Source organism: Aquitalea sp. FG25 (assembly GCF_057809375.1).
This window is the reverse complement of the sequence record NZ_JBMDJV010000012.1, coordinates 55,980-109,230: the sequence shown is the minus strand read 5'-3', so window position 1 is coordinate 109,230 and position 53,251 is coordinate 55,980. Positions and strand designations below refer to the sequence as shown.

Sequence of the window (53,251 nt, the reverse complement as noted above, 5' to 3'; positions counted from 1 at the left end):
AGGAATTGTTATGAATGCTTTTTTAAAGATATTTTCGCTGCTGCTGTATCCTATCGTGATCGTAATGGATGTTCTTGCAGCATTCTGTCTTGGACTTTGTGGCTATGAGTACAAAGTCTCTTACCTAACCGGGGCCCGGGAAGTTATCCTCAGAAAAATACCTGATCCCGATCATCGTGATGATGATTTGAATGAATAAAGCCCGCATATGCGGGCTTTTTCAATTTTAGGGCCAATCAATGGCCGTATTCTTTCTCTGGAGGGTTGCAGTCAACGTAGGGAATGACGCCCAACTTCACGTAACTTTGATTGGCCATCACGGTTTGTGTCAGATAGGCCAATTGCATGTTTTCATCGCTTTCGTATTCAGACGACCAAACGCCTTTTGCTTCTAGCTTGGCTTGATTTGCAGTTAGCCATGTGCGCCTTTTCTTGATCTGTGCAATCTGATCGTCTGTAAGTGATGCTTTGGCAACGTATACCTCCCACCCAACGACCCCGTCATCGGTAGTGCCGGATATTGGTAAAGGCTGTTTGATTTCGTATTGGTATGGCATTCCGGAATCAAAACGCTGTGTAGGAGGGTAGGTTCCTCCTGCAGTGAACTGTGTCCATGCATTACTCATAGAGAAGTAATAAGCAACGTTTTGGCTTTGTGACCCAATGGCCATCCATACTACGCCTAGCCGCCCCTGATCCTCTCCGCTGAGAATGTTAATGTCGATCATTGGTGTTGTGGTAGAGCAGTAAACGTTGTATCCGGTTGTACCGACCGGATCTACCTCAGGGTAGAGTGTGTAGTCTGCCTTTGCTGTAGCGGAACAAATGCCGAATACAATTCCTGCTATAAGAAGTAACTTTTTCATCGGAGCCTCAAATTTTCAATGTCCGTTTTTGTACGGATTGTGGGCGCAACTAGGGCGTTTGGCCGAAATCAGAATTTCACTGATCTGGTGGGTAAGCTGAGGTAAGGCGTCAATAATGACTATGCCGAAGCACACTCGCAACGCTAACAATTCATGCCTGGGTTGTCAAACAACTGTTGCGGTCACAAAGACCTAAGCTTAAAATAATCAAGTTTCCCCCTCTGTAACCATTCGGTTGCATTTACCTGCCCCTGCGGTCTAACACCGTATGGGTGCTAGACCGCTTTATTCTTAGGAGTAAAGTATGTCTATCTCTTCTCAACTAGTCTCCGCAATCCTTAAAAAAATGAGAGCCATTGTGACCGAGAAGGCTCCAAGTGCGCTCTCGTATCCCAAGGCTTTTGATTTCATTCAAGGACAGATGGAGCAGGTGGCTTGCCCCGGGATGATTTTTGCATGGGCAGCAGGTTCCACGATCAATGATGTTATCCCCTTAGGGATTGATCGTGACTCGAACAACCTGATTGATGCATTTCTCAACTGCAGTAGCCATGATGTTTTTCATGTGATCACCATAACTGGCACGGGTGAGAGTAACTTCAGTATCAATCAAGTTACACGAGACCAATACGCAGCATTGAAAATCACGAAGGTGGAATACACAAGCGAACGCACTGGTCTTCACCAACCTTCTGCTCGATCAACCAACTTCTGGTTGCTGAAAGACGGTAACCGTGTGGGTCATATCAATGTTGAAAATCTGGGCCGAAATGGCAAAGGCCACATTGAGCACAACTACACCATAACTCCGGTTTCCGGGATTGGCGAGGTGGACACTTATGCACTCAAGCGCTGGGCATTCCGTACTGCCGAGGTTGACTGCGGCACCTTGTTCTGCGTAGGTGATATTAGCTGGAATCCTGCGGTGAACATTTTAGCCAAAGCTGCTTGAAGCAGGGGGGTATATGCGCATCCTTGCTAATGGTAAGCAACTTCTTACAGGTGATGGTTCTGTTTGTTCTTTGTTCCATCACCTTTCTGGAAGGGGTGATAGTCTTCTTTCAGAAAATCTGGAAGATCTGATTGAGGGATTCAATCAAATATCCTCTTCGCCTGTAAGGGTTGGCGATTTTATTGACCTTGTGAGTGATGAGTCCGGTGTGATTTGCAAGTCATGGGTAGGTTGTTACCAAAACAGCCCGCACCTGGTCTTGTGGAGGAACTATTACGTCCTCACCGATCCATCCAGCAATCCGCCGAAGTGGTCGCATTGCCGTTTGGTGGCCAGCGACCCTCCGACTTCGACATGTGAAGAGTTTTTTTACTTTGCTACTGAGCTTTATGAGATTCACAAGGTTCCGGCTAGTAAGGTCGATCATCTCGTTCGCAATACACCTGCATTTCATTAACCCTTTAGGCCATTCCATTCGGAGTAGCTTTAATTTGGAGATTACCCATGAACAACCAACACCAATTTGCGATTTTTGATCCGGTGCAGAATATCTACTGGAGTAATCGTTACGGTTGGGTTTCCGAGGCCTGCGCAGACAAGTACACCTGGGAACAGACGAAGCATTTCTCGCTGTCAACCGTTGGTGTCCCGATGGCTATGTGGGTTCCAGTCCAGTTGGCTCGTAAGGCAGCCCAGATGGACTACCTTGTTCAAGTCCTGCTTAAGGCAAATGCTGAAGGTCGAATTGACAGCGCAGTGTTTGCAGAAGGTATATCCGATGCATTCGACGGTGCTCTCCAAGACTATCTGAAAGGGCTTTCTGACGAAGCTGTCGATGACCTCGCACACTCTGTAGGTGCCTGCATTATCAGGGGTGACGATGGCGAATTCACCACCAAATACCCGGATGCTCAAACCCGTGCCAAGGTTGAAATACTACCTGGTGCTACTGATGGTCAAATCCTCCGCTGTAATTTGTCATCACGCATCGGTTCTCCCAATGTAGAAGCACCAAATAAGTGCTGGGAATGGCTGGCGTTAAATGCATTTTCTGCGCGCATGATGATATTTTCCTCGAAAGTTCGCACTGAATATGTGCTGAAGCCTGGAGATTTATCGAGCAAGGAATATGAATGTATGCCTGAAGAATTGCGCGCAGACATGAATACCGCTTGTAATGGTACGTATGTCTACGTGATCTTCAGTTAAGTATTACCAATCCGCCTCTAGGCTAACCCAAACCCTCACTGCGAAAGCGGTGGAGGGTTTTCTTTTGGAAATCATCATGGCTCAACAGACCACCAAAAAAGCAGTTATTACCCTGCACGGGATCCGTACCCGGGGAGAGTGGCAGAAGCGCCTTGTGCCTTTGCTGGCGATGAATGACTTCATACCCGTGCCGCTGGACTATGGCTACTTCTCGGTTTTTCACCTTCTTACGCCTTCTGCGCGAGATGCGAAGTTGCGTTGGTTGCGGGCAGAGATTGATCGGGTTCGTCTCGAAACAGGTGATAGTAAGCCGTCGATCATTGCTCACAGTTTTGGTTCTTACCTTGTCGGAAAGTTGATTCGGGACTTCCCGGGGCAGTATTTCGACAAGGTTATCCTGGCAGGCAGCATTCTTCCTGAAAGCTTCCCTTGGACAAAGATCCTCAACTCGGGGCGCGTTCAATGGGTGCTGAATGAGTATGGTGCTCTGGATATCTGGCCGCGTATCTGTGCCAAAGTAGTAAGCGATGCTGGTATGGCGGGGACTGTTGGCTTTACTGACAAGTCGCCCTACTTGCAGCAGCATTCCTACGCTGGTTTCAAGCACAGTGACTACATGGATGATGGGCATTCGCAACGTATGTGGTTACCAATCCTTCAGCAGTCGCGCCGGCCGTTCATTGAGTGGTTGAATGAACGCATGACAAGCATTGCGCAAGTTCTTCGTATCGGATCGAAACAGATCAATTCGATGGTCATGTTGCGTGATTGTTTCGGGCAGCTGACCTATGACCGTGGCTTGTCCAGCAGGGTCATTGATGAGCGCTTTACCATCGACCTTAACCGCCACTACGACGATGACTCCCCTCAGGGGGCAGCCGTGTTGTGTGCCACCAAGGGCGAGTTTTTCCAGCTGACGACAGATGCAACGCCTTTTGATAGCTCGGTTATTCCGCTGAGTTCATCTACAAAGCATCTGTTGCTGATCCCCTTGTATACCAATTCAACGGATATTGGTGGTGTCTTGGCATTGTCGCTGATCGATGGCGCATTACCTTTGCTCGATGCTGAAGTAGAGCAGGTTGCAAATCAGTTGGCCAAGAGTACACTTTCACTGTGAATTGTTAGGGAGAGTGTCATGATCAGGAAACGCGTTATTTCCAAACCATCTGATAGTAATTGCTACTGCTCAGAATGCGATCACCTTTCGATTAAAGTCGAGAAGGGATTTGGCCGTGCAATCATAAGGCGAGTTCGTCCTTTCCAACCCTTGGAGGGTAATGACGAACAACTGGTTGAAAGCAAAGCTCAAGAGAAGTGATTCAATAAAAGCCCCCGAAAGGGGGCTTTTTCTTGCTGATATTATTCTGATCTGCTAATTTGAAATCCTTCTCTACCGCATCTTCATGATGCACTTATCTGTTTTAATTCTGCACGTTCGTGCAAATCTTCATGACCCTTCTCAACAGTGGTATCAGCCCTGTGTGAATTTAATCCGAACTATCCGGAGGAATACCCATGCCTGTCTTTTTCAATAAGCGCTTGCGCAATCTTTGCTTGCATATCCAGAATGCAAGCACACTTTCTGACAGCCAACTGGTGTCGGAACTCTACACGCTTACACCTGTTCAATACCTTCGTCGCTTGGCCATCATGTGTGTCCTAGTGGCACGTTTGTATCGCATCCCCAATGCTTTGGGGTATGTATACCGAGTAAAGCGGAAGATGGTTCAAGACGCTTTGCAATTTGCTGACTGGCGTAATGTCTCTGTAGTTGTTTTGCCTGATGGTTACAACGGCCACTCTGCAAAATTTTACGCACGTCCCATCAGTTCGACTGGATCTGGTGAGGTTAAGTTGGCATGTGCCGAAGTTGGCCGTCATTACCTAACAGCCTGGAAGCATGCTTCAGAACTGGCGACCCTGTGAAACCAACTGCGAGCGAATTGCAATCGTAGCTACTGTGATACGCGAGATCGCAGACCATTGAAACCCGTTTGCATTCAATGCGGCGATTGTGACCGCTCGTGCCGTCGTGGCGCGGTGTGGATTTGCTGTTGTTGTTGATGAAGTCTGCAAGTTGGCCGAATGGTCAACGCAATTCACCTCTCTGATCACCGAGACTGTCATCCTGATCGAGTCTGGATCACTCCTTGCTTTAGACCAGATGGAGACAGGTGTGGATCTGTTTAGAGTGGGTGGCGAAAGTGCTCAGAAGGCTGTAGATGCCCTTATAGGGATTAAGGCCGATGCTGGTGATGTAGGTGAGGCAGTAACCGGCATTTCGACTGCGCAGATATCGCGGGGCGGGGCACCAAGAGAAATGGACCGTAACGTTGATAGCATCGCTTAACAGGCCGATAGCAACTTCAACATGATGCAGCAAGCCAATAATGCCGCTCAGAATCTTGTCGGATTAGCTTCAAAACTTCGACAGTCAACTCCACGATTTACCCTATACAAAAGGCCCGAAAGGGCCTTTTTTTATTTCAGGGTGGAGACGATTCGTACTATGAGTTGCTTCTGTTGTGTAACCTCCCCCGTGGGCTTGTCAATGCGGAACAGCTTACTCAGATCGACGTATGTGGAGTGAGCGCCGGCTTGTGCTACTGCGTGTTGGCGTTGAGGTTTATTCATCAACAATCCCCTGGTGTTGTTTGAGAGAGTATCGCCTTAAGGTTTGTAGAATTTGCTTGAACTACATGTGGAATTGTTTATTTTTGTTGTGCGCGTCAACCATCATGAAGAAGCGACGATGTGCAAAGTTATGTAATGATTGCTCAATAAGCTCAACAAATGGCATGCCTTGAATCTGCGGTTGCTAATATCGCTCCATGGAAAAAGACATCAACAGTATTCGACAAGCCAACCTCATCCTTGTAACCACTGGCCGTGGGGCAAGTGCCACTCTTGCCAAGAATGTTGGAGTAGAAGCCACCTACATCAGCAACTGGAAGAAGGGCAAGAGTGTGATGTCTGAGGGGATTGCCAGAAAGATTGAAACTGCCTGTGGCCTGCCTTTTGGCTGGATGGACTCAGAACACTCCGAACCCGCCCTGGTGTCAGCGATGAGTCTGAGTACTGACGACATTGCTGATTTGAAATCAACGTTCCCCGCAATAATTCAATCCCTGGCACGCCTCAAGCCTAGTGACATCGAAATCTTTATCGATGACCTCCGCACGGCTAACGCGGCGATTTACTCGACAACCTAGTCCTTGGCCTGGCCTTGACTTCATCAATCATGACATACGTAGACTTGCAGATAGGCCGCGATAGTTATCCGCTTTCAGTGCCCGGCATACAGCCTCTATGCGTGGGTGCTTGTATGGCTCGGTCACTGTGCTGCACGTCATTGAGCTGACTAACTTCAGGTGACTTCTCAGCCAGTTCGCATCAGCGTTGATTACCGCATCAGGGTTCTTGAGCCTGAGGGCGGTGATTCGCCTTTTCTGATCTTCATCCCGCTGAACTCTCCCCAGAATGTGGGAGGTATGGTGCGTGATAGCAGCGCAATCGTTGGCACTCATCGCTGACCGATTGCTGGGTATGCCGGCCACAAACTGATTAGTACCCAGAATCGAAATAACAGCTTCCAGCATATCCTGCGGTCGTAGACATCCCAACTGGAGCGGCACAATCACATTCACCCCGGCGGTAATCAATCCGAGCAGTGCTTCACGATGCTCTCGCAGCAATATCAATGTGCCCATCTGATTGCCGATCACGTCAGGGGAGACCACGTACAGGTTATTGGTGGCGTCCGTCAGGGCTGCAATATCGTTGTACTTCTGTATGATCTTTTTCCACACAGGAGGAACACCTGTGCGCATTGCATTGAAAGCCCCAGAATCGATGAAGACGACACCTCCTGCGTTGAGATACTTGGGTACAGATAGGATGGAGTGCAAGGTTGTCAGGTGGCTTGCTACCACCCCTACAGGCACTTTGGCTCGCATCGCCCCGAGCAAGTCAGAGTTGGCAGACATTCCCGAGGCGAATGCGTAGTTCAGATGTGTACTGCTCGTCATGATGTCTGTCCCCCTGTTGATAGGGAGACCATACGAAATGTCTTCAGAGATGCAAGTTAGTGGCCCTGGCCATGGTGCAGATCGAGCACCTTGCTCCTGGTGCCATTGCCCTGCGAATGGTGCATGAGCCTGATGGGACAGGGGCGTGCTGATTCGTCGGCCGGGAGCCGGATACGTCGTCCTTCAAGATCAGCGTACTGGGAAGATTTGAGTTCATCAGCGATGCGAACCCGGTATGAGTTGTGGTCTATGAACAGCAGGCCAGAGTCGAATAACTTGTGGATGTCAGCTCTCAAGCACAGCCCATTGTCTGCTCTGTCCGACCTCTTGCCTGTATGTGGAATGATGTGTGCTGCCTCAACAGCTTGTGGCACATTGCACCCGGTGACTGCACATGTCGAATCGTAATTTCTCAAGATCTGTTCGCGGAACTCGGCGTCCCTTTTACGAACCGCAGCCCAGTATCTTGCCTCATCCTCATCAGACCTGAAGCAGGGCTCTTGTTGCGTTGAATACCATGACTGATAGCTTGGTTTGGATGCTAAGTGATCAATCAATGCCTGGATGTCGCTGTCGCTTGGATAGCACCTGCAATACCCTGGTAGGCTTTTTATTCCATGAATATTCTGGATGCCATTAGAAATAGCATCCTCGTGACGAAGTACGTAATGCAACCAGTGGACGCCAATCTCGACTCGATGATCAATGTCAGTGACGTAGACATTGTCGATCTCATCGTAATTCCATGCTCCAGTGAGCAGGCCTATACCTAGAAGCCCGAACCCTGAACTCTGGGCAAACATCAGCGTTCCCTTCGGTAACTTTCTAAAGAACCCTTCACTCACGCCTTCTTGGTGCCCTTGCCCACGATCAGGTTTTCCTGCAGCAAGATGCTCCTCTGTCACCCGGTCACCACGGGTAATCATTCCACGAGAAATATTCTCCTGCCACCACGCATCTCTACGTCCGATATCCTTCCGGAATGTGCCGTACCCAATCCCCATCGCTACAACAATTTGTTGATCCACGTTTTATCTCCACATACCGAGCGCATATTCTAGCCAACAAAAAACCCGCGATGCCAGAAGCAACGCGGGTTTGTGGGTCGGATTTCAGTCCTCGGTAAACCAGCACCAGCCAAAAGAGCCGATGTCGTAAACCTTTACGGATACGCCATCAATTTCGGTGGTGCGAGACGGGTAATACTGCGGGCCATCTTCATGCGGCGATGAATAGACGAACTGATCATTCACTTCGTCGAAGGTTAATTCCTGCATGTGCTTGGTCAGCTCGATGCCGACTTCATGGGTAAATGCCGGGGTGGCAGCGCCATTCCATGTAGCACCGGTGGTGAAAGCTTCCAGCCATACATCGGCCGGCAGGTTGTCGAGAGAAACGCGAATCTTCTTTACTTGAGTCATGGTGAAAGCCTCATGCATTCATGCTTTGCGGCATGATCGTTACCCGGTAACGGAAAGTAGGACCCTGTCGGACCCACTGAATTGATGTGACTGATCAAGCCCACGGCTGAACCGGAGGTTGATCACCGTACTGTTCCTGGAACGCCTTCAGCGCCAGGACGCAGTCCTGGGGCGAGGGAGTCAGCCCGCTGGAGAAGTAGCCTTGGCCACGATCAGCGTAACCGGCGTTGGCACGATGAATGATCTGCAGGTCCCCGACGTACGAAATCAGAGCCACAGCCACATCATGGTCGCTAGGGTTCTTGATCTCAGCCTCGGTGCGCAGATGAGCACCACCCGGGACGGGCGTGTTCAGTGCCTTCCACTTTGCCTGCACAATCTCAGTTGCGATCAGCGATTTCAAAGCACCGGCCTGGTATTCCATGGAGAACGGAGTGCCAAAGCCATGATGAGCAACCTTCAGAATTTCAGTATCGCCATGGGAATTGGTGTGTGTAACGGTGAAGCGAACATGCTCGCCACCAATAACCTCACCTTGGTGAATGCCATGAAAACGGTAGCCGGCGTCGAGAAAGCGCTTGTAGTCGTTGATCGATCCAGCGACAACTTGGTTGAGATTGAAAGTCATAGAATTTCCTTGTGAATAGCCGAATTTTCCCGAGAGCGTGAGCTGAGGGATTATTGGCAATGGGTTATTGTGCGGAATGCACTTGGTACAGACTAGGTCTGTGAAGTAAATGCACCGAGAGGTGCTGAGGTGCCGATTGGCGGTAGAAGCAACAGATTAACCTGATTGAGTATTTTCAACAAGGCCAGTGCCAAACACCCATTCATTTCAAATGCTATTGCGAAGAGACACGACCAGAAATACAATGACAGTTCTTCTGTAGTTCGTGACCTCCCGGTCGCATTTACCCATCCCTTGCGGACTCTTCCGCATTCGGGAGATTCGCATTTCTGGAGTCTCCCATGACTGAACCCCAAATTATCCATCTGACTTCTACTGGCCTTTTTGCTGGTCGTCGCTTGTGTGACTCTGAGCGCGATGATGGCCAACGGAATGTGCATTACGCGCATGCTCCCGTTGAAAATGCGGACTTTCGTGCGAAGTGCTGCCCGGAATGTCTGAAGTTCGTAGCCAATGAGGCATATGAGGATGGTGAGGAAATGCCTGACTGGGTCGTTGCTCTCCGTGCTAAAGCAGTCGCATCAGCCGCTTAACTTTTATTTCTTTTAAATTACCCATTGGGGCCATTCACCCCATTGGGGGAGTGGCCTCCATATTGCGTATGGAGATCATCATGAGTTCTATTCTTTCTTTCCCTGATCGTGGTCCGTGGGGCAACAACAAATGGCGGGGCAACTGCTCTGGTCATATCTACAAAGAGCTGTTTACCTACCTGGAGCCGAGTTTTTTTGTCGATCCGATGGTGGGTGGCGGTACTTCGGTTGAAGTTGCCAAAGAGATGGGAATTGAGGCAGTAGGCCTTGATCTCCATTCCGGCTTTGACTGCCTGAATGACTCCATCTTGGAGCGTGTAGGCCGTCCTGCTGACCTGGTTTTCTCTCATCCGCCCTATGGCGAAATGATTATTTATAGTGGAAATCAATGGGGCGAAGCTCACCCGAGTGACCTGTCCCGTGCTACCGATGACGAAGACTTTCACCAGAAGATGCAGCTGGTGTTGTTGAACCAACGTGAGGCGACCATGGGTAATGGTTACTACGGTTGCTTGATCGGGGACTATCGCCGTAAAGGACGGTATACCTCTTATCAGGCCGAGATCATTGCGCGTATGCCAGCTTCCGAGCTGGCTGGTGTGATTATCAAAGGGCAGCACAACTGCATGTCTGACTTTAAGCGTTACGGCAAGATGACCCTGCCGCTTATTACCCATGAGTACATCATCCTGTTCAAGAAGGCAGCGGCAACTTCCATTCTGACCACCCTGGCGGTGATCGCAAATGAAGCCCAAAACCGTCTGACCGGAACCTGGAAAAACGTGGTTCGCCATGCGCTGATCGAGTTGGGTGGCAAGGCTGCACTCACCGAGATTTATGCGCGGGTGTCTGCGAAGGCACCTGATAAGCTTGCCGCTAACGAAAATTGGCAGGCGAAGGTACGCCAGACCCTGAATCAGGATCAACGTAACTTCCGTTCTAATCAACGTGGTGAGTGGGCACTAGCCGCCTAACCATTAGTATTTTCAACCCCTGACGGGCTCCCCCGTTGGGGGAGTCCTTTCTCGCAGAAATGGACAATTAAATGAAGTTGCTTCTCGAAAAACACCGCTTCGCTCCAGAGATGAACAAGGTTTTCGTTCTTCGCCCCAACGGCGATACCGTGTTGCTTGCGACCTCATCTGGGACTGTGGGGCTGGGTGCTTTCACCTCTCTTCGCGAGTTTCGTAAACGCCGTGGCAAAACGGTCCCGAGAATCATGGCCTGGATTGAAAGCCACTACCCGAATGAAAGTCAAAAGTGGCTTGAATGTACTGAGTCTGGATGGGTGAGTGCCCGTTCAGAAGCACTCCGCTTTACAAGGGAGATGAAAGCCCGTCTCGCTCCTGGCGGTACGGTTACTGTTCGGACGAAGTTGGTCTACATCTCACAACCTTCTGCATAACAAAACCATGACACGCCGGCACAAGCCGGCGTTGTCATTTCGAGGTACACGCCATGACTCACCATGTTTCCTTTACCTCTGCCGATGCTGAAACCCTGAAGGCTCTCATGTCGGACGGCAATGCTGTTCTTCATCCTGATGCAAAGAAGGATCTCAGCCTGCAACGCCACAACCTGATGATTGGTGCCATGGGCGCACGATTTGTTCACCACTGGACGTATGCCGAATACGAAGGCTTCCTGGTCGCACAGCGCCGACCATCTCACACCTGGGATGATCAGCAGTCCTATCGCCGCGCAGAAGTGGCTAAGCGGTTATCCAAGGGGGAATTTGTACCTGCTGATGTACTGGCTGAAGACCTTGATTACTTCGTAAGCGAAGCTCAACGCCTGGTTATGGCCGAGCGCAGTGCTACCCGCTGGGTTCATGATTGCCACGCACTGCAACCGCAGTTCGAGCGTGATATGGGCTACCTGAAATCCTACGATCAGTTCTATGCTGCGCTTGATACGATCTTGAGCGCAGCGCTGAACCGGTCAATAGATTTGATTCGTACCCCTGTCACCTTCGGGGATTGGGAAGTAAGTCTGGGGGTTGATCCCGGTCGCCGTCCTCAAAATGGATATTTCGGATCGCATGGCGGTCGTGATCCTGCCCTGGTAGTGACGGGGCAGCATCATTCGGCACTGGGCATCGCAAGTCTCCGTATTACTCTGGAGGAGCGTGATGACCGTCTGGTCAAACTCGTGAAAAAGGCCCAAGTCGATGTAGAGCATGTATGGGCACTATTCGGAGTGGATTGGGCACCACCTCGCAAAGCCATCGCCTGCGTAACCAACCGTCTAGCAGCCTAAGACTACACATACCCAAACCCGCTTCGGCGGGTTTTTTCTTTTTCAGCTTTCGTTTTTCATTAATGCAGATGGCTCTATCTTAAACTGAACAATGAGTAATGATGTTCTTAATTTAATTTTACATAAATAATAGCTAATTCATTGGGTCAAATATGATGTAACTACCTATTTACGTGCTTGCCATTTTTTTGGCTTGGAATACTATGGCAGCAAATAAATGAGGTGTTGTAATGGATACATCAAAAGTAATGCTGGATGGATTGGATCAGGTATTAAAAAACCGAGCAACCTCGTTGATATTTTCGCATGGCCCTATGACGCACGGCGAAGTTGTAGAGGACCTAGCCCGATTTATCCCTGATGGTGTCGAGAATAAGTTGCAATTGATCAAAGATGCGCTGAATGTGCTTATTGATTCTAAGCTGCTAACTATTACGCTAACTGCCGGCAGTGTTGAGAGGAAAGTATATTTTCAACCACCCCCGCAAAAGGATAATCGCCTAACCACTGCAGGTGGTTGGATAGTCGGCCATCCACCTCAAGGAAGCAGAGTGGCATGGTTGCGCTTAGTACCTTGTCTTCTCAATACCCTCGGGGAGGAGGGAGAGGAGGCAATAGCGGAAAGTGTATTGGGCGTAATGAATTCTGATGGCGAGTGGTGTGTTGCTTCCGATTGGAATGGCGGTCAACCCGGTGACGCCATCACCAACACAATCAGCCATTACCGGTCCTACGCAATACCGGATCCGAAAATTTAAACAATCCGAGCAGAGCCAACATGAAAATCAATCATCCCATCGTGGATCTGGAAATTCCCTTCCGGGATGGCATCATCGTCACCCGAACAGATGCCAAGGGAGCCATCGTCTACGCTAATGACCGCTTCTGTGAAATGAGCGGTTTCACTCGCGAAGAACTGGTAGGAAAAAATCATAATGTTGTTCGTCATCCTGACATGCCGCCAGAGGCGTTTAAGGACCTATGGGACACTGTCAAAAGAGACCGCCCATGGCAAGGGATCGTCAAAAACCGTGCAAAGGATGGCCGGTTCTACTGGGTAAACGCGTTTGTTGTCCCGGTTAAAAAAAACGGCCAAACGACTGGCTACATGTCAGTTCGTCGTCCTCCGAGCCAGTCGATGATTTCCGCAGCAGACGCGCTTTACCGCTCTGCAAAAAATGGTGGAAAGATTCCGGCTACAAAGCAACCATCTCGCCGCAATCCCATCATGGATGTATTGGGAATTGGTGGGATCATCATTCCATCGATCGTCGCAGGGTATCTGTCTGGCTCTTGGGTAGGTGGCTTGTGCGGGGTTGTGGCCGCATCTTTCGCAATTGCACAGTTGGTTGCCAGTAAGAGCCGAGAAGCAAACTACGAACGACTTCGCAAGGTATGTATGTCCATTGCAGAAGGTAATCTGCAAAACAAGTTGGACATCGGTCAGCCTGGCCTTATCGGAGAGTGGGAAGAGTCCCTTGCTTACATGCAGATCCATCTTGCCGTTATGGTCGAGGACATCCAATACACAGCCCGCGTTCTTGCAGAAAGTTCTGCCGGCGTTGTGGGCAACCTGAGTGTCATTTACGACAAAATGGAGACCGGGAGTGAGCACATTGCTGCCATGAGCGCAGCTATCGAGCAACTTTCCGCTGCTATTGAAATGGTGGCTCAGAATGCCAACCGGACCAGTACCTGTTCTGCTCAGGCCCATCAGGACATCATTAAGTGTGAGACCGACGTTGTTTCGAACAGAAAAAATGTTCAAGCCGCCAGTGAGTCAGTGCAACACGCACAAGGAACCGTAAGCGAGTTGTCCAGTGCCATTGATGCAATTACCAATGTCACAAATACAATCCGTGATATCGCCGATCAGACCAATCTACTGGCTTTGAATGCGGCAATCGAAGCTGCTCGGGCAGGGGAGACCGGCCGAGGCTTTGCTGTAGTCGCTGATGAGGTAAGGAAGCTAGCAGAACGTACCAGCTCCAGCACAGACCAAATTAACTCCCTCGTGGCAAACGTCCACAATGCGGCCGTTGCCGCAATCGATACAATGACCACTATTGCCAAGGCAACGCAGGATGGCCTGGCCGCGCAGGAAAATACTGCTGGCAAGCTCATAGCTGTGCGTAAATCCACAGTCGAAGTGGATGACATGATGCGCGAGGTGGCAACGTCCAACGTCCAGCAATCGCAGGCCACATCGGAACTCGCGCTTAAAATGGCCGAAGTTAGCAATCAAGTCTCTCATACGCATGATGAGTTAAGTGACGCTGTTCAGGGCATCAAGCAACTTCAAGCACGGTCCAAAGAGCTAAGCACGCACGCCGAACATTTCATCATTTGATCGGCAAATTCAAAGGCCTCGTTCGCGGGGCATTTTTCATTGCTGGGGTATCAAAACAAGAATAGAATTGGATAGTTTCCTCCTTGCTGCTTTTCAGTAGCACTTACCACCCATGCGGGGCTTGTCCCTGCCGGGCTTGCTTCGTCCTTTTGGAGCAAGTCATGTCTGTTACCAAATTTATTACCCCGCAGTCCGAACCGTACTACAAAGAAATGATCTTGGCTGGCGTTCTTAAAGCCAAGATTGATATTCTCAATAAGTCAATTGCGATATATGAAGAGCTTGCCCCTTTTTGCACTGAGGCTAAGAGTCTTCTCGATGACCGCTACGTTGATCTCTATGTACTGTCACAGAACCTAGAAGTTCTTGAAAGCGAAGACGAAACCGACCCTGTATTTGGTTCGGATGAAGAATGGAATGCACTTTCATCTGAAGAGCAATCTTCACAATGGGATACTTTCCACAATCTTTGTGCTCAGGGGGTTGCTGACGACATGTACTTCTATGGCGTAATGATGTCCAAGCATTTGGTCGATTATGTCGGACACTGATCTCAATGTCGTCTTTCCTGACCCATTAACAATTCCTTGTTAATGGGTTTTCGAAATACCTGAAATCACTCGTTACCCCTCGCTGCTTTCGAGTAGCAACTACCACCCACGCGGGGCTTGTCCCTGTAGGGCTTGCTTCGTACCTTTTGGAGCAAGTCATGTCTGTTACTAGTGAATTCACCCCGCAGTATGAGCCAGATCTTTTTGTCGGTCGCGGTGATGAAATCGTCAATATCTGGATTGAAGCTCGCAAAATGTATGCGCGAGGTCAGCTCAATCAAAAGACCTATCGCAAGCATGTTGCTTACAAGCTGATCGCTCTTGCAGATTGGTATTCCTCTTTCCAGTGGTACTGCAACGAGAACGGCCACTTTCCGTCCCGTACAACCTACGATTGGTGGCAGGCCCGTAATTGGAACCTAGTGTTCGATTGCTTGCCGAGTCACGAGCACGCCGAGCTGGTGTGGATGCCTGGCCTTGAGGATCTTGACCTCGACGATGCTATGTATGATTTGGGTCTAAAAACCCAAAGCCTCAAATCCAATTACCTTGAGGATGTCCTTCCTGGTAAATGGATTTCCAATCTTCTGATGCTCGCAAACCTTGACTCGGAAATCCTCTTCACTGAGGCTCCGAAACTTCGTGCCGACGAAGGTGAGACGTTTACATCTCGCTTCCGCAATGCGGGCTTCGTCTTCAAAGCAAACGAATTGGCACCGCCAGTAATGAATGCTGAAGAAGTCATTACCATCATCGAGAACGGCTACTATCACGCCATTGCTTGCAGTCATATTCATGTGAATGTTCGTGCGCTGATGAATGTTTTACCCACCGACCCTCTCGTCATGCAGACAGATCGTAATGGTGAGGTACACATTGGCTTGCACTGCCATATGTATGGTGCAGGCCATATGGAAACGGCAGCAGGACGTATTGTGGTCCCCGCTGGCGACTTCTCTTTCGTTGGTGCGAGCCGATGGAAGTATGGAATCGGCAAGGGCTATGATCTGGCACTTAGCTATTTCTACGCTTCCAACATCAAAGCTGCTGCTTAAAGCCATTTCTTAAATTTATACCCACTGGGGCGACTGTCCCCATTGGGGGTGGCGCTCCCCCTTCATTTGGAGTGAATCATGTTTGCCACCACTAAAGCACTTCCGCTGAATGCCCGCACATCCAGTTCCGTTTCGTTTGCTGCCTATGTGAAAGCCAAGAAATTGTTGGCTCAAGTAAAGGCAGTAAGTGACCCGTGCTCTGATGTGTTCTTGAGCGCAGTCGAATCGATTCGTAAGACTTCCTTTGGTAATGAGGTTGCTTTGTTTGAAAAGATGCTGACGGCTGGCCGTGACTTCCTCTTTGAGGAGGAGCGGGAAGGGCGTTACTACCTGGTTTACGACGATGTTCTCCGTGACATCATCGAGCCTGTTCTTCACGTCGAAATATCGGGTTGTGCTGAACTCCCCGATGGCTCGTCCGATATGAACAACCAGCATCCGGATTTCTTTACGGTGTATGTCCACTGCGAGACTTCCATGAGCATTGCGATTGCTGACTTCGATACCTATGACCAAGCGAACAGCTTCGCCAATAAGTGCTGCATGAAGCATCGCGTTGGTCTGGTAGACCGCTACGCAGATGTCCACCGCGCAGTTCATTAACCCTGCCGATTTGGCCTTAGTCAACAAAGAGAGATAGGAATGTCACTCGTCATCGACATTGTTCAAGTCCTGCTGGATTTCTTCCTGAAATAACAGGGTAGATTTACCTTCACATCAATCATGCCACCCTATGGGTGGCATGTTCCATCCAAGGATTAAGTCATGGCTCATATTTACCGTTTCAGCGAAGTAGAAACTGAATACCTGCTTGCCCTGGTCGCTGCTGATCGCGAGAAAAATGGCAGTTCTGATATTTCCCGGGGAGTAGCTACTACCTTGAAACGCCAGAAGCCTGGTTTCATGGCGAAGCCGGTGGAAAGCAATGAGGTAGACAACAATCAGGATTTGGAATGCCCTGAGGATCTTCTTCAGCGTATCCGTCCCCTGAGCGGTTCGCGGTTGCCCGTGGAGTGGTCAGATACCGTCAAGTTGTGTGTGCGTCCTTACTACCGTATCACGGCAAGCGTTTACAACGCAGCCCGAGCGATAACCGAACTGGATAGCGACATCTTTTTGCTTGATGGAAAGACTCCGGTGATCTTCAGTCAGTCGGGAGATCACTTCCATATGATCCCCCTGCGCGATAACTACCACGTCGATCTTTGAGTGAGGTTTCGATGGAAGCCAATCTTCCAAAAGTGGGACGTTACTGTCTCCACGTCACCCCAGCGGATCGAATCGAACTGATTCTGCGTGAGGGGTTGATTCCTCAAGTTGGAGAGAACTCGAAACAGATCGAGACCTCGCCGGCAGTCTTCATGTTCCCCACATGGGACGACATGGAGGACGCCACATGGCTATTCGATGACTGGCCTCACGAAAGTGAGCCAGCGTTGTTGGCTGTGAATGTGGTTGGACTGGACCTGGAGAGTGATGTGGCTTACGAAGTGAAGTGTACTTCGCACATCATGCCGGCGCGAATAGCAGTCCTCGCCGAGTCCGAACATGGATGGGACAGGGTCCGTGCTGTATTTGAAACCTCCCTTGCCGGGAAATAGCCGTTTAACCCAGTCTATTCCTATCCTAAATGGGAAGGTTGGACTTTTCTGGAGAATAACCATGATTCAACTACCGAACGATGTCGTATCCAAAGGCTACAAGAAGACCGGCGTATTTGAATTTGAGCAGGTTTTCAGTAGCGCGAGTGCCGGGTATGTAGGAACGGACAAAGAGTTCGTTCAGGCTGGCCATGCGTATGAGTATCGTCAGATCAGTGCGCACTCCCGCGTTGTTATCGGGGGCGTGCAATGAACAAGCAACCCAAGTTTGAGCGCAGTTCAAGCACTGGCAGGCCTGTTTGCAGTGTATGCCGACGTGGATATGGTAGTGAGCGTGACTGGCTGTGTTCCGATTGCCGAAAGCAACTTCAAAAGAAGGGGGGGGGCTCTTACAAGACCTACCTGGCATTGTGGAGTCGTCATACCTTGTCGAGCGGGAGGATCGTTCGCTCGAATGGCCAAATAGTGAATGATGTCATCGAGGGGCAGCGCGTCATTGCGCGTGTATACCGCGGCAATTACTTGCCTGTGGAGGTGTGCAAGAGCGTTCCTGCTGGTTCACCACTGTTGATTGGGCAGACTAACCCGGCTGAGAAGCACTGGGAAGTTCGTCATCTTCTACCTGAACTAAAGGGACAGGTCGTTGTGTGGCCAGCTAAGTATCTTTTTAACAATCAATGGCATGCAGAAAAATACGATGCCGATTTGATTAAGGCTTCAGAAGCTGCCTAATTTCATCACCCAACCCCTTGCCTATGGCAAGGGGTTTTTTATTTGTAGAAAATATTTGAACGGTGATATTCTGAAATTTCTTCATGCCTTATGGCATAGCGCTCCCGCGCATTTACCCTGACCATTACGGTCTGTCTGATTTATCTATCGTTGTGTCTAAGGATTTTCCTATGTTTTTTGTTTCTCAAGGCACCGATGCCTGGAAGCTCATATGGGCCAAACTAGCTGAACTCCCAATCAACGCGCACATCGAAGAACCTCATGTGGCATTGAACAATGAGAGTGGCGAAGCTTGGCAATACATGGGCTCTGACGAAGAAGGTCATTGTTTCCGTCACCGTGACCACCCGGCCACAGGTAAGAGGGAGACATGTCGTATCCCACTGGAAGACACCAACTAGGCCAGCTTCATACCTGGCTTAATCTAAATTCAACCGCGAAGGCGAGTCTACTGCTCCCTTCCGGGGGCAGGCTCACTTCTTTCAAGGAGAAGTACATGAATGCCCAAACCGCTAACCAGAAGAAGTATGCTTTGACCAACATTGCCTTCAGCGTCGGCGAACTCAATCGCGATGACCTGGGGGAAATCGCAGCAGACTTAGGTGTGGAATATAACAAGCACACTCCGTCAGACGAACTTCGTGCTGATGTGCTTGAGGCTCTGGAAGTTCAAGGCCTTCCTCACATCAAGGTTCAATACAGCAATAGCTTCTGGGGTGAAGGTGAACCCGATCCCGAATCCGTTCTCACCACGTTCATTGAACAGGGCGTAGTGGATGCGTTTGATGGGGATATCGAGCTTGCCTTTATCGATCGAACCAAGCTTGACGCTATACACATCATCGATTGCAAGCCGGACCAATTCTTTGCTGCCAATAGCTCCGAATTCGTTGGCTTGAAACTTCTCGAAGTCGATCAATCATCTCTGTAATTTGCAGGCTACTGATCATTCAGTGCCTGTTTGCAATTCCTCATTCACCTGCCCACTGGGTCTGCCCAGACGGGCACCCATGGGCTTCAGGTCACCTGGAGAATCCATGCCCTATCCGACCCATCAAGAAATTGAAGTGCTATATGCAAACCGAGATGTCGCCATCGCCCAGCTGGCCCAAAAGCCCAGTATTGATGTAGCCGATGTGTCGGGCGTGGATCGTCTCGGTCTTTGCCGAATTGCAAACGAACTCTGGCAGAAGTGCACTGCTGCTCTGCAGAACAAGTTGCTGGTCCATGACCATCACTTTGTGCGCTCTTGTGCCTATATGGCTGACATTGAGTTCCTGGCTTCTAAGGCAAATAGTGCTGCTTGATCTGACCCACCATCCGGTCGTTACCCGGTAACGAACACAACCCATGTGTGCCACTTCGTGTGAAGTGCACACGTTTCCATTCAAGGAATCAATTAATGACCTTAGCAAACGAAGAAAGCAAAGTGGCGAAGTTCAACCTTCAAGAACTCATCGAGTCAGCAGAAGAAGTTGGCGATGGTGTAGGTGCCGATGTCTGGTATGACGGCGATGACGTAGGAAATGAAGGTGAAGACTCGGTGAATGTTATCAAGGATCTTCATGACGCCATGTTGTACGTAGACCGAGCAATGCCCGACCTGGTTGCTGCTGTTCGAATGCTGAATGATCTGGTGACTGCTGGTGAAATCAGTAAAGACCAGCTTGAAAAAGCCCGAGCTTTGACCGCGAAATTCGATTACTAAATCCTAACCACTACCTACCAAGGGCGAATCTGCCTACGGCAGTTACCTATCACGCATCGGATGAAGAGCGTGACCGCGTCTTCGCTGCTTTCACCAGCCGCTAACCTTTAATCTATTCCTACCGGATATTTACACCCTTAAGCCACGCAGAGATGCGTGGCTTTTTTATTGTTGGGGCTCTACGATTCGCTTATACTGACCGCTCTTCTTGCATTCGTGCATGGCGCTTTGCGCAATTACCTAGTCCATCTCTCGGACTGTCATCCGGCCTCCCGTCCACGCTGATTCAATATCCTGAGTGACCCCATGCGCTATGTAATGGGATGTCATTTGAGGTTCGCCAGTCATTCCAAGTCGCTGATGAAGTAACTTCGTTTCAAGACGGTGAGATGTATGGTAGCGCTGTAGTACTGGCAACGCCTGATGCAATCCGCACTGATTTGAAGACACCTTGTCTCTCCAACCATGTACGCATGTACGTTTAATCCTGGCTTACGCCAATCCCTACCCGACTTAGCCATGGGGCTTCGTGGGTACTAATGAAAGAAAACCATCATGACCATCGCATTCCAAACCTCCATTGATGACATCGTTGCAGTTCTGGACGCTTATGCACATCGTGTTGTTGACGATAAAAATCGTCCGCATCAGAACCTGGCTGAAACCCTGATCACACAGATTGACACTGCCCGTGTTGAAAAAGCAGCGCTTAATGCCGGCACCGATCTGGATGTGCAGTCTCAAGCAGCATTCGATGAAGTCAAGGACATCCTGGTTGAATTGGGCGTCCTTGAGTTTTGACAAAATCGAATTCAGCTACCGCAACTTTCTAAGAATGGAGTCGAAATGTCTTATGTGCGTGGAATTACCGACAAGGATATTGAGAATGCCAAGGACCCTTCGGGTGACTTGCAGTTGAAATATTCTGAGTCCGGAAGTGAGGACAGAATCACAACCTTCGGCCAACTGATTGCTGAGAAGCGTGGTGATTTCAATTGCACGGATTACATAATCATGACCGCACAATTGGAGCACACTGGTGAGTATCATCAAGGTGGTGACCCTCGCTGGTCGATATACGTGACTGACCCCAGAGGGTTTGTTGAACGGAGCAAAGCGGAAGGAAAATGACTCCGTGATGTTGCATTTGCTGCTGTCTGTATAGTCATTTTTTAACTACGCCCTGGGGGTCATACCCTTCGGGCGACCTCTGGGCATATTCAGGACTTCATCATGCCCACTACCCAAATCAACCGTCTGTTCTCTGGTGTTTACCCCGGTGGTATCGTCTACGCTGATCGCACTCGTCAGAAGCATGGCGACTATGCCCGTGCAGCATTCCTACCTTTCGACAGCCTGGAGCTGAAGTTTGAGGATGACTGCCCGGCAGAGTTGAAAGAGCAAATCACCACCGATGCTGCCGCCATTCAGGCTCGTCGTGGTGAGCAGTTCCAGATCAGTACCGCTGGACAGTTTATTACCCTTGGTTATTCCACTCTGGCCTGACCATTACAACCCCTGAGGGCATCCCTTGGGGGTGTCCTCAATATCGAGGAATAACCATGCTGACTGAGGAATCCATTAACGAGGTGCGTGCCTTGATCAAGCGGAACTGCACGGGTAATGCTTATGAGTTCGTTGCCAAAAGTCTTGGCCTACTCGATCTTTCGGCCAAGTTTGCAGACATCAATCGCCGTCACGATCAAGCTGGATTTATGACTGATGCGATTGAGGCGGAGCGCAACCTCGTTTATATGGAAATGATGCGGAAAGCACGCATGAAGCTGACCAAGTCTGAATACCAACGTCTGTACCAGATTTGCTGAATATCAAAGACCCCGCCACGAGTTTTCTTTGGCGGGGTCTTTCTTATTATGTCGCCTGGATTATGCCGGGTTGACCTGAGTTCGATTCGTGATACCTTGAATTATAAAATTCAGCAGGATGTATCTCATGGACTTCAAGAAAGACTACCCGCTCAATACCAGAATGCGCATGAAGCCTGATCGTGTAGATGGTTACAAAGCCGAACTTCGAAACAAGGTGAAAGATGGGCGAATTGGCATAGTCGTTGCCTATGCTTACCCTAGCGGCACGCCAATCATTTTGTTTCCCAAGGATGGCCGGAAGAAGGAATACCGAATTACCTCGGTGTACATCAAAGACTGGGAAGTTGTTGAGTTGGGTGATGGTAATGCTTGACCCCCGCATTGGTATGCTTGCCAGTGGTAGTTTCTACGCCTACATCAACGGGTACGGTTCCGATCCGTACATGGGTTCATTGGAGGAGGTAGAGGTTGAGCTTGGGCTTCGCAAAGCGACCATGGGCCTTTGCCGCGCTCACGTTGAGGATTCGCCGGCAATACCGAAATCTCCTCGCTATGACGTGACTCTGCGCTTCCAATACCCCGCCTGGGATGAAGGGGATGGTATCCTGTACGACAATATTGAAGCGTCCAGCAAATCCGAAGCCAATCGCATTGCCCGCCGAATGGCTGATCGTGATGGCCATTTGCATTCAGGCAAGGGCCGCGTGACATTCACGGCAATTGAGCAAACACTAAACTATTCTTTTTGAACTGCCATGTCCCAGTCTATTGACGATTTTCTGAACGAGCAGAAAACCAAGCTTAGTCTTTTTGAAGTTTGGTGGAAGAAGATGCACGCCGTTGATCCCGACAAATACCCGCTTGTTATGCAAGATGGCAATGAGGGCCTGTGGTGGGAGATGTTCCATCTTTTTGATCCGATGAATCCAGATGGCGAGTGAGGTGAAGAAGTTGAGAATTCAAAAATTAGCTGTGCTCGTGCTGATGGCCCTCCCTGTAGCTGCGTCAGCAGGTACGGTCGTAACTGCGCGTGAGATGGTCAACCAATGGGCGAGCCAGATGCATAAGGCTGTGCGTTGGGAAGCCGGGGATGCCCTCGACGGTCAGCTGTTCGTGTCGAAGGACGATCCAGAAGAGGAGAGCGCTGAGAGCCTTATGCAACGCCTGGGGTGGCTGAATCGCCATATCATGGAAGACGCCAAGGGCGTGCCTTTGTTTGCGTGTGTCTACAATGATGTGCTGGTGATTCGCCGTATCGATCAGGAAGTGTGTGGCTACCCCGTCGGGAACCAGTGATTTGCCGGTTTCCCTCTACCTCTCCAATGGAAGGTCTTCCCACCTGGTGGTGTAGCAAGGTGAGAGGTTGTCCCGGTTCATCTTCCAGTCTGTGCCCAACTTCGTTGCGCCTGTCTTGATCGTTTCTCTGCCCCAACGATTGTTGATCTGGTCCATGGCCCGTAGCAGGCCCAATCGCTTTTCGTCATCTGCAGGGGTCAGCCAGTCGGCTTGCTTCGCCGGCCCGCCCTCGATTCCACCCAGCATGATCCCGGCTTTCTTGTACGCGAACCCTTTGCGGTAGGCGTGCTTCAGAATGGCTACCGCTATTTCGGTCAACCTGAGAGTGTCGCAAGTGGGTGTGGGCACGGGTAGGGTGTACCCACCCGAATATTGAGGTTCCTGGGGATTGAACGGGTTGGTATGGATCCACACGCTGATGGTGTTCGCTACCCCTTGTTGCTTGCGCAATGCCTCCGCCGCGGTGGCGACGTGGGTGCTGATAGCAGAGGTCAGATCGGTCAACCTGAAAACCGGTTTCCCGAATGACCGGCTACGGATGATTTGCTCCTTTTTTGCATTCCACTCCGGCATTGGAATGCAAGAAATGCCGTTCAACTCTAGGACGGTTCGTTCCACGACGACGCCGAATTGTGCTCGTATTCGCTTGGGGTCGGCCTGCTGTAGGTCGAATGCGGTCTTGATGCTCATTCGCTCAAGACGTTCGGTCAGGCGACGGCCGATGCCCCAAATCTCATTCACCGGCTGTGAAGCAAGCATCCTGGCCTGCTCAGTTGGTGTGAAATCATCCCATACACATACTCCGTCAGGGGACTTGCCCTTCTTGGCCAGATGATTGCTGAACTTGCACAGGGTGAGCGTATTGGCTACGCCGACACAGCAGGGCAGCATGGTCCACTGCAGCACGCGCTCACGCATGGTCAGAGCATGTTTCCGTAGATCAGGTATTCCGGTAAGTACGCTGAAGACTTCATCAATCGAATACTGGGATATGTCACAGGACAGTGAGGCGACCGTCTGGATGAACCGGTCACTCATCGATGCGTAAAGCTCGTAGTTCGAACTGCGCCAGTGCAATTTGCCGGCCCTAATGAGGTGCTTGAACTTAAACAGAGGTTCGCCCATGGGAATTCCCATGGCCTTGGCTTCCGGACTGCGCGCCACAATCGCACCATCGTTATTTGACGCAACGACAAGCGGCTTGCCGCGCAGGCTGAGATCCCACGCGCTTTCACAGGAGCAATAGCAGCTGTTTACATCGGTCAGGGCAAACATCTGCCTGGTTGTTATTGCATGTTCTTGAGCGTCCACGTCACCACTCCCAGTACCTCTATTTCCTCACCACCCTTTGGGGAGATAACGGGATAGTTAGCTGCAGCGTTCGCCGGGTGAAGCTCAATCTGGCCTGCGGCAAGCTTAAGCGTCTTTACTGTGAAGTCCGTGCCAACGCGGGCAATAACGGTGTCGCCGTGTTTCGGTGTTTTCGAAAGATCAACGACCAGATAGTCACCGTCGAAGATGCCAACATCCACCATGGAGTCCCCTGAGGCTTTAAGGAGGTATGTGGCTGGTGGGTTGGTGATCAGCATGTCCGACACGTTGAGTTGGCCAGCTTCGTACCCAGTGGCCGGGCTAGGGAAGCCGGCCCTTACGCTTTCGAGGAATAGCGGTACAGGCTTCGGGTCACCCTTCTGAGCAAAGTGAATACCGGGTGGAAGTGTCCGCAGATCAATCATGCTAGCCAGCATTTCCTTGATGGGTCCAACCAAGCTCTCAGCAACCCGGATGACTTTGGTTGATTCCTTCCATGGTCCTGAGCCTTTGGGTCGCCCTGGCGTTCGGCTCTTCTTCCTAGCCACCCCTACATCGCTACTTGGTGCCATTGGGCGCTGGGCAGGCTTGTCGTCTGGCTTATCCATGATGCTGAGTTTCTGTAACGGAAATTATCCAGCCCGAAGCATAGCACTCAGCCTGTTGGTTCGACAGTGAAAGTTGAGCACTATGCCATAGGCATTTTTAACACACAAAAACAGTGTAAATGGATGTAAATTGCACTGAAAACATGGGAGAAAGGGGAGTTACTACCCTTTTTCTCAAAGGTATTTATTTCTCCATTGAAACATAATCATCGTCTTCTAAATCAACCGACCGTTTAAGAAAGTAGGACCGTGGAAGGCCGAATCATGAAAGTAACCGCGCATGTACTGATTGCAGCGGTAGTGGCTGCACTCTTGATTAAGTGTGGCTATTCGATGACCTGGGCGCTAGTGATGGCAATCCCCGGGTTGATTGATATCGGCGATCCATTGCCGTCTCTATCCAATGTCAATTGGAAGGGTTTTGCAGGGGCGGGCTTGGTCTATTTGCTATTTCTGGGTGTGAATTTTGTAACTGGGATGCACTCTTGGGCACTGATGGCAGTATCGGCTGTAGGTATTCCCTATAGCACCATCTTTAAGGCCCTTGGAACTGACTTTGACGCCGATGAAGACGGCGAGTCTGTTCATCTGGCTTAACGGTATCAGTCGATTGATCAGAAAGGGCGCTTATTCGTTGAAATGACAGGGCGGAATTGTTAGACTGGTGGTACTTCTCTGAAGACGCAAACTCGCGTTTGCACTTACCACTTGGCTTCATGCCATCTACCATTTCCGTTCTGCGGCCAACTCCGCAGAATGTGGGTTGGCTGCATATTTTACATTTGCAGGTAATCCAAAATGAAAAACCAAAACAATTCCAAAGTACTTTTCGTTGTTCATGAACACGCTCAAATCAACTTCTTCCTGGCTTACCCCGAAAAGGGCAGTGCTAAGGAACTTGACCTGGTGCAGTCCCTGATCAAAGAGATCCACTTCGAGCCGGAACTGGCGAAGATCATGCGCCAGATGAGCCGTCTCTGTGACGAAGAGGCAGCCGTCGAGCGTCCGTTTGTGGAAGTCCGTACGTTTGAAGAAGGTGAGCGTTTCGACGCCATCATCAACCTGACCTACAACCACATGATGTCTGACATCAAGCAACGTGTTGTCGGCTTGCCGAAGTACGATACCAAGGTACACATACCGCTGGATTCGAATTTTATCCCGGCCTGACTTAAAAGCAGCGCCACAGCAAACACCCTTGACTACCATCTGGTACTCAAGGGTTTGTTTTTTTACCCAAGTGGGGATTGCACCCCCTTTGGGGTGCTCCTCATCAAACTCTGGAGTTGCCCCATGATCAGCAATCAAACCCAATCCCCTCTAAAACTGTCCGTTCAAGTGACCGCTACGCTATTCGTGGAGGATCACGGCCAATTCCTGTCCTCGGACGTGGTTGAAGGCATGAACAAAGCCCTTGAGTGGGCTCGTCTTGATCGCTGCCTTGTGCGCAATATCGACTACACCACGACTCATAGCATTAAAGAGATCGAGGTGAGCAGTGTTGCACCGCAAGGTAAGCCGTACTTCGTGCATGAATTTGGCCAGACGCCGGAAGACTTCGATGAAACCCAATGGGTTCTCGATGTCCTCGGTGGTCGCGACATGTGCATGGATGATGCGAAAGCTGATTCCGAACTCAGTAAGCGCCCTGGTATCGTCGAAGCCCTCCAGTACGAGTTGGCCTATGGCGGTGGCGGTCTTGCATATGTTTGCCGCAAGGATGGCGTGATCGGCCTGCTGTATGAAGGCGAGTTCCCGTACTCCAGTGGTGAAGAAGCCGGTGGGTGTGCTTACTATCCTCCGAAAGAGCGCGTGCTCGAAAAGGCAAAGACCAAAGGTCACGAAATCATCAAGCTTTTCCCGACCGTAAAGGTGGGGATGCCGGAGGAAGGTTTCATGATCGGTGCCGCCATTGGTTTGCTGGTGTTCGTTCCCTTGCATGCCCTCGGTGCGCAAGAGCGTAGCGACCTGGTGGACATGATCGTCCGCTAACTCTCGCCTTGGCGAGTTCACCCTGTTGGGCATCAGCCCTTAGGGTGGATGCCCGTCAAAGGAGAGTATCCATGACCCTCAAGACGCGCTTGTTGGCATTGGCCAAGCGCTTTGCGATCAAAGAAGTTGTTTTTGCCACCGGAGAGATGGCACTTAAGCGATTCGCCGGCGTCATCATTCCGACCCCGCGCATCCTGATGTTGAAGCTCGCTTTTACGGTGTATGAGCGAATTCGACCGGCAGTAAGGCAGGCCCTGGCCCGACTTGCAGCTAAGGTCAAAAGCTTCAGGAATCATTGGGGATCGCACTTGCAAGTGCTATCTCTGGTGATGGCCATCATCACGATCGTGATCGTAGAGGGGTTTTTCCTCCCGTACATCATGGTCGAGTCTTACACGATCGGCTAAATCCAGTCGGGGTGCCTGGCGCTATGAGATCACAATGAAATTCATCAAAGTAACCCTGCTTGCAGCAATGCTGACCCTCGGGCTGCTTCAAGCCGGGTCGTTAAGGGGGTAGGTATGGCTGAATGGAAAGCAGCACCATCGAACAGTTATTGCTATATCGGCCCGCCCGGGTTCACCATCACAGACGTAGGTCTGCTTGACGGAAAACGGACCTTTGAGCTGTGGAAACAGGAGTTTGATGAAGGCTCAACTCGCCCGCGATCTGAGGCCGTCTTCCGGGACCCGAAGTTCGAAACGGTGAAGAAGTACCACGCTGACAATTACGAATAACTCGTCAATCAGAGCCACCTTCCAGTGGCTTTTCTTACTACCCATGGGGCCGCCTGTGGGCGACCCCATTCAAAGGACGAACCATGCCCACCGACCAATTCAACGTGATCTGGGCTTCTATTCAGGCCGCGCTCCAGTTCGTAGTTGAAGATGTTCAAGATCGAGTATTCCACTCACTTCCTGCTGGTTTTCGAATCAGCGATGTAATGCAGGAAGATCGTACCGATGCGCGACTTATTCGCTTCCAAGTAGTGAAGCCGACTGATGGTGAGAACCAAGAAGTCATCCTGACCATCGCCGGTGAGTTAATCGATGGCTTTGCTCATCAGGATGAAGGCTACCGCGTATGCGTGACAATCACAGGCCCGGGTAACTTGGCTATGGGCGGTTACCAGCCTGGCTTGTACACCCCTGATGTGTATTGCCACTCGGCCGATCAACTCCGTCACCGCATTGAAAAGTGGCAGACGGACAAGTTGGCCGACTACATCGTGAATTGCCTTCACAACCCTTACCTGGTTAAGGCAGCTGCAGAGAGAGGAATCAATCTGTAATACCCGCTTAGTCAGCTGACTGCCGGCCACCGGTATCGAAGACTACTCTCGCCAACCTGGTGAGAGATTCAACCCTGTACGGGAGCACGTCCCGTATGGGGCGGCTCTCATTCAAATTTGGAGTCGTACTTAATGAGTAACCTTGATCAGCAAGATGTATCGAACTGTGATGCAGTTCCGAACACCCCCCTTGATGTTCAACTGAAATCTGACTGTGGAAATCAGGTTCGAACTCCCCTGGTAGAAAAAATTATCATGCAGTGTGGTGATAATTTCTGGGGGGAGAGTAAGCAATTCTCGAAATCTGACTGGAAGTATGAGGTCGAAAATGATGACACGGTGCTTGGGTATTGGGAGTGGGTTATCTCTCTTGCAGAAAGTAACGGTGTAGACCTCAAATCCATCTGCTGAAAGGACGGCATGTTATGGCGATCTTTTCTGCAGATAAAAAGTTCGAAGTTAAGGAATCAGTGGACTCACCTGTTATCGATCGTTTGCGAAATGTCGCAGATGACGGAAAGGTTGATGCTTACTCAATTAAGTTTCGTCATCCACGCTTCAAGAACCGCTTCACTGAACCGCACTTTTATGCTTGGTTTAGGATCGACGGAAAGGTGTTTGCAGAGAATGCCAGCACTGTTTTCGCACTGGAAGCGATTCTCGAAAGAGATTACCTGATGGATGAACATCAACGTGCATGATTTGCATCATGTGGGCCTGTACGTCCATCGCCTACATGATCAGTGAATGCAGTCTCTTTTAGTCCTCACCACTCTCGCCAACTCGGTGAGAGATTCAACCCCCTACGGGAGCACGTCCCGTAAGGGGCGGCTCCTGTTTTTTTGGAGCCGTACCATGCGTAACTTCGACCTATTTCCTGCAGAGCAGGAAGATGCAGTACCTGTAGTGGCACTGGAAGATCAGATCGATGCAGCCGTGCAGGCGGTGTTGAATCTGATCCGAGCAGGCCATCCCATCACCCCGGCGTACTCTGGTGGCAAGGACTCCAGTCTTGTATGCGCAATTGCGCTGAGAGCTGGGCTCCTGGCCAAGGCTGAGGGCATTTCACGGCTCATGATTCATGTCGTCACGTCCGATACTCTTGTGGAGTCGCCTGAGGTCTCTGTTCATTACCAAAAGGAACTTCGCAAAATGGAGGCATTTGGTCGTGAGCATGGGATTGATGTGACGACCAAAATTGTGACGCCGAACATGCTGTCATCGTTTCAGGTCAAGATTCTGACGGGCCGCGGCTTGCCTTCTTTCAAGACTGGAACAAGCGACTGCTCGACTGATTTAAAGGTGCAACCTTCCCGCGTTTATCGCAATCAGTGGTTCGCAAAGGTTCGTTCTGATGGCTGGAAAGAACCTATTACTCTGATCGGCACAAGGTTCTTCGAATCTGCAAAAAGGTCGTCCAAAATGACCCAGCGTGGCGAGCACACCGAAATTCCGGTGCGTAACAAGGATCAGCAACTGATCCTCAGCCCAATTGCTAACCTGACCACAGATGATGTCTGGGAGGCTCTGGCGCTTTTTGGTTCTGGCTTTTGGCCTTCGTACTCAGACTTTGAGGAGACCAAGCGGCTGTATGCGAATGCGGCCGGTACATCTTGTGCTGTGGTTGCGGAAGCAATCATGGAAGGAAGTACGCGTAAGAAGGGTGGATGTGGCTCTAGGTTCGGGTGCCACACTTGCCAAGTCGCTGAGGATAAATCGATGCGGAACATGCTTGAGTACGATGAGCAGTATGCGTACATGCTCGGGCTGTACAACCTCAACCGACTGATCCGAAACACACAGTACGACTGGTCGAAACGCCATTACATCGGCAGAACGATACAGGCCGGCTGGATTGCGATTGAGCCTGACACCTACAGTCCGGCATTTATCCGATTGCTGACTCGTTTGATGATCCAAATCGATTTTGATGAGGAACGTAGAGCGAGTGCAGCGGGGGAGCAGCCGCGATTTAACCTGCTGCCGTTGGATATGCTGATCGCGATTGATGCGATGCAAAGTCTCAACGGTATTGCCGTGCCGTTCTCTTGCCTGGCTGACTGGCGCAACATCCGTTATCGCGGGGTGCGCTACGAATTCCCCGAGGAGGCCCTGTTGGACGATGCCCCGTATGCACAGTCACGACCACTTCCAGAGACAATGTTTTTGTACGTGGGAAAGGAGTGGGATACGTCGGCAAGTGCAATTGACTGGAGTGGTGTCCGTGATCCGTTCATTGAGGCCATGACAGCCGATTCTTCGTGTGAGCCTGTGCTTGAAGATGTCGGTGGCAAGATGACCTGGCATGCTGATGTCGGTGAGCGCTTTTCTGTTGACCCTGAGTCGGCCTACATGATTGAGGAATTTGAACTCGACAGGCTGGCAGACCGGGCTGAATCTCCGTTCTTTGTTGGCGGTGTAACAGACGGGTATCGCTGGTACAGGGCTTACGGTTGTCTCAACCTGTCGTACTCGCAGCAAAAAGAGCACGATGAGATCTGCAGACGTACTGATTTCAAAGAGCGACAAGGTCTGACGCTGGATTGTGATGTAGATGCGCTTCTGGCTAAGTCGTTGCCGTACTTTGAGTTGCCGGAATCGGCACAAGAGGTCTGGAAGAACAAACTTGGTCGTGTCAAAGTGCAGCCTATCTTGTGGGCAGCATAAGTGGCCGACTATGCACTACCGGACCAATTAGCCATTCCCTTTACCCAAAACCCGCCTAACGGTGGGTTTTTTTTTGCCAATGTGAATAGATAGTTGAATAGATAAGTCAAAAACAATGATTGGTCTAGTCAGCAAGATGGCAGGAAATGAAAGGAAATAAGTGCGACTTCTTGGAGAAGTGGGGCTGGCCAACGCCGACTGCACTAGCTCTTGAATAGATCCTTCTATTGGGAAATTCACCAGCCACGTTCTTGCGGATGTGGTGTGATAATTTCGCGGAAAAGTTGCTATTACGATCTGCGTCGATAGTATGGGCCGGAACTTATCAGCCCGGAAGTTTCCGGGGTCTGGCCCTGATATCCAATGGAGACGTAGAGAGATGGAATACACCCCAATATTGTTTGAGGCAATCGCAAGGGAAGTCGTCAAGTCAAGCGGCGAGCAATATCTATATTGCAGCCCAGAAGGGTTGTTGTCTGTGTCGATCCCCGCGCAATCTGTGGTTGAAGCAATCAACACGGCTTCCTTGCAATTGCCTGATGGGAATGGATTCGACGTGATTAGGGCTGAATATCACACTGGGCCTGTCATTAGTTCCTCGGTATTGATGCACGATCAAGGGTGCAACGGAATAATCAACATAGAGGGTGTGCTGGTCGAGTTCTTATACAGACCGCTCAAGAATGGCGCGAAACGTGTAGTGTTCAACGAGGTTGATGCTATGCGGATGCATCATGACATCATGTTAAGACTGGAGAAATTAGAAGTTGAGGTCGATGCTTTGAAGACCATCAAATCAGACAAAAGATAGAGTAATGAAAAAACTGAAGATATTGGCACTGGCCATTTGGATAATGCTCTGGATTGTTGCCACATGTTATGGGTTTCGCATTATGCCTGAAGCGTGGGCATTGTGGTTCGATGGAAATTATAATGAAGCGGTACGGTTCGCGCCGGCGCTAGGGGTCCTAATCGATCCACGCCCTGGTGCGTTGATGCTTGGTCCAATTGCCCTGCTTGGGGGAGCCATCATTGCGGCGGCGCTATATTTCAAGTTTTTCGATTCAGATCCCGTTGAAAACAAATAACATCATCATCAAGAAACCGGCTTATGGCCGGATTTCTATTGCATCAGATGAAAGTTTTGGCCGAGTCGGGCGGGACCTGGTTATGGCTTCACTACACATCATCGATAGCCCGCTCATCTGCGCTATCTCAGGAAGTAACTTCCTGGCGTGGAAGCAGGACCCGGCTCATCATCCAACTAAGAATCGCCGTTTCACATGGTAGCGTCCCGGACCCACTCTGGGGGCGCAAAGTACGCAGATGCGAGCATTCGCAGTATGCGCAGAAAGTGGGGGTTGACCGGAGTGATCCAATGTGATGAACTAAAAAAGCCATCTCTAAGCACATGGGGAAACCCTACGGAGAGCCGATAGGCAAGGCCAGATTTTGTGAAACGTGTTTCCTCCTCAAAACCAAGCAGTACCGGATAGAGGTTAGGTCTCGCAGTGCTTGCGTCGTTTAACCCAAATACTCTGGAGACTGTTATGGTTCAATTCGTACGTAAAAACGATACCCTCTTTGCCATCGAAGTTGACGTGAAGCGCACTGCCCGCGCAATGGCAAAGGATCTGCCTAATCTCTTCCCCGAACTCAAAGGCAAAATTCCGAGTACTGAGGGCATGCTCGAATTTACCGTGAAGTCGTTGGGCTCGGACTCGTACTTTGCGGCACTTCGAAGTGCTGATGATCCGTATGCTGGTGGCATGGATCATGACGCTCTGGAGCGTCTTGTTGCTTCTAATGCCATTACAACCGGTCAGCGCTTCCCGAGTGGCTTGCCCCGGAAATTCGATAAGGCATGGCAATTCACCGCAATGCAACTCTTTGCTGAGGCTCGCGCTAAGCGTGTGCAAGGCAAACTTGAGTTCATTGCTATCGTAGGTGGTCGTGGTAGCGGCAAGACCCTTTTGGCTAAGAATGCTTGCAGTAAATACGGTGGCAAGGTCATTGATGTTGATCTTTCCATCTGTCATGGCACCGCTGATTCGTATAAGCCTGGCGAACTTTTGATCTATGATCGTCCGGCGGAAATGCCGATGCCGCACCTTGATTTCGGCAGCAGACTTGGACTGTGGCGTGAAATGCCTGCCAATCGCCAGAAACTTTCTGTTTACACTGATTTGCGCCGTAACCGGCCTCAGGTTTTGGCTCATGATGATATCGACTACTTGGGGAAGGGTCTTCGCAATTGGGTTAAGTCTCAGACTGATGTGTGTCTTGTGGCTTGCCTGGCAAGCAACGCTGAGGTCTATCAGGCTCTGACCTCGGGTCCTACCATTAGCCGTATGGGCAGTCAAAGTGATAGCGCTGATTTCAACTGGCGTGGAGCACATGTGGTCAACCTTGAAACCATGACCTATGAGTTCATTGAAGGGCCTGGCCTTCAGATGGAAAATGGCACTTACCAATATCCTTCTTAGTCACCACCCAACAAAAAAACCGGCCACTGGCCGGTTTTTCTTTTTCCCCTGTCGAGAGCCTGTCAAGTCAGACTTGTTCCTGATCATGCCCATGGTACACATCGTCGATAACCTCAGCGGCTCGTTTCAGCTGTAGCTCACCATTCTTGATGCGCAGGACGTGCCGACCCAGCAAGCCTCGATGCGAGGATCGCGAGGCGTTTCGGAAAATGTTCATGTCCCCTACCACCACAAAGCTGTCCTTTGTCCGAGAAACGGTCACATTAAGCATGCTGTGGCTGCTGTCGATAAACGTGCCCATGGATGCTTCAGTGTAAACGGGGGAAAACAGGATAACCGGCCGTTCCGCGCCCTGGAGTGCGTGAACTGTTCCGATTGTCAGCGCATCGTGAGCGCCACCTATGGGCAACTGACGGGACCGGCAAGCGCGAGCGATCATTGTTGCTTGGCCACGGAAGGGCGTAACCACGCCTACAATCTCGCCGATGGGCTTCTTGTAGTAAGCTTCAAGGGCCTCTCGGTTGTCAGCGATCCACTCTGCTACTGCAGCTGCTTCATCCTTGTTCGATCTGGATCCATCATTATGCGATTGGCCAGTGCCGACAATGTTCAAATAGGCGAGGGCAGGGAACGGTGCATCCCCACCGGGGCCGCGCTTGGCGATCAGTTTGCCTCCATAGCAAAGTTCATTACAGAAGGCGATGATCGGATCAAGGCAGCGTCGGTGTTCGAAGAGGTACATGCCTCTGGCGAGGTCACGGTCATAGTGGTAGCGTGAAGCGAACTGGGCAACGCGCATGACATTGCCGCCGGCCGCAGTCTTGCCGGATAGTACCATCTCGTTGTAGCTATCTTCGATGTTCGCAGGATCAATCAGACCCTGGCGCATCAAATTACCTACGTCAATTGGGGCCGGCACATTCCATATTGGATCAAGTTGGAAGGTGTCCCCGACGATGATTGCAGACTTGGCCAGCGAGAACGATGCGCCAGCAATCTCAGGCGAAACCTGACCCGCTTCATCAACGATGAGGTAGTCCGCGAAGTTGTAGAGGTAGTCTGTGTCGAACGTCTTGGCCCCATTGAGCTTGCGGAAGCTCAGGTGTTTCGGAAGACTGGCGAAAGTCATTACCGAGCAGGGTGTGAGCATCATACGACGACGCCAGCGAGCCTCCATGGCGGCTTTGCCTCGGCGTTTTTTCTCTTCGGCCTTGTCTCGGCCCAGTGCATTGACTTCTGAGAGCCAGCGGCCTTCCCAATAGTGGACTGCCAGACGGAAGAGGGTGAATCGAATTGAGCAATCAATGTTCCTGTCGATATCCTGCAGGGTGGCCTGCGGATTGTCATTGATACCCATCTGCTCAAGAGTGAACTGCCAGTTCTCCTCTGCGGTAGCGCGAGCCCGGGATGCAGACTGAAGGCGAGAGAGTTGCTGCTGCGCTTCAACGTTCTTCTGCTCAAGGTGCTTGATCGATGTATAGAGCTGGTCGTTGAGGTGTTCAAGGTCGGTACTACGACTGATGTACGCGCCACTGCCTGGCCATTTCGATTGTACGAACCACTTTGCCTTCTGAAGTCGCGAAGCGGCAACCGGCGGGATGAAGCTGAAGAAGGCTAGCCACGGTGACTCGTTTTCAAGATATTTCCGCCAAGCACGGATGGCCTGGTTGTACTGTGTAACCTCACCCTCTGCTTCTTGAGCCAGCGCACTTGCAGTGCGGATCTTCTCCTCAGGGTTGTTCCCCAGAATAGATTCGTGGGTGGCCATCGACTCGACGTATTCAGCCCACGCCTTTTTTACGTCACCGATCGTGTTGTAGAGAGCATGCATCTCGCGCTGCAGCAATTCAATAGCGTCTTCGACATGGCTGATGTCAGCGCCCGGGAAGGCCTTTGATGCGGCGTTGAGGTACTGCTCCGTTGCGCGCTCAAGGTAGTCGTCAGTTTCTACCTCGTTGAAGAAGGATTGAGTAATGTACTTCTTCGCGGCCTCTTCCTCGCGCGACATAGCCGGTAGATAGGACCCGTAGCTGTTGACGTTTGGTAACCAGCGACCAGCCAATGGGCCGCGCCCTTCGGCAAAGTCTTTGCCGAAAGCATCAATGATGTTGGTCACTGCCTGGTTGTTGTTCGAGGCGGCAACGATGACCGGTGGTTCGCTGCCCTGCATGGCGGCTCTCGTCCAGAGCGATGCAACGATGGACAGGACAAGAGTTGTCTTGCCGGTGCCCGGTGGGCCGTTTACCGGAATGATCTCGCCGATTTCGCAACGAAGCGCATGGCCTAGCGCATCGCGTTGGGCAATGTTGAGGGGGTTGCGATCGTTCGGGTGAGCCACGCGAACAGACATCAGATCGACTGATGGAATGCAGTCCTCAATTGGGCTTGGGCGGGTGGACGCGAAGGTGTCAAACAGGGGAGTGTTTACGCCAGAGAGAAGCAGTTGGTCGTAAAGATCGATGATTTCCTTGGTCGTGTTGTCCGGGCCGGTCTCACGTTCCTGGACCAGACTCATCTCAAGACGAACATAGTGCTCACTGTCACGAATTGATGTGGGGGCTACTTCTTCGATCATGAGCGTGCAGGCATTGGAAAAGTCCTTCCAACGCTTGGATTGGAAGATCTCGACCAACTCAGTGTCATTGGCATGATCTTCGGGATAGCCGAAGCCCTGGATAGGCTCCCGGGACAGGTACTCATCCATGTCATCGAGGAGGCCAATTGTGAAGGCAACGTGATCCTGTGGCTCCAGAAGGTCGCGGGGAATGGTGCAGGCCTCCGGGAAAATCCTACCGGCATCGTCCACCAGTGCCGTTATGAGTAGGGGCGTCATCCAGTAGGGAGTGCCGCTACGGCCCACCGAGTGTTCTTTCCTTCGCCCCATTAGGAAAGGGCGGTAGCTGATGCTAACCATCCGGGTCTCAGGTGGCTGGTTGTTGAATAACTTCTCTACGACATCATGCGGGAGTTTGCCGGTTAGCCAGCTGGTGTTTTTGACGGTGTGATACTGGCGCGTTTCAGATTCATCAACGGCACCGCAACCAATTTTGGAATCGGCGACGGATGCTCTCCAGTAGCGTGCAAACTTGATTGCGTTCTTATCCATGGCATGAGATCGAAGAGGGTATCAATCATTCGAGCATGCCATCTGTGTACACAAGCTAACATTTGGATAAAGGGCAGTAACTACCCATTCAGGCAAATGAATGGCGCTAGTTAGCTTGAAAGTTCACCCTTATGCGCAGCGCGATAATGCTGCATAGCCTTAATGGCGTCTTTGTCGCCAAGCTGTGCAGCTTTGTCGATAAGTAGCAAGGCCTTTTGCTTGTCCGTATCCACGCCTTGGCCGGTGAGATACATGCTCGAAAGAAGCATTATGGATTGCACATGGTTCTGATCTGCTGCCATTTGAAGGAACTTGGCAGCAAGTGGGTAATTGACGGTCTTGTGTACCTGATCTCTGTAGAGAAGACCTAGTTGGAATTGGGCCTCTGCAATACCAGCAGCAGCACAAGGCTCTAGCAAGTCCCGACCTTTGTCCGCATCAAATGCCCCGCCAAAACCGTTCACGTACATGCTGCCAAGCCGCAATTTAGCGGTCATGTCCTGGAGTTTTACTCCCTTTGTGTACCAATTTCGGGCCTCTTCAGCGTTATGTTCCACGCCCATCCCGGTAAGGTAAGCATCACCAACCTTCACAATGGCCTCTGGAAGCTCCTTTTCGGCAGCTGATCGGTAGAGCGCCACTGACTTAGGGTAGCTTTGGGGGACGCCAGTGCCATGGCTGTAAAGCAGCCCAAGGTTGTATAACGCGGCAGCATCCCCTTGTGCGGCGGCTAATCGATAGTATTTTGCAGCCATCTCATAGTCTTTGTGACCAGAGCGGCCTTCGTAGTAGAGAAGTCCCAAAAAACGCTGTGCTGGCGGGTAGCCTTTGTCAGCTGCTTTGGCCAGCCATGACTCAGCCTTCTTGCCATCGAAAGGGGTCCCGAGTGCGTAGAAGTAGGCAACGCCAAGCATTGATTGCGCCGGAACAAACCCCTGCTCAGCTGCACGTTCATACCAGCCAAAAGCGATATCCCAATCCTTTGCTGTTCCACGTCCGTTTGCATATGACTCACCAACCAAATACTGAGCCTCTGGTTCCCCGGCATTAGCCACGGGAGAAAGCTCCTTCAATGCCTGGGCGAAGTGCTTCAGGTCATAAGCCTTCTTGCCCTCAGCAAGTGACCCCTTTGGTTGGCAACCGGTCAAGATGAATGCAGCCAGCGAAAGTGCCGGGATCATCCAGTGTATTCTACTCATGATATAAAAACCCCTTTATATTCAGTAGTATGAGGCTGCGTTGATGATTTGCAAATCAATTTCAGCGTGACGGAACGAGGAGGGGTGCCCATGACAACGATAAAGCTGCGAAAAGAGATGCAAAGAGGAGAGGATGTAGTGACGTAAAGAATTATTCTTCTACGTCCAAAAAAATTGCTGAGCTAGACAAAATGATGCGCATGCTGATGATTCCTTTGCTGCTGATTTCGGTTCAAACCTTTTCAGCGACCAGCAGTATGGGCTTGGTCAATAGCTCTGGGTACAGCGTATATGAATCGAGTATGGGTGGGCGCCAACCCTACTATGGTCTAGCCGAATACAAGGTAAAGGCCATTACGCTGGCTGGTAATGGCCGATATCAAGTAGCACTGGATGGGGCTGGTGTTGTACCTGATGTTGTTTTGAAAGTAGGGGGTCGAGAAGCGGTGGCGTTGCACGCTGGTGATCTGGTCAAATCGCGTGTTGAGATTTATGGTCTTCGGTTCGAGGAGGGTAAGACAAAAACCACACTTGCAATCATTGCTTTGCCGAGTTGGGACAAGGAAATACATCCCCAACAGGTTTCTTGAGGCAAATACTTCTTGCGAACATCAAACTTGAACGAATAGAATCAATTCGTTTTCTGCGATCTTTGTATCGCTGCCCTCCGTGGCACCTGGCCCTTCGTGGCCTTCAGGTCCTTTGTGACCTACTGAGTTCTTAACTCAGCGAGCTGTCGTCCAGCATTTACCCTGATCCACTGGATCTGTCCCTTGCTCCACATTTTGTGTTGAGCACCGTTGCTATTGCAACTGTTCCCAATGTGCCCAAAGCACCCTTTAGCCGCTGGCTTCTGTACCCAACAAATCAACTAAGACCCTCGCTGGCATTGATTTGAACTCGACTATTTTTCGTCGAGATCATTACTTAATAGAAATGTAGTGCGTAACCGTATAAAGCTGTAGTGAGCAAATTTGCATTCCATCGGGAACCTCCTGTTGGGGGATGATCCGTCTCATACCTTTTATCTCTGTTCAATTAAACCCCGCCGGGATACTCCCGATGGGGGTGTCCTGGATTCTTTTTATTTAAGGAGTCTTTGATGCTTGAACATATCTTTGCAAACCTGGGTAACGATGAATTCACCTTCTTGGTGTTCATTGCCGTGTTTCTGGGCGTTTTTGCTATCGGCGGTACTATCGTTGACAAGCTGGAATCTCGGAAGGCCCCCAAACGCAATTACCGCGAACGCACTGGTCGAAATTTCGCATAATAAAAAACTACTCCCTACGGAGTGGATAACCCATGTGGGAAATCTCCCACATTGGAGGCCCCACTTTCGAAAGGAAATAGTTTGCCTCAATTCTTTGATAGAGTTGCCACCTTTTATCGAAATCAAATTATTCTACGGATGTTGAATATTTGCTTGGCTTTGAAAGATGGTCTTTTAGAATGTCAACGAAAGCACAGCATTCCCGCGAGGAAATCGTTGTATAGTTACTTAATATTCAGGGCAAGTGAAAAATGCTACTTGATTGTGCATTCATTCAGCTTAAAGTTGTTTGTTATGTATTGTCCATAATCAAGACTGCACGAAAAATTACCCTCATTTAATCTTCAACCTTCTTACCCATCGGGTCTTACCCGTTGGGTAAGACCTGGCCCTGGAGAATTCCATGAAAACCATTATCAAAATCACAGTTGCAGCTATCGTGGCAGTGCTTATGTCGGCATGTGCAGTACAGCCCACCAATTACGGTTATGGTCAGCAATACGCTGCTATTCCGACCATTGGTGACAGCGCTCTGGGTCAAACCGGTAGTGTCAAGGTTGGCACAGTCATAGCAGTTGCTACGGTGAATGTGCAGTACACGACTGACAGTCGTCTTGCTACTGCCGCGACCGCGATGGGCGCTGCAGGTGGTTTGGCTTTAGGTTCCAGAATCGGATCTGGTACTGGCAGGAAAATTGCCATGGCTGTATCCGGTTTGGTGGGCGCAGCTGGTGGTAATGCTGTTGCAGCCAATGCCAGTCATGGCTATGCACGTCAGTATGTGATTCGTACTGATAACCGCCTGGTGAACGTGACCATTGAGACTTTCGACCCTTCCATTATGGTGGGGATGAATGTCATGATGGTTGAGACGCAAGGCCGCGTAGTCCGCTTGCTTCGAGCATAAGAAAAAGCCCCCTGTAGTTTATGGGGGCTTTTTTATTTTGCTTCGTTAATTCCTGATCTCAACCAAGCAGGGTAGAGGTTAGCAGAGCCGATGAACAGACGCCATTCGCGCTCGCTCAGCGATTTCTTGACCTGACTGAGGTTGTGATGGAGTCCATTGTCTCCCATCCAGATATGTGCTCGAAGAGCAACGCATCCGCTTCTAATATATGCATGCCTTCAAATACCCCCGTTGAATTTATAGGCATCGGCCAGTCTACGTTATCTGCAGTATTTCCTTGCGGCAATTTATATTTATTGAATGATTTCGCGTTATATTTCTGTTCCCTTCCTAAAGAGGGTAATCTCGCCACTAGCGATGCCTTGTCAGATGGGGCATGTCGATTGCATATTAAGGAAGGTAATAGAAGTGACAGTATCAAGGCGTATAATTCTCCAAGTTTTACTCTCAATCATTGCAATTGGAGTGATCTCAGGCTATTCCATTTATACTCAAGGAAAGCTTGAGACACTGATCGCAACCTTCTCGAAAACCGATTACCCCAGTATTTCAACGCTGAATCTGTTCAATACCACTGCCGGGTCGATGCGGATTGGTGCTCTTGAACTTGTGACCGCAGACAATCCCGAGCAGATCCGATCTGCTGACCAGAAGATTGAGAAGAACTACGGTGATGCTAAGTCTGCTCTTGAGCAGTACAGTCACTTGATCAGTGATGAGAAAGACCGGGCCCTGTACGAATCCGATCTGCAACTGCTTGAGCAGTACCATCGTGAAGTACGCCCGATGATTGATGCCATGACCCGGGGTGATGTCACGGAAGCCCATCGACTGCGCAGGGAGAGGGCAACACCGATTGGTGGCAAACTTCGTCAAGCGGTTCTTGACCATGTCGCCTACAACCAAACCTTGGTTGACAATGAGTTAAAGACTGCGATTGATGACTTGTCCAGTGCGAAGCGGGTGTGTCTGAGCGTTGGTGCTGCCCTGGTGCTGTTCATGGTTATCAGCGGATACCGGGCGTATGTATCGATCATTCGTCCGATTGATACCTTGAAAAATGCGATGGTAGGCATTCGTCAGACCTTAGATTTCACGAAAGAGGTCGTGGTCCAGAACGACAGGGATGAGATTGGTACGACTGCCAAGGCGTTCAACGAGCTGGTATACCGGCTCAGAGAAAGCATCCAGAGCATCACGACCTCCTGTAGCTCAGTTTCTCGCTATACCACTGAGTTGGCGCAGGCCGCGAAGCATGTCTCAACTGCAGCTGACCAGCAGAATGAGTCCTCCACCCACATTGCGGCCACGATTGAAGAGATTACCCAGAGCATCACGCATGTTGGTGAAAGAGCCCTAGCGGGCAGTCACAAGTCGGATGAGGCCAGTCAGCTTGCATTGAGTGGCAAGACGGTTATTGCCCGAACCGAGCAAGAGATGCGTTCCATCTCACTGACTGTCGATGACGCATCCAGAAGTCTGTCCAACTGGGACTCCCAGAATCAGAAGATAATTGCCTCTGTGGGAAGCATCAAGGATATCGCCGATCAGACCAACTTGTTGGCCCTGAATGCTGCCATTGAAGCGGCCCGCGCCGGCGAGACCGGTCGTGGGTTCGCGGTGGTGGCAGATGAAGTGCGGAAGCTTGCTGAGAGGACTACGATTCTGACCGCCGACATCGAGGAGGTCATGAAAGGTATAGCGAACACATCGGAAGAAACCACTGGCCAAATGCAGAAAGCGCACTCCCTTGTTGCTGTCGGTGTGAGTCAGGCATCCAACGCGATTGAGTCCATCCAGTCAATAGAGACCTCAACCAGCGAAGCGAAAGTGATGTCAGGCGATATCGCGGTGGCAATCAAAGAACAGGCTACTTCCTGCGAGAGCGTGGCCATTCAAGTAGAGCGCATTGCCCAAATGGCTCAGCAATCCAGCTCTGCCGCTCAGCAGACAGCTGCCGTTGCTCTACACCTGGATGCCGCTGTGAAGTCGATGAACAGTGCTGTTTCTGTCTACTCTGTCTGAAGCCTCACAGCAAAACTTGCATATCCACCTCGTGAATTATGCAAGTTTTGCTTTTTAGTCATGCCGCAGCGCTGGCATCAGCCTCAATAGCCTATAGACCTTCCTGCATCCCTCAATCGTCTTCATTTCCTCAAGCGGCTGGCTTTCACCTAACGCAGCGTTTGGTGCTGATAACCAGTTCAACAGCTGGACGTTCCTCGTAAACCTGGACGTTCCCAAGGCCAAGATTTTCTGAATTGCCCCCATCAGTTCAGGTGTGAATCGATCATCATGGTGACGGGCTGTGAGAATTCGAGATTCAACGTCCAGTGGCTCGGCAGGATTGGGATTGCCGGCTTTTCTCAACAGAGATTCGTTCCAAAGATTTACAGGTTTACTCATTAGAATAAGCAGATTTACTCATGACAATCAGAGAGTACAGGTAGAAGAATTGATGTCAAATCAATTGAGACGGCATTGTCCCAAAAGCCATGGAAAGCACCATTGCATCTGCTGAAGAACTGATACATGACTTCTATCCGGTCCTCAGTGCGAAATTGCTTTTCTCCAATATTCAGCATGCAAGGTGTATGCATAACAAGTCTCGTGCAGTTAGGAAAAAGGTTGTCTTCCGTATTGAGGGGCCAGAAGCAACGGGTTAGACTGCGCAAACACTTCCAGAGTCAACAGCTATGCTTTTTGTCGTTAAGTGGATTGCATCCTCAGATCTCCATACGGCTACCTTCATTGTCGCCATATTGGCGTCGTCACGGCTCTTGGTAGAAGTGGCTACATGGTTGAGAGTGCCAAGAAAACAAATGCCGGGCGATGCATAGCCAGAACTCAGGATAAAGCTCATGTTTCTTGGCGCTGTTGATGCTGGCGCTTCCGTGGTGACAGCAGCAGCAGTCTGGTCGGAGCGCATCCCATGGTAGCAGGCTCGGAGCTGGTGTGATCGCGTATAAGATCCACCATCGCGACGACAGTACCTCATCATTCAACTCATCAACTAGCAGGCTCGATACCACGGCTTGATCTGGCATTGATGCGGACCAATTCCGAAGATACAATGATGTCTCTTCTGTAGTACCGCACCTACCGGTGCAATTACCTCTTCGCACATCCGAATTAACCCACGCGGGATCTCCCGCCGGGTGGTCTTGCCTTTACAAGGAAGATCACCATGAACTCCGCTCCCCCTGTCCGAAACTTGGTTGGTCATGTTGCTGTAAGTGCTGAAATGAAAGTGCTTGGCACAATCACCAGTCAAACCGCTGAAGATGGAAAGAACTGGGCAGTCATCAACGATGACTACGAAGTACCCCTGGCCGGCTGCGATTTTTGCATGGACGTGATGGGCGTATGGCGTCGTGACTACCCGAATCTGCCGGCCGAATTTGTTCGATTGGCACCGTAATACTTCCACTCACTTACCACATAGGCCTCAGGCCTTAACTTATGGCTCATAACCGATCGGTTTGGGCCATTTTCATATGGAAATCACCATGACTACTCAAGCTCAAACCAGCACCATTACCGAAATCAGCAACCCAAATGAGAACTGCCTGGAGGGAATGTCTTGCCCGAAATGTGGCAGATTCGGCCCTTTTCGCATCTTCGTCAAAGCAGCTGCCTGGGTTCTTTTCGAAGATTCCGGCAGCGAAGAAATGCCGTCCGGCGACCTGGAATATGACAATGCTTCGGGCTGCAAATGTCCCGGGTGCAAGCATGTTGCAACAGTCGGGGCGTTCAAGGGTGTTGTCGTTGACCTGTCTTCCTTCAACCCGTTTCAGCAGATCGTAATGCATTCGTACATCGGTGCTGAAGATTTGATTATTGATCCACCGAGCTTTCGTGATTGTGGCGACACGCTGCTTGAGTTTCTGCTCGCAGAACTTAGCGAGTGTGATGCCCCTGACGATGCAACACGGCGTGTGAGTACTGCAATTCGTCAACTTGAACGTGTCAGCGCGGCTTTGAAGAAAGAGGTTCAAGCCGACTCGCATAATGCACCTGACGCATTGCCTGGCTGGACCACTGAACATGAGCTGATGGCTGCCCGTGAAGGTTGGGGCTTATTCCATACCGAAGGCAGCAGAGACGGTGATTGGCAAATTCAGCGGATCGATCATCCGGACGACTATGCCAAAGATTCGGCAGATCGTCCGGCTTGCTTGGCGTCGGATAATTCTGCCTGGTTCATCGTTGGATCCGGTAAAGGACCGCACCATATCCTGGCGCGTTCTTTGCTGCAGGTTCATAACCACGAAGAATTCGAGGTGGTGACCAAGGCAGCAAGTACTACCCCGCCGGCCAACGTTGAAAGCCTGATCGACGGAGTATTGTCGCGGAATGAAGGTAATGGTATCTACTCGGTCGGCGCGAATGCGGCGATCAAGGCGATGAACCATCACTGGAATTCACATTTTGCTGAGGGACATCCGGTTCGCATCATCTCCGATGACATTGAAGGTATGAAAGACCAACTCAATGCTGTCGTGAGGGAAGTGATCGATACATTGCTGAACCCGCCGACTCCGAAGACGGTAAGCAAGTATCAGGATCTTGAACTACTCAATATCGGCAATCGCCGCTATGAGTGGAACGAAACCTTCAAGAGCTATTGGTCAGTTGGTGCTGATACTCACGCGCTTTATGAGTATGCCTTGACCGATGCTGATAAGGCCGATTACCCCGGTATCGTCCTGTAACCATCATTGCGCCCTTCCATATTTGGGGGGGCGCAATCTTCCTGGCGGAAATGCCGGTTTTTCACTTCACCCCAGAGGGCAGGTGCCGCCCTTTGGTGAGCATCCGCCTGATGGAATACCATGGAAACTATTTTATGGATGTCTCCGACGATCAAGTCCTCTCGCGTGAAGAGGCCATCGACTTTCTTCTGTTGAAGAAACAAGTGGATCGTGTAGTGCGTAAGCGCTCTGATACCAATGTGCCGGATAGCTTAGGCGATCAACTCTGTCGTATTTCAATGAAGATGTATAACGCGATGGGCAAGCTTGGCGACCGTTCAGCATTGATTGCGGAAGCAAACAAACTGCTCAAGCAGGCTGAATCATCCTAATCACCAACATTTCACCCAAGGACCCTCATTAGAGGGGCTTTTTTTTGCATCCAACCTGGGGCGTGTAATAGAATGAAGATTCTTCGTAGTACCCGTGCCTTTCAGGCGCACTTACCTGGTTTTCTATCCGCCTACTCCTGGGCATCACTCTCGGTCAGTTCGAACAAAGAAGCTTAGGCTTCGCTTTGTCGTGCTTACCGTTTATATCAAACCCTTGCGGGGCTTCTCCCGCTGGGGAAGCTTCGTTCTCTATTTGGAGCTTTCCCATGGCAAATGTACGTCCTATTCGTGCCGTTGAAACACGTTCTATTGGTCTGGCCCACGGTAAACGTCGCATCTGGATCGAAGGAGGCCAAGCTCTGCGTGGTGGATTCGAACCGGGGGCAACATATAACCGGGACGCAGATACAAAGAGGTCCATTCTTACCCTGACCCTGGCTGATGGCCAGTCTGGTAAATACAAGGTAACACCCAAGTCGCGGGGCGATCGGGTGGTGCCGGTTATCGATGTCAATAGTGAAGAGTTGATTGATGAGCTTTTCTCTGGTTTGAGTGAAGTTCGAATCATTGTCCAACCCACGCGCATCATTGTGATGCCTCTCGCTTCTGCGCTTCGTGCAAAGGAGCGCCTGGCTCGCCTGAAAGCGAAGATGTCGAACAAAGAGCCGCTTTCCTTGGGGTCTTTGTCCGCTGGTGTCGGGATTTTGGATCGAGCTATCCACGATGGTCTTAAGCAATCCGGTATCGAAACGAAATTGGTGTTTTCCAATGAAATTCGCAAGGACTGCCAAGATCATGCAGCGGAATACAACCCTATCCATACGGACGAAACCATCGATTTGACGATGCCGATGCAGGAAATGGCATTCGACGAATGGCTGATGAGTAACCTGCCGCGTGTCGATATTTTGATCGCAGGTGTGCCGTGCTCGGGTGCAAGTGTTGCTGGTCGAGCCAAAAACAAGATCGCAATGCCTGAAAATCACCCGGAAGTAGGGCACCTTGTTGTCCCATTGCTTTCGATCATTGCGCGTCTGGGCCCCGTGTCCTTGGTCCTGGAGTGCGTGACCGAATGGTTAAATACGGCATCTGCTGCATTGGCCCGGTCCATGTTGAATGACCTGGGTTATGAGGTTCACGAAACCGAATTGAACTCTCGCGACTGGAATCACCTTGAGGAGCGCCGCCGGATGTGCATGGTGGCAGTAACGAAGGGAATTACTTTCGACTTCGATTTGCTGAAGCCGGAACCGCAAGAAGTTACTTTTGGTGAAGTGATGGAAGATGTTTCCCCGGATGCTTCTACTTGGGGCCGCATTGACTATATCTGGAGCAAGCTTGAAAAGGACAAAGCTGCAGGGAAGGGATTCTCCCCGACAGTGGTAGATGCCAATTCAACGAAAGTGCCTGTTCTCAATAAAACGCTGCATAAGCGTCAAAGTACCGGCACCTATATCCAGCACCCCGAAAATCCGGATCTGTACCGTATTCCTACGGTTACGGAGCATGCGAAAGTCAAGGATGCCTATCCGGATATGTTCCAGAACGTTACCCAAACCTTTGGTCATGAATCACTAGGGCAGTCTGTTTGCACTCGTCCTTTCATTTCCACTGGCCAACGCCTCGGCATGTCCTTCCATGAGTTCAACATGTTTGGTCAAGTCGCTGCGGTAAGCACCATGGCAAGCCGCATTGCGGCTTAAGCAGTATCCATTCACAACCCTAGCGGGGATGCCCCCGCAGGGGGCTCCTTGCATTCGATATGCAGGAGTAGAAGATGAAACAAATCGTACAAGCCGTTCATGAGGCACTGGAACGCCGCTGGAAAAAAGCGGGCAGTCCAGCACATGCAACCGAGCTTTGCCTTCGCGATATGCAACGGTTCATTGATGATCAAGCGCAGCCTCAAACTGTTGAACAGATTTTGGCTGAGGCAGTCGATTTGCTTGAACAGTGGATTGAGTGCGGGAAGCCTGCGACAGTAGAAGAAACATCTGTTATCTACAAGGCTAAAACCTTCAAGATTCAAAAAGCCCTGGCGCACGTCAACAGCATCTTCCCAGAAGTAATCCAAGTATTTTATGGGGTGGACTGTCGTTGGCTGTACTGCGGTGAAGGTTTCGAAAGTCCGGACTTTGCTGGCAAAGTTGTAGACATCGGCTTGCTGGAAGAAGCGGCAGATACGGTGGAAGCCTTTCCATCTGCATATTTGCTGGATGGCATCGATCTGGAATAAGAAGTTGTTGTAGAGATACTGAATTTTCAGCTAGAAAACCAAGTATCTAACCCATACCAAACCAACCCCTGCGGGAATGCCTCCTAATCGGGGGGCTCCGTGTATTCATGTTGAGGTCATCGTGAGATGGCCTTCACATAATAAAAGCCGTTGATTTGCTTCGAGCCGTTTAGCGAACAAATCGTGGCATCTAATTTGGAGCTAAAAAATGCAAAATAACCCCTCGAAATACCTTGTTGCTGAAGGCTGGTCTCATATTTTCGAAGAATTCGGCGAACGTGTCGTTCGTTTTGTTTATGACACAGCTAGTAAAACGATAGTCTTTATGGATATGCACACTGGCCTCGGCTGGAAGTCTACGACCAGTGCTCAGCTCGAAGATGTGACTGACAGCCTGGTTAACTCCAATGAAGAAGCGCTGGAAGACCCAGAAGAGTTTGGTCTGGATTCCGTTGATGTTCTACCAGAATGGGCTACCGTTTAACTAGATTCTGTCGCGTTTCTCGACGAATGAAGTTATTAAGTGCCTTGAGACAATTTCATTCACAACCCATACGGGAGCCTCCCGTATGGGTGGCTCCTTGATCACGTCGAAGGAGTTCTTCATGAGTCAAGATTCTATTACTTTGCAGTCCAACGATATCACCTCGAATCAGGATGTATTTTGTGATCCTGATATGGTTGAGATCTACATCACGCAGGAACAGATTCATTCTGTTCTTCAGGCGGCAGAAATTTTGAAGAAGAATGACTTCTTCAATATCACAATGAACCTGAAGCCTGCTTTTGAGCTTTTCGAATCTCTGCCGGAAGGCGAAGAGGCGGAAGTAATTGTAAAGGATTCGGAAGGTGAGTCCTTTACTACCTTCAAGGCGGATTACTCGGTCAGCGATTGCCGGCTAAGCATTCGTTGGGATGGCTCCCTCGTAGCTGAAGTTGAGATCGATGGCGGCAAGTCGCTCAAGGCTGATTTCGGCCTTGTGGATGAAATCGTTGATAATTACGGCATTTCTATTCCGGCATGAGCCACATAAAGTGCTAACCCATGGCCCCTCTCGTTAGAGAAGGGCCATTTCTCTTCTGCATACGTCCAGTTCTAGGAGGCAGGCTGAAAGCATTCCGTGGAAACTTAGCCTTTTAGGTGCACTTGCATGATTTTCTATCTGCCCATTGCTGGGTAACACACACGGTCTGTTCACTGAATGAAGCTACGGTTTTGTTTAGTCACCCATGCCGTTTATATTTAACCATCGCGTGGCTTCCTTTGTCGGGGTGCTTCGTTTTTGCGAATTCGTAAGGTGTATAACATGAGTATTCGGCTTAGAATTAATAATGCAGAAAACCGTCAAGGCCGACTCAATCGGTACGAAGAGGATAGCTGGCGGTGTGCATTGGAAGAGCTGCAATATGAGGCCTTGTCAACTCGTGGGGGCGGCAAAGTCAGCGCTACCTCTCCAATATTTATTTCGTACTGCAAAGCAATTGAAAGAGTGGTCTCTTGTCTGGATGAAAAAGGCCGTCTTCATGCGCTTGAAATTGCAGCTGACTACGACTATGACCCTCTGGTAACCCTAAATACTCACACGCCGACATCATTGCTTGGTTTTGTAAATGCAAAGCTGAGTTTTGTTAAAGCATGGGCTGTGTTCGAAATGGAGTGTTCACCGGAGGTGAGTCAGTTATATGACGAAAAGTCGAAAATCATTCCGGCTAGAATTGTTCCGTATGGATGGGCATGGTCATGCACATTTATGAAAACACTGCGACAAGTAAATGAATTCGGCGGTGTGAAATTGCCTCCTCCATTTTTAATCTTCTTTATTACTGTCGGAGTCGAAGCTATAAATCTTTAGATTTGACTTTTAAAACTTAACCATAAAGGATAGCCCCGTATCGGGGTTATCTTTGTTTTTTAAAGGATGTAAATCATGAGTACGACTTTTAACGCAGCCCTGGCCCTTATTGGTGCAGTTGATGATGGTAGCAATTCGGTTCTGCACAAGATCGCCTGGGATTTTGTCCGTTTCCACAACGCAATTCGTGAGGACGACCAAGTTAATGTTTACGGTAATGTTCCTGAGCCTTCGGCTGAGGATTACTACCGCCTGGCCAATATTTATGGCATTAACAAGTCTGCCACTTACAAATCAAGCTGCGCGGTACAGAATGCGATTGCGGTACTCCAATCGTTGACGCCGCAATCTGATTCGCCGTTGACCGAAGCACTCCGTATCCTCAGCGAGATCGACTCTGAGGTTTGCAAGCAGGCCATGGACGTGGTTGATGGCGTGGTTGGCCTTGACGGTGATACGTACACTGATCTGCTGAAGAAACTCTGCATGCTGGATACGAATGGTGCCATTCCTGAACTCGGTTTTCTCTGGTGGTCTGCTGACGACATGGAAGAAGCCCTTGAATGGAAGCGTACCTACCTGCAGGCCGGTGCCATTGCGATCTTCATCCTTCCGGAAAAAGACCGTGATATTGCCGATGTGATGATCCTGCTCGACCGTAAGAAGGCTGCAGACATCGTCGGATGTCAGGTTGGCGAAGAGGAATGGCTCAACCTGGAAGATGATTTTGACCCTGAAGTGGAACACCCGAAAGGCAAGTGTGAACATGCCTCGGCATCCACACCGGACGCTGTGCCCGAAGTGCTGCTGGCTGACGTTGTTGAGTCATTCAGTGCATTGCAGGCTCTGCGTGAGGTCTATCTGAAGTTTGCTTCGGAAGGTACGATCACCGCAGAGCAGATGCATGAGCAATTCCAAGGCATCCTGGCAGGTGATGTGGTGTCGGGCATTATTGAACGCCATGCTGTTCGCGAGAATGCTGGTGTAACGACTGACCCGAAACTCATGCCGAACGCCTGGCTCTGCGATTTGCTGAATAGCCTGAAGGAAACTGAAGGCTTTGTATCGGTGCAGGATGGTATTGTCTTTTTCCAAGACGGTACTTCTTACCCAATCCATTGATTTAACCCAAGCCCTCTCATCGATTTGAGAGGGCTTTTTGCTATTCCGTGTTTTCTTGAAACGATATTGCTCTGAGCAGTCGTTCCCGATAAACTCAAGGTTCTTCTGCAGTTCGCATCCATTTTGGATTGCATTTACCCTATGAGCTTCCAGCTCTTCCAGCCACGCGGCCAACTCCCGCATGGCGGGGTTGGCTACTTTTTAAGTAGGTGACCCCATGACTACCATTCATACTCCGATTTTTGACATTCTCTTTGTGATCCACGAAGGCCGTAAGGTGTTCTTGTTTGCGTCAGAAGATCGCATTCAATGTACTCCAGCCGTGATCGTCGAAGGCCTGTCACGTAAAGCAATGGCCAAACCTGCTTTGGCTGATGCGCTTCGCAACCTCAGCCGCGAAGCGGATGAACCCTTCACCCCGGAAAAGCCTTTCGTAGAGATTAGAACCCTTTCGGATGATCACAGCTTCGATGCCACCTATACCTACCAGTTCCAGCGCAAGCTGGATCAGCTGGAGCGTATGGAAAATGGCAAAACCAAGTACTTCAGTTCCCTGCACATGGCAGAAGATTCCGAGTACATCCCCTGGTAATGCCAGACTTACCCCATTCCCAAGGGAATCATCATGGCTATGACACCCGAAGAAAGAGAAGCTTCGAAACAGCGCTTCAAAGAGAAATCCGAGCGTCTTTCGGCCATTATCAAGCCGCGGCCAAAGACGGTATATACGGCTGATTTCCATTTGAGCGACCTCGATTTTCTGTTGAGCAGTCTTGAGTCCGCGACACGAGAACCCGTTGTAATGAATCCGGATTTTCAACGAGGACATGTCTGGTCGCCTGACCAACAGCGTCGTTACATCGAGAACTTACTTCGGAATGCAGTAACAGGCCCCGGCCTAGTGCTGCAGTTCAATGCTCCGTACTACACCCGTTGGGATCGTGATGCGGATGTATCGCACCCGACTGAGTGTATCGATGGGCTGCAGCGCTTTACTGCTGCGAAAGCGTGGATGGTCGGAGAAATCCTGCCATTTGGGCTTTCCCTGCAGGATTTGCGAGGCAGTGAATTTAGCCCGAACCAGTACTGCTTCCATGTGGAAGTTTATGAGTTCAACTGTCGTTCTGACCTCCTGCTTCATTACCTTGACTTGAACGCCGGCGGCACGCCGCATTCGGAAGAGGAAATCCAGCGTGTACGAGGCCTCTACAAAGAGGCCTTGTCCAATGAAGTCGAAATGCCACGCAACCACCAAGACGGTCAGGAATGACAGTCTCCCACCCAAAGTAACTTCATGATGGATACCCCGCGTGTAACCAGCACCGGGATTGATTTCAATCTGTCAGGCTTCCCTGAGGAGGTGAGCGCCGTAGTGGCGTTCATCCCGGAGAAACTGGCAGATCGTTTCGAACCCGCTGTTCAGCAGATGATCAGTCTGGGCATGTCTGAAGTCCGTTTTTCGTATGACTTCGTCCTCGTTCTTCTCGATTCTGAGCGGAAAGAGATTGATGCCCTGACGTTCATGGATAGTGTCTCACACTGCGCCCTGGCGATTAGCACCAGAGCGCCACCGGAAAGCATTGGTGATGACTACGATTTGGTAGATGTGAACATTCACATCATCTTCAAGAACACAGAAGATTACATCGTCGCCCACTTTGGCCAATTCGGCGGGTTTTTATCCGATATCCAGATACAACTTCCTGACACCTGCTAACCCACTTACCTCCTGAACCCGGCTCTGCCGGGTTTTTGTTTACATGCTGCGCGATTGACAAGGTGGCGTTTGCCGCTACACTTTCCAAGCAATACTGAACGGACACCCAACATGCTTTTATATCGAGCAATTCCAGCTACCAAATTCTTGGTTGGACTTACCTTCCTTCTTGTGATCTATCGTGAATGCACCTTCACCTACACGCCACGGGACGTTATTTTGTGGTCTGGCGGACTCCCATCTTTGTCTGTTGCATGGGGTGTTTTGTGTTCCTTGGGCCTGGTGTTGACTGGCTGGATGGAGTGGAAAGTTGCCATGATCAAGTCAGCGGAAGACGTGGCAAATGATGAAGTTCGTTCCCCGTTCCGGCGCTACTTCACCCTGCTGATCTCACTGATTACGTTGCCGACAATCTATATGATGCACGGCACTACTTACCCGTTTTTCACACTGACTACGGTCGCAGTTCTTGCTTTGGCTGGGGACTTGTTTTTTGATTTTCTGAAAGACTTGGCAATTTTGAGAATCAAGTCTGCTGCTAAAACGGCATGAGCATGAAATAGTAAGGCCCCTGGTTTTTAGGGGCCTTTTTCTTTTATAGCGAACCGGGTATAGTTCAATTTCTACCGATCTTCGGATCTTTTGTTGTCACATTGCCTGTGATGACTTAGCTGAGAAATCAGCATTTACCACTGAGCGCAATGCTCAACTCTCTGCACGTACGTGCACGCTTCAATCAAGTACCCCACCCAGAGCCCACCCGGTGCTCAAAATCTCAACCAGACATCAGACAAGACCCTTCGAGGCCCTGTGTCGGCGTGATCCTGCGTTAATGGATTCCGTTCAAGAGTTGGCCATCTGAATAAGAATTGCCGTTGATCTTGCTCCCTGCATTTAGCAGGCCAGTTACCGTTTGTCTGTAGTTCAACCCTTGCGGGGCTAAGCCCCAAATGGGGTTGCTCCGCTTCATCACAGGAATCATCCCATGAAGAAGCATGACATCTGGAAGTACGCAAAGATTGGTGGCTACCTGCAGTTCAACGGCAGCCCGATTATTACTCCCATTATCAGTGCGTTTTTTGCTTCGTTTTACCTCGAAGATGAGGACGAAGTAGGGCGCATTCAAAAGACTCTGATCGAAGGCCAACGGGCATTGTTCGTAGATTGTTGTGACCATGTTTTGACCTGGGCCGGTGTGGCAATTGCTATCTGGGAACGGGTTGAAGTACTAGGTCTCAATGCGCCGACTGAAGAATTCGAAGGCTTCGATGATTTGTCCTACTGGATCCCGCTGCTGAATACCAAGTTCCGTATCG

72 protein-coding genes and 1 pseudogene (1 of these 73 running past the window's edge) are annotated in these 53,251 nt (G+C 50.3%); 63 read left to right on the top strand and 10 right to left on the bottom strand.

The window, feature by feature from the left end; all coding sequences use genetic code 11:
* Positions 1-10 precede the first annotated feature (10 nt).
* Positions 11-199, top strand: a complete 189-nt coding sequence (locus ACODR9_RS12565; protein ID WP_488809655.1) for a hypothetical protein — start codon at positions 11-13, stop codon at positions 197-199.
* Between the two features lie 37 nt (positions 200-236).
* On the opposite strand, the gene ACODR9_RS12560 is transcribed toward ACODR9_RS12565, so the two are convergent.
* Positions 237-866, bottom strand: a complete 630-nt coding sequence (locus ACODR9_RS12560) for a hypothetical protein (protein ID WP_488809654.1) — start codon at positions 864-866, stop codon at positions 237-239.
* 304 nt (positions 867-1,170) lie between these two features.
* Here ACODR9_RS12560 and ACODR9_RS12555 point away from each other — a divergent pair, with 304 nt between their 5' ends.
* From ACODR9_RS12555 to ACODR9_RS12525, 7 genes and pseudogenes are all read left to right on the top strand, one after another.
* A complete protein-coding gene (locus ACODR9_RS12555; RefSeq protein ID WP_488809652.1) occupies positions 1,171-1,818 on the top strand; it encodes a hypothetical protein in 648 nt (215 codons plus the stop codon).
* Between the two features lie 13 nt (positions 1,819-1,831).
* Positions 1,832-2,275 carry a hypothetical protein gene (locus ACODR9_RS12550; protein WP_488809650.1) on the top strand — a complete coding sequence of 148 codons (444 nt, stop codon included), beginning with the start codon at positions 1,832-1,834 and terminating at the stop codon, positions 2,273-2,275.
* Positions 2,276-2,322: 47 nt separating this feature from the next.
* Complete coding sequence (locus ACODR9_RS12545) at positions 2,323-3,027, top strand: hypothetical protein (protein ID WP_488809649.1); 705 nt, start codon at positions 2,323-2,325, stop codon at positions 3,025-3,027.
* A 76-nt stretch (positions 3,028-3,103) separates the two neighbouring features.
* On the top strand, positions 3,104-4,147 hold the full coding sequence (locus ACODR9_RS12540) for a hypothetical protein (RefSeq protein WP_488809648.1): 1,044 nt from the start codon (positions 3,104-3,106) through the stop codon (positions 4,145-4,147).
* 398 nt (positions 4,148-4,545) lie between these two features.
* Entirely contained in the window at positions 4,546-4,956 is a 411-nt protein-coding gene (locus ACODR9_RS12535; RefSeq protein ID WP_488809647.1) for a hypothetical protein, read from the top strand.
* A 79-nt stretch (positions 4,957-5,035) separates the two neighbouring features.
* Positions 5,036-5,380: pseudogene (locus ACODR9_RS12530) on the top strand (methyl-accepting chemotaxis protein); the annotation flags it as partial.
* Positions 5,381-5,861: 481 nt separating this feature from the next.
* Positions 5,862-6,242: a helix-turn-helix domain-containing protein gene (locus tag ACODR9_RS12525; RefSeq protein ID WP_488809646.1), complete on the top strand. Its 381-nt coding sequence runs from the start codon at positions 5,862-5,864 to the stop codon at positions 6,240-6,242.
* 27 nt (positions 6,243-6,269) lie between these two features.
* Here ACODR9_RS12525 and ACODR9_RS12520 read toward each other — a convergent pair whose 3' ends face one another.
* The 4 genes from ACODR9_RS12520 to ACODR9_RS12505 all read right to left on the bottom strand — a co-directional run bounded on the left by ACODR9_RS12520 (position 6,270) and on the right by ACODR9_RS12505 (position 9,107).
* Positions 6,270-7,058: a hypothetical protein gene (locus ACODR9_RS12520; protein ID WP_488809645.1), complete on the bottom strand. Its 789-nt coding sequence runs from the start codon at positions 7,056-7,058 to the stop codon at positions 6,270-6,272.
* A 56-nt stretch (positions 7,059-7,114) separates the two neighbouring features.
* Positions 7,115-8,086 (bottom strand): HNH endonuclease, encoded by a 972-nt coding sequence (locus ACODR9_RS12515; RefSeq protein ID WP_488809644.1) that lies wholly within the window; start codon positions 8,084-8,086, stop codon positions 7,115-7,117.
* Positions 8,087-8,170: 84 nt separating this feature from the next.
* A complete protein-coding gene (locus ACODR9_RS12510) occupies positions 8,171-8,479 on the bottom strand; it encodes a hypothetical protein (protein ID WP_488809643.1) in 309 nt (102 codons plus the stop codon).
* 94 nt (positions 8,480-8,573) lie between these two features.
* Complete coding sequence (locus ACODR9_RS12505) at positions 8,574-9,107, bottom strand: hypothetical protein (protein ID WP_488809642.1); 534 nt, start codon at positions 9,105-9,107, stop codon at positions 8,574-8,576.
* A 341-nt stretch (positions 9,108-9,448) separates the two neighbouring features.
* Between ACODR9_RS12505 and ACODR9_RS12500 the strand changes: the two genes are divergently transcribed.
* The 25 genes from ACODR9_RS12500 (at position 9,449) to ACODR9_RS12380 (ending at position 23,081) form a co-directional block, all read left to right on the top strand.
* On the top strand, positions 9,449-9,700 hold the full coding sequence (locus tag ACODR9_RS12500) for a hypothetical protein (RefSeq protein ID WP_488809641.1): 252 nt from the start codon (positions 9,449-9,451) through the stop codon (positions 9,698-9,700).
* 80 nt (positions 9,701-9,780) lie between these two features.
* Positions 9,781-10,674: a DNA adenine modification methylase gene (locus ACODR9_RS12495; RefSeq protein ID WP_488809640.1), complete on the top strand. Its 894-nt coding sequence runs from the start codon at positions 9,781-9,783 to the stop codon at positions 10,672-10,674.
* 71 nt (positions 10,675-10,745) lie between these two features.
* Complete coding sequence (locus tag ACODR9_RS12490; protein WP_488809639.1) at positions 10,746-11,105, top strand: hypothetical protein; 360 nt, start codon at positions 10,746-10,748, stop codon at positions 11,103-11,105.
* Between the two features lie 53 nt (positions 11,106-11,158).
* Positions 11,159-11,959, top strand: coding sequence for a hypothetical protein (locus ACODR9_RS12485; protein ID WP_488809637.1), 801 nt, complete (start codon positions 11,159-11,161; stop codon positions 11,957-11,959).
* Between the two features lie 230 nt (positions 11,960-12,189).
* The gene (locus tag ACODR9_RS12480; protein WP_488809635.1) at positions 12,190-12,717 is read left to right on the top strand and encodes a hypothetical protein; all 528 of its coding nucleotides are present in this window, start codon (positions 12,190-12,192) and stop codon (positions 12,715-12,717) included.
* Between the two features lie 20 nt (positions 12,718-12,737).
* Positions 12,738-14,309: a methyl-accepting chemotaxis protein gene (locus ACODR9_RS12475; protein WP_488809634.1), complete on the top strand. Its 1,572-nt coding sequence runs from the start codon at positions 12,738-12,740 to the stop codon at positions 14,307-14,309.
* A gap of 161 nt (positions 14,310-14,470) precedes the next feature.
* Positions 14,471-14,860: a hypothetical protein gene (locus tag ACODR9_RS12470; RefSeq protein WP_488809633.1), complete on the top strand. Its 390-nt coding sequence runs from the start codon at positions 14,471-14,473 to the stop codon at positions 14,858-14,860.
* Positions 14,861-15,018: 158 nt separating this feature from the next.
* Positions 15,019-15,915, top strand: a complete 897-nt coding sequence (locus tag ACODR9_RS12465; RefSeq protein ID WP_488809632.1) for a hypothetical protein — start codon at positions 15,019-15,021, stop codon at positions 15,913-15,915.
* Positions 15,916-15,993: 78 nt separating this feature from the next.
* Entirely contained in the window at positions 15,994-16,518 is a 525-nt protein-coding gene (locus ACODR9_RS12460; RefSeq protein ID WP_488809631.1) for a hypothetical protein, read from the top strand.
* A gap of 162 nt (positions 16,519-16,680) precedes the next feature.
* Positions 16,681-17,124, top strand: coding sequence for a hypothetical protein (locus ACODR9_RS12455; protein ID WP_488809629.1), 444 nt, complete (start codon positions 16,681-16,683; stop codon positions 17,122-17,124).
* A gap of 11 nt (positions 17,125-17,135) precedes the next feature.
* Positions 17,136-17,516, top strand: coding sequence for a hypothetical protein (locus ACODR9_RS12450; protein ID WP_488809628.1), 381 nt, complete (start codon positions 17,136-17,138; stop codon positions 17,514-17,516).
* 61 nt (positions 17,517-17,577) lie between these two features.
* On the top strand, positions 17,578-17,769 hold the full coding sequence (locus ACODR9_RS12445; RefSeq protein WP_488809626.1) for a hypothetical protein: 192 nt from the start codon (positions 17,578-17,580) through the stop codon (positions 17,767-17,769).
* A gap of 212 nt (positions 17,770-17,981) precedes the next feature.
* Positions 17,982-18,248: a hypothetical protein gene (locus tag ACODR9_RS12440; protein ID WP_488809625.1), complete on the top strand. Its 267-nt coding sequence runs from the start codon at positions 17,982-17,984 to the stop codon at positions 18,246-18,248.
* Between the two features lie 170 nt (positions 18,249-18,418).
* Positions 18,419-18,649 carry a hypothetical protein gene (locus tag ACODR9_RS12435; protein WP_488809624.1) on the top strand — a complete coding sequence of 77 codons (231 nt, stop codon included), beginning with the start codon at positions 18,419-18,421 and terminating at the stop codon, positions 18,647-18,649.
* Positions 18,650-18,744: 95 nt separating this feature from the next.
* Positions 18,745-19,179: a hypothetical protein gene (locus ACODR9_RS12430; protein ID WP_488809623.1), complete on the top strand. Its 435-nt coding sequence runs from the start codon at positions 18,745-18,747 to the stop codon at positions 19,177-19,179.
* 106 nt (positions 19,180-19,285) lie between these two features.
* Positions 19,286-19,555 (top strand): hypothetical protein, encoded by a 270-nt coding sequence (locus tag ACODR9_RS12425; protein ID WP_488809621.1) that lies wholly within the window; start codon positions 19,286-19,288, stop codon positions 19,553-19,555.
* 95 nt (positions 19,556-19,650) lie between these two features.
* On the top strand, positions 19,651-19,956 hold the full coding sequence (locus tag ACODR9_RS12420; protein ID WP_488809620.1) for a hypothetical protein: 306 nt from the start codon (positions 19,651-19,653) through the stop codon (positions 19,954-19,956).
* Between the two features lie 555 nt (positions 19,957-20,511).
* Positions 20,512-20,757 carry a hypothetical protein gene (locus tag ACODR9_RS12415; protein WP_488809618.1) on the top strand — a complete coding sequence of 82 codons (246 nt, stop codon included), beginning with the start codon at positions 20,512-20,514 and terminating at the stop codon, positions 20,755-20,757.
* 45 nt (positions 20,758-20,802) lie between these two features.
* Positions 20,803-21,087 carry a hypothetical protein gene (locus ACODR9_RS12410; RefSeq protein WP_488809616.1) on the top strand — a complete coding sequence of 95 codons (285 nt, stop codon included), beginning with the start codon at positions 20,803-20,805 and terminating at the stop codon, positions 21,085-21,087.
* A gap of 102 nt (positions 21,088-21,189) precedes the next feature.
* Positions 21,190-21,462, top strand: coding sequence for a hypothetical protein (locus tag ACODR9_RS12405; RefSeq protein ID WP_488809615.1), 273 nt, complete (start codon positions 21,190-21,192; stop codon positions 21,460-21,462).
* Positions 21,463-21,518: 56 nt separating this feature from the next.
* Positions 21,519-21,782 carry a hypothetical protein gene (locus tag ACODR9_RS12400; protein WP_488809613.1) on the top strand — a complete coding sequence of 88 codons (264 nt, stop codon included), beginning with the start codon at positions 21,519-21,521 and terminating at the stop codon, positions 21,780-21,782.
* Between the two features lie 127 nt (positions 21,783-21,909).
* On the top strand, positions 21,910-22,158 hold the full coding sequence (locus ACODR9_RS12395; protein WP_488809612.1) for a hypothetical protein: 249 nt from the start codon (positions 21,910-21,912) through the stop codon (positions 22,156-22,158).
* Positions 22,151-22,534, top strand: a complete 384-nt coding sequence (locus tag ACODR9_RS12390; RefSeq protein WP_488809610.1) for a hypothetical protein — start codon at positions 22,151-22,153, stop codon at positions 22,532-22,534. The genes ACODR9_RS12395 and ACODR9_RS12390 overlap by 8 nt, the downstream gene beginning before the upstream one ends.
* A gap of 6 nt (positions 22,535-22,540) precedes the next feature.
* Positions 22,541-22,726, top strand: coding sequence for a hypothetical protein (locus ACODR9_RS12385; RefSeq protein WP_488809608.1), 186 nt, complete (start codon positions 22,541-22,543; stop codon positions 22,724-22,726).
* Positions 22,716-23,081 (top strand): hypothetical protein, encoded by a 366-nt coding sequence (locus ACODR9_RS12380; RefSeq protein WP_488809606.1) that lies wholly within the window; start codon positions 22,716-22,718, stop codon positions 23,079-23,081. Before ACODR9_RS12385 ends, ACODR9_RS12380 begins: the two co-directional genes overlap by 11 nt.
* Positions 23,082-23,096: 15 nt before the next feature.
* On the opposite strand, the gene ACODR9_RS12375 is transcribed toward ACODR9_RS12380, so the two are convergent.
* Complete coding sequence (locus ACODR9_RS12375) at positions 23,097-24,392, bottom strand: Y-family DNA polymerase (RefSeq protein ID WP_488809604.1); 1,296 nt, start codon at positions 24,390-24,392, stop codon at positions 23,097-23,099.
* Entirely contained in the window at positions 24,368-25,000 is a 633-nt protein-coding gene (locus ACODR9_RS12370) for a LexA family protein (RefSeq protein ID WP_488809603.1), read from the bottom strand. The genes ACODR9_RS12375 and ACODR9_RS12370 overlap by 25 nt, the downstream gene beginning before the upstream one ends.
* Before the next feature lie 264 nt (positions 25,001-25,264).
* Between ACODR9_RS12370 and ACODR9_RS12365 the strand changes: the two genes are divergently transcribed.
* The 12 genes from ACODR9_RS12365 to ACODR9_RS12310 all read left to right on the top strand — a co-directional run bounded on the left by ACODR9_RS12365 (position 25,265) and on the right by ACODR9_RS12310 (position 33,436).
* Complete coding sequence (locus ACODR9_RS12365) at positions 25,265-25,597, top strand: hypothetical protein (RefSeq protein ID WP_488809601.1); 333 nt, start codon at positions 25,265-25,267, stop codon at positions 25,595-25,597.
* Positions 25,598-25,798: 201 nt separating this feature from the next.
* Positions 25,799-26,170, top strand: a complete 372-nt coding sequence (locus tag ACODR9_RS12360; protein ID WP_488809599.1) for a hypothetical protein — start codon at positions 25,799-25,801, stop codon at positions 26,168-26,170.
* A gap of 123 nt (positions 26,171-26,293) precedes the next feature.
* Positions 26,294-26,992, top strand: coding sequence for a hypothetical protein (locus ACODR9_RS12355; protein WP_488809598.1), 699 nt, complete (start codon positions 26,294-26,296; stop codon positions 26,990-26,992).
* Positions 26,993-27,063: 71 nt separating this feature from the next.
* On the top strand, positions 27,064-27,399 hold the full coding sequence (locus tag ACODR9_RS12350; RefSeq protein ID WP_488809596.1) for a hypothetical protein: 336 nt from the start codon (positions 27,064-27,066) through the stop codon (positions 27,397-27,399).
* 114 nt (positions 27,400-27,513) lie between these two features.
* Positions 27,514-27,729 (top strand): hypothetical protein, encoded by a 216-nt coding sequence (locus ACODR9_RS12345; protein ID WP_488809595.1) that lies wholly within the window; start codon positions 27,514-27,516, stop codon positions 27,727-27,729.
* Between the two features lie 83 nt (positions 27,730-27,812).
* Positions 27,813-28,283, top strand: a complete 471-nt coding sequence (locus tag ACODR9_RS12340; RefSeq protein ID WP_488809593.1) for a hypothetical protein — start codon at positions 27,813-27,815, stop codon at positions 28,281-28,283.
* A gap of 132 nt (positions 28,284-28,415) precedes the next feature.
* On the top strand, positions 28,416-28,694 hold the full coding sequence (locus ACODR9_RS12335; protein WP_488809592.1) for a hypothetical protein: 279 nt from the start codon (positions 28,416-28,418) through the stop codon (positions 28,692-28,694).
* Between the two features lie 14 nt (positions 28,695-28,708).
* The gene (locus ACODR9_RS12330) at positions 28,709-28,984 is read left to right on the top strand and encodes a hypothetical protein (RefSeq protein ID WP_488809591.1); all 276 of its coding nucleotides are present in this window, start codon (positions 28,709-28,711) and stop codon (positions 28,982-28,984) included.
* A gap of 154 nt (positions 28,985-29,138) precedes the next feature.
* On the top strand, positions 29,139-30,950 hold the full coding sequence (locus ACODR9_RS12325; protein ID WP_488809590.1) for an adenine nucleotide alpha hydrolase family protein: 1,812 nt from the start codon (positions 29,139-29,141) through the stop codon (positions 30,948-30,950).
* A 379-nt stretch (positions 30,951-31,329) separates the two neighbouring features.
* Positions 31,330-31,761, top strand: a complete 432-nt coding sequence (locus tag ACODR9_RS12320) for a hypothetical protein (protein ID WP_488809589.1) — start codon at positions 31,330-31,332, stop codon at positions 31,759-31,761.
* Positions 31,762-31,765: 4 nt separating this feature from the next.
* On the top strand, positions 31,766-32,038 hold the full coding sequence (locus ACODR9_RS12315; RefSeq protein WP_488809587.1) for a hypothetical protein: 273 nt from the start codon (positions 31,766-31,768) through the stop codon (positions 32,036-32,038).
* A 462-nt stretch (positions 32,039-32,500) separates the two neighbouring features.
* A complete protein-coding gene (locus ACODR9_RS12310; protein WP_488809586.1) occupies positions 32,501-33,436 on the top strand; it encodes a hypothetical protein in 936 nt (311 codons plus the stop codon).
* A gap of 67 nt (positions 33,437-33,503) precedes the next feature.
* On the opposite strand, the gene ACODR9_RS12305 is transcribed toward ACODR9_RS12310, so the two are convergent.
* Together ACODR9_RS12305 and ACODR9_RS12300 are read right to left on the bottom strand one after the other, a co-directional pair.
* Positions 33,504-36,542 (bottom strand): DEAD/DEAH box helicase, encoded by a 3,039-nt coding sequence (locus tag ACODR9_RS12305; protein ID WP_488809585.1) that lies wholly within the window; start codon positions 36,540-36,542, stop codon positions 33,504-33,506.
* A 110-nt stretch (positions 36,543-36,652) separates the two neighbouring features.
* On the bottom strand, positions 36,653-37,741 hold the full coding sequence (locus ACODR9_RS12300) for a tetratricopeptide repeat protein (protein ID WP_488809584.1): 1,089 nt from the start codon (positions 37,739-37,741) through the stop codon (positions 36,653-36,655).
* A 191-nt stretch (positions 37,742-37,932) separates the two neighbouring features.
* On the opposite strand from ACODR9_RS12300, the gene ACODR9_RS12295 reads away from it, so the two are divergent.
* The 4 genes from ACODR9_RS12295 to ACODR9_RS12280 all read left to right on the top strand — a co-directional run bounded on the left by ACODR9_RS12295 (position 37,933) and on the right by ACODR9_RS12280 (position 41,946).
* Positions 37,933-38,331, top strand: coding sequence for a hypothetical protein (locus tag ACODR9_RS12295; protein WP_488809583.1), 399 nt, complete (start codon positions 37,933-37,935; stop codon positions 38,329-38,331).
* Positions 38,332-38,843: 512 nt separating this feature from the next.
* Positions 38,844-39,014 carry a hypothetical protein gene (locus ACODR9_RS12290; protein WP_488809582.1) on the top strand — a complete coding sequence of 57 codons (171 nt, stop codon included), beginning with the start codon at positions 38,844-38,846 and terminating at the stop codon, positions 39,012-39,014.
* A 403-nt stretch (positions 39,015-39,417) separates the two neighbouring features.
* Entirely contained in the window at positions 39,418-39,921 is a 504-nt protein-coding gene (locus ACODR9_RS12285) for a hypothetical protein (RefSeq protein ID WP_488809581.1), read from the top strand.
* 408 nt (positions 39,922-40,329) lie between these two features.
* Entirely contained in the window at positions 40,330-41,946 is a 1,617-nt protein-coding gene (locus tag ACODR9_RS12280; protein ID WP_488809580.1) for a methyl-accepting chemotaxis protein, read from the top strand.
* A gap of 54 nt (positions 41,947-42,000) precedes the next feature.
* On the opposite strand, the gene ACODR9_RS12275 is transcribed toward ACODR9_RS12280, so the two are convergent.
* Entirely contained in the window at positions 42,001-42,192 is a 192-nt protein-coding gene (locus ACODR9_RS12275) for an antitoxin Xre/MbcA/ParS toxin-binding domain-containing protein (protein ID WP_488809709.1), read from the bottom strand.
* Positions 42,193-43,108: 916 nt separating this feature from the next.
* Between ACODR9_RS12275 and ACODR9_RS12270 the strand changes: the two genes are divergently transcribed.
* From ACODR9_RS12270 to ACODR9_RS12205, 14 genes are all read left to right on the top strand, one after another.
* Positions 43,109-43,342, top strand: coding sequence for a hypothetical protein (locus tag ACODR9_RS12270; RefSeq protein ID WP_488809579.1), 234 nt, complete (start codon positions 43,109-43,111; stop codon positions 43,340-43,342).
* Positions 43,343-43,430: 88 nt separating this feature from the next.
* The gene (locus tag ACODR9_RS12265; protein WP_488809578.1) at positions 43,431-44,636 is read left to right on the top strand and encodes a hypothetical protein; all 1,206 of its coding nucleotides are present in this window, start codon (positions 43,431-43,433) and stop codon (positions 44,634-44,636) included.
* Between the two features lie 95 nt (positions 44,637-44,731).
* Positions 44,732-45,007 carry a hypothetical protein gene (locus tag ACODR9_RS12260; RefSeq protein ID WP_488809577.1) on the top strand — a complete coding sequence of 92 codons (276 nt, stop codon included), beginning with the start codon at positions 44,732-44,734 and terminating at the stop codon, positions 45,005-45,007.
* 266 nt (positions 45,008-45,273) lie between these two features.
* Positions 45,274-46,710, top strand: coding sequence for a DNA cytosine methyltransferase (locus tag ACODR9_RS12255; protein ID WP_488809576.1), 1,437 nt, complete (start codon positions 45,274-45,276; stop codon positions 46,708-46,710).
* A gap of 74 nt (positions 46,711-46,784) precedes the next feature.
* A complete protein-coding gene (locus tag ACODR9_RS12250; RefSeq protein WP_488809575.1) occupies positions 46,785-47,243 on the top strand; it encodes a hypothetical protein in 459 nt (152 codons plus the stop codon).
* Between the two features lie 208 nt (positions 47,244-47,451).
* Complete coding sequence (locus tag ACODR9_RS12245) at positions 47,452-47,727, top strand: hypothetical protein (protein ID WP_488809574.1); 276 nt, start codon at positions 47,452-47,454, stop codon at positions 47,725-47,727.
* Positions 47,728-47,848: 121 nt separating this feature from the next.
* Positions 47,849-48,268 carry a hypothetical protein gene (locus tag ACODR9_RS12240; RefSeq protein ID WP_488809573.1) on the top strand — a complete coding sequence of 140 codons (420 nt, stop codon included), beginning with the start codon at positions 47,849-47,851 and terminating at the stop codon, positions 48,266-48,268.
* Positions 48,269-48,550: 282 nt separating this feature from the next.
* Positions 48,551-49,096: a hypothetical protein gene (locus ACODR9_RS12235; protein ID WP_488809572.1), complete on the top strand. Its 546-nt coding sequence runs from the start codon at positions 48,551-48,553 to the stop codon at positions 49,094-49,096.
* A gap of 75 nt (positions 49,097-49,171) precedes the next feature.
* Positions 49,172-50,218 carry a hypothetical protein gene (locus tag ACODR9_RS12230; RefSeq protein WP_488809571.1) on the top strand — a complete coding sequence of 349 codons (1,047 nt, stop codon included), beginning with the start codon at positions 49,172-49,174 and terminating at the stop codon, positions 50,216-50,218.
* A gap of 217 nt (positions 50,219-50,435) precedes the next feature.
* On the top strand, positions 50,436-50,810 hold the full coding sequence (locus tag ACODR9_RS12225; protein WP_488809570.1) for a hypothetical protein: 375 nt from the start codon (positions 50,436-50,438) through the stop codon (positions 50,808-50,810).
* Between the two features lie 33 nt (positions 50,811-50,843).
* The gene (locus tag ACODR9_RS12220; RefSeq protein WP_488809569.1) at positions 50,844-51,488 is read left to right on the top strand and encodes a DUF262 domain-containing protein; all 645 of its coding nucleotides are present in this window, start codon (positions 50,844-50,846) and stop codon (positions 51,486-51,488) included.
* Between the two features lie 24 nt (positions 51,489-51,512).
* Entirely contained in the window at positions 51,513-51,935 is a 423-nt protein-coding gene (locus tag ACODR9_RS12215; RefSeq protein WP_488809568.1) for a hypothetical protein, read from the top strand.
* A gap of 111 nt (positions 51,936-52,046) precedes the next feature.
* Entirely contained in the window at positions 52,047-52,487 is a 441-nt protein-coding gene (locus ACODR9_RS12210; protein ID WP_488809567.1) for a hypothetical protein, read from the top strand.
* Between the two features lie 433 nt (positions 52,488-52,920).
* Positions 52,921-53,251, top strand: the beginning of a protein-coding gene (locus ACODR9_RS12205; RefSeq protein WP_488809566.1) for a hypothetical protein. Its footprint extends 404 nt past the window's final position; the window shows 331 of its 735 coding nt (coding positions 1-331); it begins with the start codon at positions 52,921-52,923; its stop codon lies off the right edge, out of view.

What these genes read in the sequence shown, in the direction of transcription:
- ACODR9_RS12390 (WP_488809610.1), top strand. Translation starts at nt 22,151, where the DNA reads ATGCTTGACCCCCGCATTGGTATGCTTGCCAGTGGTAGTTTCTACGCC.
- ACODR9_RS12230 (WP_488809571.1), top strand. Translation starts at nt 49,172, where the DNA reads ATGAGTACGACTTTTAACGCAGCCCTGGCCCTTATTGGTGCAGTTGAT.
- ACODR9_RS12240 (WP_488809573.1), top strand. Translation starts at nt 47,849, where the DNA reads ATGAGTCAAGATTCTATTACTTTGCAGTCCAACGATATCACCTCGAAT.
- ACODR9_RS12485 (WP_488809637.1), top strand. Translation starts at nt 11,159, where the DNA reads ATGACTCACCATGTTTCCTTTACCTCTGCCGATGCTGAAACCCTGAAG.
- ACODR9_RS12235 (WP_488809572.1), top strand. Translation starts at nt 48,551, where the DNA reads ATGAGTATTCGGCTTAGAATTAATAATGCAGAAAACCGTCAAGGCCGA.
- ACODR9_RS12270 (WP_488809579.1), top strand. Translation starts at nt 43,109, where the DNA reads ATGAACTCCGCTCCCCCTGTCCGAAACTTGGTTGGTCATGTTGCTGTA.
- ACODR9_RS12460 (WP_488809631.1), top strand. Translation starts at nt 15,994, where the DNA reads ATGTTTGCCACCACTAAAGCACTTCCGCTGAATGCCCGCACATCCAGT.
- ACODR9_RS12545 (WP_488809649.1), top strand. Translation starts at nt 2,323, where the DNA reads ATGAACAACCAACACCAATTTGCGATTTTTGATCCGGTGCAGAATATC.
- ACODR9_RS12560 (WP_488809654.1), bottom strand. Translation starts at nt 866, where the DNA reads ATGAAAAAGTTACTTCTTATAGCAGGAATTGTATTCGGCATTTGTTCC.
- ACODR9_RS12565 (WP_488809655.1), top strand. Translation starts at nt 11, where the DNA reads ATGAATGCTTTTTTAAAGATATTTTCGCTGCTGCTGTATCCTATCGTG.
- ACODR9_RS12355 (WP_488809598.1), top strand. Translation starts at nt 26,294, where the DNA reads ATGATCAGCAATCAAACCCAATCCCCTCTAAAACTGTCCGTTCAAGTG.
- ACODR9_RS12540 (WP_488809648.1), top strand. Translation starts at nt 3,104, where the DNA reads ATGGCTCAACAGACCACCAAAAAAGCAGTTATTACCCTGCACGGGATC.
- ACODR9_RS12410 (WP_488809616.1), top strand. Translation starts at nt 20,803, where the DNA reads ATGTCTTATGTGCGTGGAATTACCGACAAGGATATTGAGAATGCCAAG.
- ACODR9_RS12450 (WP_488809628.1), top strand. Translation starts at nt 17,136, where the DNA reads ATGGAAGCCAATCTTCCAAAAGTGGGACGTTACTGTCTCCACGTCACC.
- ACODR9_RS12275 (WP_488809709.1), bottom strand. Translation starts at nt 42,192, where the DNA reads ATGGGGGCAATTCAGAAAATCTTGGCCTTGGGAACGTCCAGGTTTACG.
- ACODR9_RS12405 (WP_488809615.1), top strand. Translation starts at nt 21,190, where the DNA reads ATGCCCACTACCCAAATCAACCGTCTGTTCTCTGGTGTTTACCCCGGT.
- ACODR9_RS12225 (WP_488809570.1), top strand. Translation starts at nt 50,436, where the DNA reads ATGACTACCATTCATACTCCGATTTTTGACATTCTCTTTGTGATCCAC.
- ACODR9_RS12510 (WP_488809643.1), bottom strand. Translation starts at nt 8,479, where the DNA reads ATGACTCAAGTAAAGAAGATTCGCGTTTCTCTCGACAACCTGCCGGCC.
- ACODR9_RS12505 (WP_488809642.1), bottom strand. Translation starts at nt 9,107, where the DNA reads ATGACTTTCAATCTCAACCAAGTTGTCGCTGGATCGATCAACGACTAC.
- ACODR9_RS12380 (WP_488809606.1), top strand. Translation starts at nt 22,716, where the DNA reads ATGGCGAGTGAGGTGAAGAAGTTGAGAATTCAAAAATTAGCTGTGCTC.
- ACODR9_RS12340 (WP_488809593.1), top strand. Translation starts at nt 27,813, where the DNA reads ATGCCCACCGACCAATTCAACGTGATCTGGGCTTCTATTCAGGCCGCG.
- ACODR9_RS12555 (WP_488809652.1), top strand. Translation starts at nt 1,171, where the DNA reads ATGTCTATCTCTTCTCAACTAGTCTCCGCAATCCTTAAAAAAATGAGA.
- ACODR9_RS12420 (WP_488809620.1), top strand. Translation starts at nt 19,651, where the DNA reads ATGACCTTAGCAAACGAAGAAAGCAAAGTGGCGAAGTTCAACCTTCAA.
- ACODR9_RS12335 (WP_488809592.1), top strand. Translation starts at nt 28,416, where the DNA reads ATGAGTAACCTTGATCAGCAAGATGTATCGAACTGTGATGCAGTTCCG.
- ACODR9_RS12350 (WP_488809596.1), top strand. Translation starts at nt 27,064, where the DNA reads ATGACCCTCAAGACGCGCTTGTTGGCATTGGCCAAGCGCTTTGCGATC.
- ACODR9_RS12330 (WP_488809591.1), top strand. Translation starts at nt 28,709, where the DNA reads ATGGCGATCTTTTCTGCAGATAAAAAGTTCGAAGTTAAGGAATCAGTG.
- ACODR9_RS12455 (WP_488809629.1), top strand. Translation starts at nt 16,681, where the DNA reads ATGGCTCATATTTACCGTTTCAGCGAAGTAGAAACTGAATACCTGCTT.
- ACODR9_RS12445 (WP_488809626.1), top strand. Translation starts at nt 17,578, where the DNA reads ATGATTCAACTACCGAACGATGTCGTATCCAAAGGCTACAAGAAGACC.
- ACODR9_RS12300 (WP_488809584.1), bottom strand. Translation starts at nt 37,741, where the DNA reads ATGAGTAGAATACACTGGATGATCCCGGCACTTTCGCTGGCTGCATTC.
- ACODR9_RS12360 (WP_488809599.1), top strand. Translation starts at nt 25,799, where the DNA reads ATGAAAAACCAAAACAATTCCAAAGTACTTTTCGTTGTTCATGAACAC.
- ACODR9_RS12210 (WP_488809567.1), top strand. Translation starts at nt 52,047, where the DNA reads ATGCTTTTATATCGAGCAATTCCAGCTACCAAATTCTTGGTTGGACTT.
- ACODR9_RS12305 (WP_488809585.1), bottom strand. Translation starts at nt 36,542, where the DNA reads ATGGATAAGAACGCAATCAAGTTTGCACGCTACTGGAGAGCATCCGTC.
- ACODR9_RS12490 (WP_488809639.1), top strand. Translation starts at nt 10,746, where the DNA reads ATGAAGTTGCTTCTCGAAAAACACCGCTTCGCTCCAGAGATGAACAAG.
- ACODR9_RS12285 (WP_488809581.1), top strand. Translation starts at nt 39,418, where the DNA reads ATGAAAACCATTATCAAAATCACAGTTGCAGCTATCGTGGCAGTGCTT.
- ACODR9_RS12475 (WP_488809634.1), top strand. Translation starts at nt 12,738, where the DNA reads ATGAAAATCAATCATCCCATCGTGGATCTGGAAATTCCCTTCCGGGAT.
- ACODR9_RS12400 (WP_488809613.1), top strand. Translation starts at nt 21,519, where the DNA reads ATGCTGACTGAGGAATCCATTAACGAGGTGCGTGCCTTGATCAAGCGG.
- ACODR9_RS12365 (WP_488809601.1), top strand. Translation starts at nt 25,265, where the DNA reads ATGAAAGTAACCGCGCATGTACTGATTGCAGCGGTAGTGGCTGCACTC.
- ACODR9_RS12325 (WP_488809590.1), top strand. Translation starts at nt 29,139, where the DNA reads ATGCGTAACTTCGACCTATTTCCTGCAGAGCAGGAAGATGCAGTACCT.
- ACODR9_RS12220 (WP_488809569.1), top strand. Translation starts at nt 50,844, where the DNA reads ATGGCTATGACACCCGAAGAAAGAGAAGCTTCGAAACAGCGCTTCAAA.
- ACODR9_RS12290 (WP_488809582.1), top strand. Translation starts at nt 38,844, where the DNA reads ATGCTTGAACATATCTTTGCAAACCTGGGTAACGATGAATTCACCTTC.
- ACODR9_RS12315 (WP_488809587.1), top strand. Translation starts at nt 31,766, where the DNA reads ATGAAAAAACTGAAGATATTGGCACTGGCCATTTGGATAATGCTCTGG.
- ACODR9_RS12310 (WP_488809586.1), top strand. Translation starts at nt 32,501, where the DNA reads ATGGTTCAATTCGTACGTAAAAACGATACCCTCTTTGCCATCGAAGTT.
- ACODR9_RS12430 (WP_488809623.1), top strand. Translation starts at nt 18,745, where the DNA reads ATGAATGCCCAAACCGCTAACCAGAAGAAGTATGCTTTGACCAACATT.
- ACODR9_RS12320 (WP_488809589.1), top strand. Translation starts at nt 31,330, where the DNA reads ATGGAATACACCCCAATATTGTTTGAGGCAATCGCAAGGGAAGTCGTC.
- ACODR9_RS12395 (WP_488809612.1), top strand. Translation starts at nt 21,910, where the DNA reads ATGGACTTCAAGAAAGACTACCCGCTCAATACCAGAATGCGCATGAAG.
- ACODR9_RS12250 (WP_488809575.1), top strand. Translation starts at nt 46,785, where the DNA reads ATGAAACAAATCGTACAAGCCGTTCATGAGGCACTGGAACGCCGCTGG.
- ACODR9_RS12215 (WP_488809568.1), top strand. Translation starts at nt 51,513, where the DNA reads ATGATGGATACCCCGCGTGTAACCAGCACCGGGATTGATTTCAATCTG.
- ACODR9_RS12525 (WP_488809646.1), top strand. Translation starts at nt 5,862, where the DNA reads ATGGAAAAAGACATCAACAGTATTCGACAAGCCAACCTCATCCTTGTA.
- ACODR9_RS12495 (WP_488809640.1), top strand. Translation starts at nt 9,781, where the DNA reads ATGAGTTCTATTCTTTCTTTCCCTGATCGTGGTCCGTGGGGCAACAAC.
- ACODR9_RS12255 (WP_488809576.1), top strand. Translation starts at nt 45,274, where the DNA reads ATGGCAAATGTACGTCCTATTCGTGCCGTTGAAACACGTTCTATTGGT.
- ACODR9_RS12265 (WP_488809578.1), top strand. Translation starts at nt 43,431, where the DNA reads ATGACTACTCAAGCTCAAACCAGCACCATTACCGAAATCAGCAACCCA.
- ACODR9_RS12295 (WP_488809583.1), top strand. Translation starts at nt 37,933, where the DNA reads ATGATGCGCATGCTGATGATTCCTTTGCTGCTGATTTCGGTTCAAACC.
- ACODR9_RS12415 (WP_488809618.1), top strand. Translation starts at nt 20,512, where the DNA reads ATGACCATCGCATTCCAAACCTCCATTGATGACATCGTTGCAGTTCTG.
- ACODR9_RS12550 (WP_488809650.1), top strand. Translation starts at nt 1,832, where the DNA reads ATGCGCATCCTTGCTAATGGTAAGCAACTTCTTACAGGTGATGGTTCT.
- ACODR9_RS12465 (WP_488809632.1), top strand. Translation starts at nt 15,019, where the DNA reads ATGTCTGTTACTAGTGAATTCACCCCGCAGTATGAGCCAGATCTTTTT.
- ACODR9_RS12435 (WP_488809624.1), top strand. Translation starts at nt 18,419, where the DNA reads ATGTTTTTTGTTTCTCAAGGCACCGATGCCTGGAAGCTCATATGGGCC.
- ACODR9_RS12470 (WP_488809633.1), top strand. Translation starts at nt 14,471, where the DNA reads ATGTCTGTTACCAAATTTATTACCCCGCAGTCCGAACCGTACTACAAA.
- ACODR9_RS12245 (WP_488809574.1), top strand. Translation starts at nt 47,452, where the DNA reads ATGCAAAATAACCCCTCGAAATACCTTGTTGCTGAAGGCTGGTCTCAT.
- ACODR9_RS12520 (WP_488809645.1), bottom strand. Translation starts at nt 7,058, where the DNA reads ATGACGAGCAGTACACATCTGAACTACGCATTCGCCTCGGGAATGTCT.
- ACODR9_RS12345 (WP_488809595.1), top strand. Translation starts at nt 27,514, where the DNA reads ATGGCTGAATGGAAAGCAGCACCATCGAACAGTTATTGCTATATCGGC.
- ACODR9_RS12385 (WP_488809608.1), top strand. Translation starts at nt 22,541, where the DNA reads ATGTCCCAGTCTATTGACGATTTTCTGAACGAGCAGAAAACCAAGCTT.
- ACODR9_RS12535 (WP_488809647.1), top strand. Translation starts at nt 4,546, where the DNA reads ATGCCTGTCTTTTTCAATAAGCGCTTGCGCAATCTTTGCTTGCATATC.
- ACODR9_RS12500 (WP_488809641.1), top strand. Translation starts at nt 9,449, where the DNA reads ATGACTGAACCCCAAATTATCCATCTGACTTCTACTGGCCTTTTTGCT.
- ACODR9_RS12425 (WP_488809621.1), top strand. Translation starts at nt 19,286, where the DNA reads ATGCCCTATCCGACCCATCAAGAAATTGAAGTGCTATATGCAAACCGA.
- ACODR9_RS12370 (WP_488809603.1), bottom strand. Translation starts at nt 25,000, where the DNA reads ATGGATAAGCCAGACGACAAGCCTGCCCAGCGCCCAATGGCACCAAGT.
- ACODR9_RS12480 (WP_488809635.1), top strand. Translation starts at nt 12,190, where the DNA reads ATGGATACATCAAAAGTAATGCTGGATGGATTGGATCAGGTATTAAAA.